45 protein-coding genes, 3 pseudogenes and 1 riboswitch (1 of these 49 cut by a window edge) are annotated in these 48,421 nt (G+C 68.4%); of the genes and pseudogenes, 17 read left to right on the forward strand and 31 right to left on the reverse strand.

The window, feature by feature from the left end; genetic code table 11:
• Positions 1–85: riboswitch (cobalamin riboswitch) on the reverse strand (it extends 133 nt beyond the left edge of the window).
• A gap of 235 nt (positions 86–320) precedes the next feature.
• Positions 321–1,304, forward strand: coding sequence for a ferric reductase-like transmembrane domain-containing protein (locus ACFYXC_RS34995; protein ID WP_389556382.1), 984 nt, complete (start codon positions 321–323; stop codon positions 1,302–1,304).
• A gap of 490 nt (positions 1,305–1,794) precedes the next feature.
• Here the strand turns inward: ACFYXC_RS34995 and ACFYXC_RS35000 are convergent, their stop codons facing one another.
• The 4 genes from ACFYXC_RS35000 to ACFYXC_RS35015 all read right to left on the reverse strand — a co-directional run bounded on the left by ACFYXC_RS35000 (position 1,795) and on the right by ACFYXC_RS35015 (position 6,125).
• Positions 1,795–2,532: a dienelactone hydrolase family protein gene (locus ACFYXC_RS35000; protein WP_389556384.1), complete on the reverse strand. Its 738-nt coding sequence runs from the start codon at positions 2,530–2,532 to the stop codon at positions 1,795–1,797.
• A gap of 185 nt (positions 2,533–2,717) precedes the next feature.
• The gene (locus ACFYXC_RS35005) at positions 2,718–3,422 is read right to left on the reverse strand and encodes an ABC transporter ATP-binding protein (RefSeq protein ID WP_389556386.1); all 705 of its coding nucleotides are present in this window, start codon (positions 3,420–3,422) and stop codon (positions 2,718–2,720) included.
• A 7-nt stretch (positions 3,423–3,429) separates the two neighbouring features.
• Positions 3,430–4,812, reverse strand: a complete 1,383-nt coding sequence (locus tag ACFYXC_RS35010) for an ABC transporter permease (protein ID WP_389556388.1) — start codon at positions 4,810–4,812, stop codon at positions 3,430–3,432.
• A 35-nt stretch (positions 4,813–4,847) separates the two neighbouring features.
• Positions 4,848–6,125: an ABC transporter permease gene (locus ACFYXC_RS35015; protein WP_389556390.1), complete on the reverse strand. Its 1,278-nt coding sequence runs from the start codon at positions 6,123–6,125 to the stop codon at positions 4,848–4,850.
• A gap of 214 nt (positions 6,126–6,339) precedes the next feature.
• On the opposite strand from ACFYXC_RS35015, the gene ACFYXC_RS35020 reads away from it, so the two are divergent.
• Both ACFYXC_RS35020 and ACFYXC_RS35025 read left to right on the forward strand, forming a co-directional pair.
• Positions 6,340–7,002: a response regulator transcription factor gene (locus ACFYXC_RS35020; protein WP_389556391.1), complete on the forward strand. Its 663-nt coding sequence runs from the start codon at positions 6,340–6,342 to the stop codon at positions 7,000–7,002.
• On the forward strand, positions 6,993–8,204 hold the full coding sequence (locus ACFYXC_RS35025) for a sensor histidine kinase (RefSeq protein WP_389556392.1): 1,212 nt from the start codon (positions 6,993–6,995) through the stop codon (positions 8,202–8,204). Before ACFYXC_RS35020 ends, ACFYXC_RS35025 begins: the two co-directional genes overlap by 10 nt.
• Positions 8,205–8,554: 350 nt before the next feature.
• Here ACFYXC_RS35025 and ACFYXC_RS35030 read toward each other — a convergent pair whose 3' ends face one another.
• Complete coding sequence (locus ACFYXC_RS35030) at positions 8,555–9,448, reverse strand: helix-turn-helix transcriptional regulator (RefSeq protein WP_389556394.1); 894 nt, start codon at positions 9,446–9,448, stop codon at positions 8,555–8,557.
• Positions 9,449–9,655: 207 nt separating this feature from the next.
• Between ACFYXC_RS35030 and ACFYXC_RS35035 the strand changes: the two genes are divergently transcribed.
• On the forward strand, positions 9,656–9,886 hold the full coding sequence (locus ACFYXC_RS35035) for a tautomerase family protein (RefSeq protein WP_389556396.1): 231 nt from the start codon (positions 9,656–9,658) through the stop codon (positions 9,884–9,886).
• 286 nt (positions 9,887–10,172) lie between these two features.
• On the opposite strand, the pseudogene ACFYXC_RS35040 reads toward ACFYXC_RS35035, so the two are convergent.
• From ACFYXC_RS35040 to ACFYXC_RS35065, 6 genes and pseudogenes are all read right to left on the reverse strand, one after another.
• Positions 10,173–10,358, reverse strand: a pseudogene (locus tag ACFYXC_RS35040) (DNA-binding response regulator); the annotation flags it as partial.
• Positions 10,359–10,422: 64 nt separating this feature from the next.
• A complete protein-coding gene (locus tag ACFYXC_RS35045) occupies positions 10,423–11,100 on the reverse strand; it encodes a TetR/AcrR family transcriptional regulator (protein WP_389556398.1) in 678 nt (225 codons plus the stop codon).
• Between the two features lie 175 nt (positions 11,101–11,275).
• Complete coding sequence (locus ACFYXC_RS35050; RefSeq protein WP_389556400.1) at positions 11,276–11,404, reverse strand: hypothetical protein; 129 nt, start codon at positions 11,402–11,404, stop codon at positions 11,276–11,278.
• Positions 11,405–11,868: 464 nt separating this feature from the next.
• Complete coding sequence (locus tag ACFYXC_RS35055) at positions 11,869–12,984, reverse strand: FAD-dependent monooxygenase (RefSeq protein WP_389556402.1); 1,116 nt, start codon at positions 12,982–12,984, stop codon at positions 11,869–11,871.
• A 34-nt stretch (positions 12,985–13,018) separates the two neighbouring features.
• Complete coding sequence (locus tag ACFYXC_RS35060) at positions 13,019–13,819, reverse strand: alpha/beta fold hydrolase (protein WP_389556404.1); 801 nt, start codon at positions 13,817–13,819, stop codon at positions 13,019–13,021.
• Between the two features lie 697 nt (positions 13,820–14,516).
• Positions 14,517–15,044 carry a MarR family winged helix-turn-helix transcriptional regulator gene (locus ACFYXC_RS35065; protein ID WP_389556406.1) on the reverse strand — a complete coding sequence of 176 codons (528 nt, stop codon included), beginning with the start codon at positions 15,042–15,044 and terminating at the stop codon, positions 14,517–14,519.
• 79 nt (positions 15,045–15,123) lie between these two features.
• Between ACFYXC_RS35065 and ACFYXC_RS35070 the strand changes: the two genes are divergently transcribed.
• Positions 15,124–15,591 (forward strand): HGxxPAAW family protein, encoded by a 468-nt coding sequence (locus ACFYXC_RS35070; protein WP_389556408.1) that lies wholly within the window; start codon positions 15,124–15,126, stop codon positions 15,589–15,591.
• Between the two features lie 56 nt (positions 15,592–15,647).
• On the opposite strand, the pseudogene ACFYXC_RS35075 reads toward ACFYXC_RS35070, so the two are convergent.
• The 3 genes and pseudogenes from ACFYXC_RS35075 to ACFYXC_RS35085 form a co-directional block, all read right to left on the reverse strand.
• Positions 15,648–15,796, reverse strand: a pseudogene (locus ACFYXC_RS35075) (transposase family protein); the annotation flags it as partial.
• Positions 15,797–15,935: 139 nt separating this feature from the next.
• On the reverse strand, positions 15,936–16,064 hold the full coding sequence (locus ACFYXC_RS35080) for a hypothetical protein (RefSeq protein ID WP_389556410.1): 129 nt from the start codon (positions 16,062–16,064) through the stop codon (positions 15,936–15,938).
• A complete protein-coding gene (locus tag ACFYXC_RS35085; RefSeq protein ID WP_389556412.1) occupies positions 16,057–16,671 on the reverse strand; it encodes a hypothetical protein in 615 nt (204 codons plus the stop codon). Before ACFYXC_RS35085 ends, ACFYXC_RS35080 begins: the two co-directional genes overlap by 8 nt.
• A gap of 713 nt (positions 16,672–17,384) precedes the next feature.
• Between ACFYXC_RS35085 and ACFYXC_RS35090 the strand changes: the two genes are divergently transcribed.
• Complete coding sequence (locus ACFYXC_RS35090) at positions 17,385–18,374, forward strand: LysR family transcriptional regulator (protein WP_389556414.1); 990 nt, start codon at positions 17,385–17,387, stop codon at positions 18,372–18,374.
• 408 nt (positions 18,375–18,782) lie between these two features.
• Here the strand turns inward: ACFYXC_RS35090 and ACFYXC_RS35095 are convergent, their stop codons facing one another.
• From ACFYXC_RS35095 to ACFYXC_RS35120, 6 genes are all read right to left on the reverse strand, one after another.
• Positions 18,783–18,941, reverse strand: coding sequence for a contact-dependent growth inhibition system immunity protein (locus ACFYXC_RS35095; protein ID WP_389556416.1), 159 nt, complete (start codon positions 18,939–18,941; stop codon positions 18,783–18,785).
• 204 nt (positions 18,942–19,145) lie between these two features.
• Positions 19,146–19,898, reverse strand: coding sequence for an anti-sigma factor domain-containing protein (locus ACFYXC_RS35100; protein ID WP_389556418.1), 753 nt, complete (start codon positions 19,896–19,898; stop codon positions 19,146–19,148).
• Positions 19,895–20,479 (reverse strand): sigma-70 family RNA polymerase sigma factor, encoded by a 585-nt coding sequence (locus tag ACFYXC_RS35105; RefSeq protein ID WP_389556457.1) that lies wholly within the window; start codon positions 20,477–20,479, stop codon positions 19,895–19,897. Before ACFYXC_RS35105 ends, ACFYXC_RS35100 begins: the two co-directional genes overlap by 4 nt.
• Positions 20,480–20,793: 314 nt before the next feature.
• Positions 20,794–21,438: a fasciclin domain-containing protein gene (locus ACFYXC_RS35110; protein WP_389556420.1), complete on the reverse strand. Its 645-nt coding sequence runs from the start codon at positions 21,436–21,438 to the stop codon at positions 20,794–20,796.
• A 63-nt stretch (positions 21,439–21,501) separates the two neighbouring features.
• Positions 21,502–23,160, reverse strand: coding sequence for a molybdopterin-dependent oxidoreductase (locus ACFYXC_RS35115; RefSeq protein WP_389556422.1), 1,659 nt, complete (start codon positions 23,158–23,160; stop codon positions 21,502–21,504).
• 352 nt (positions 23,161–23,512) lie between these two features.
• Positions 23,513–23,641 (reverse strand): hypothetical protein, encoded by a 129-nt coding sequence (locus ACFYXC_RS35120; RefSeq protein ID WP_389556424.1) that lies wholly within the window; start codon positions 23,639–23,641, stop codon positions 23,513–23,515.
• Positions 23,642–23,707: 66 nt separating this feature from the next.
• Here ACFYXC_RS35120 and ACFYXC_RS35125 point away from each other — a divergent pair, with 66 nt between their 5' ends.
• Positions 23,708–23,920: a hypothetical protein gene (locus ACFYXC_RS35125; protein WP_389556425.1), complete on the forward strand. Its 213-nt coding sequence runs from the start codon at positions 23,708–23,710 to the stop codon at positions 23,918–23,920.
• A gap of 196 nt (positions 23,921–24,116) precedes the next feature.
• On the opposite strand, the gene ACFYXC_RS35130 is transcribed toward ACFYXC_RS35125, so the two are convergent.
• Complete coding sequence (locus tag ACFYXC_RS35130) at positions 24,117–25,649, reverse strand: UDP-N-acetylmuramoyl-L-alanyl-D-glutamate--2,6-diaminopimelate ligase (protein ID WP_389556427.1); 1,533 nt, start codon at positions 25,647–25,649, stop codon at positions 24,117–24,119.
• Positions 25,650–26,285: 636 nt separating this feature from the next.
• Between ACFYXC_RS35130 and ACFYXC_RS35135 the strand changes: the two genes are divergently transcribed.
• A complete protein-coding gene (locus ACFYXC_RS35135) occupies positions 26,286–26,795 on the forward strand; it encodes a DUF5994 family protein (protein ID WP_389556429.1) in 510 nt (169 codons plus the stop codon).
• A 389-nt stretch (positions 26,796–27,184) separates the two neighbouring features.
• On the opposite strand, the gene ACFYXC_RS35140 is transcribed toward ACFYXC_RS35135, so the two are convergent.
• Positions 27,185–27,640, reverse strand: a complete 456-nt coding sequence (locus ACFYXC_RS35140) for a YybH family protein (RefSeq protein ID WP_389556459.1) — start codon at positions 27,638–27,640, stop codon at positions 27,185–27,187.
• Between the two features lie 114 nt (positions 27,641–27,754).
• Between ACFYXC_RS35140 and ACFYXC_RS35145 the strand changes: the two genes are divergently transcribed.
• Together ACFYXC_RS35145 and ACFYXC_RS35150 are read left to right on the forward strand one after the other, a co-directional pair.
• Entirely contained in the window at positions 27,755–28,408 is a 654-nt protein-coding gene (locus ACFYXC_RS35145) for a TetR family transcriptional regulator (protein WP_389556431.1), read from the forward strand.
• Positions 28,409–28,653: 245 nt separating this feature from the next.
• On the forward strand, positions 28,654–28,809 hold the full coding sequence (locus tag ACFYXC_RS35150; RefSeq protein ID WP_389556433.1) for a hypothetical protein: 156 nt from the start codon (positions 28,654–28,656) through the stop codon (positions 28,807–28,809).
• Positions 28,810–29,029: 220 nt separating this feature from the next.
• Here the strand turns inward: ACFYXC_RS35150 and ACFYXC_RS35155 are convergent, their stop codons facing one another.
• The 3 genes from ACFYXC_RS35155 to ACFYXC_RS35165 all read right to left on the reverse strand — a co-directional run bounded on the left by ACFYXC_RS35155 (position 29,030) and on the right by ACFYXC_RS35165 (position 31,574).
• The gene (locus ACFYXC_RS35155; protein WP_389556435.1) at positions 29,030–29,587 is read right to left on the reverse strand and encodes a TIGR03086 family metal-binding protein; all 558 of its coding nucleotides are present in this window, start codon (positions 29,585–29,587) and stop codon (positions 29,030–29,032) included.
• Positions 29,588–30,126: 539 nt separating this feature from the next.
• Positions 30,127–30,276, reverse strand: coding sequence for a hypothetical protein (locus ACFYXC_RS35160; RefSeq protein ID WP_389556437.1), 150 nt, complete (start codon positions 30,274–30,276; stop codon positions 30,127–30,129).
• Positions 30,277–30,425: 149 nt separating this feature from the next.
• Positions 30,426–31,574 carry an epoxide hydrolase family protein gene (locus ACFYXC_RS35165; RefSeq protein ID WP_389556439.1) on the reverse strand — a complete coding sequence of 383 codons (1,149 nt, stop codon included), beginning with the start codon at positions 31,572–31,574 and terminating at the stop codon, positions 30,426–30,428.
• Positions 31,575–31,673: 99 nt separating this feature from the next.
• On the opposite strand from ACFYXC_RS35165, the gene ACFYXC_RS35170 reads away from it, so the two are divergent.
• The 4 genes and pseudogenes from ACFYXC_RS35170 to ACFYXC_RS35185 all read left to right on the forward strand — a co-directional run.
• Positions 31,674–32,339 carry a TetR/AcrR family transcriptional regulator gene (locus ACFYXC_RS35170; protein ID WP_389556440.1) on the forward strand — a complete coding sequence of 222 codons (666 nt, stop codon included), beginning with the start codon at positions 31,674–31,676 and terminating at the stop codon, positions 32,337–32,339.
• Complete coding sequence (locus ACFYXC_RS35175; RefSeq protein ID WP_389556442.1) at positions 32,323–32,718, forward strand: PPOX class F420-dependent oxidoreductase; 396 nt, start codon at positions 32,323–32,325, stop codon at positions 32,716–32,718. Before ACFYXC_RS35170 ends, ACFYXC_RS35175 begins: the two co-directional genes overlap by 17 nt.
• A gap of 280 nt (positions 32,719–32,998) precedes the next feature.
• Positions 32,999–34,177, forward strand: a complete 1,179-nt coding sequence (locus tag ACFYXC_RS35180; RefSeq protein ID WP_389556444.1) for a Cmx/CmrA family chloramphenicol efflux MFS transporter — start codon at positions 32,999–33,001, stop codon at positions 34,175–34,177.
• 1,099 nt (positions 34,178–35,276) lie between these two features.
• Positions 35,277–35,549, forward strand: a pseudogene (locus ACFYXC_RS35185) (pyridoxal-phosphate dependent enzyme); the annotation flags it as partial.
• A 79-nt stretch (positions 35,550–35,628) separates the two neighbouring features.
• On the opposite strand, the gene ACFYXC_RS35190 reads toward ACFYXC_RS35185, so the two are convergent.
• Together ACFYXC_RS35190 and ACFYXC_RS35195 are read right to left on the reverse strand one after the other, a co-directional pair.
• On the reverse strand, positions 35,629–37,320 hold the full coding sequence (locus tag ACFYXC_RS35190) for an endo-1,4-beta-xylanase (protein ID WP_389556460.1): 1,692 nt from the start codon (positions 37,318–37,320) through the stop codon (positions 35,629–35,631).
• Positions 37,321–38,374: 1,054 nt separating this feature from the next.
• Positions 38,375–38,515, reverse strand: a complete 141-nt coding sequence (locus tag ACFYXC_RS35195) for a hypothetical protein (protein ID WP_389556445.1) — start codon at positions 38,513–38,515, stop codon at positions 38,375–38,377.
• A 1,495-nt stretch (positions 38,516–40,010) separates the two neighbouring features.
• Between ACFYXC_RS35195 and ACFYXC_RS35200 the strand changes: the two genes are divergently transcribed.
• Positions 40,011–41,501 (forward strand): FG-GAP and VCBS repeat-containing protein, encoded by a 1,491-nt coding sequence (locus ACFYXC_RS35200; protein ID WP_389556446.1) that lies wholly within the window; start codon positions 40,011–40,013, stop codon positions 41,499–41,501.
• Between the two features lie 180 nt (positions 41,502–41,681).
• On the opposite strand, the gene ACFYXC_RS35205 is transcribed toward ACFYXC_RS35200, so the two are convergent.
• Together ACFYXC_RS35205 and ACFYXC_RS35210 are read right to left on the reverse strand one after the other, a co-directional pair.
• On the reverse strand, positions 41,682–42,431 hold the full coding sequence (locus ACFYXC_RS35205) for an ABC transporter permease (RefSeq protein WP_389556447.1): 750 nt from the start codon (positions 42,429–42,431) through the stop codon (positions 41,682–41,684).
• Positions 42,432–42,569: 138 nt separating this feature from the next.
• Positions 42,570–43,598, reverse strand: coding sequence for an ABC transporter substrate-binding protein (locus tag ACFYXC_RS35210; protein WP_389556449.1), 1,029 nt, complete (start codon positions 43,596–43,598; stop codon positions 42,570–42,572).
• 270 nt (positions 43,599–43,868) lie between these two features.
• Between ACFYXC_RS35210 and ACFYXC_RS35215 the strand changes: the two genes are divergently transcribed.
• Together ACFYXC_RS35215 and ACFYXC_RS35220 are read left to right on the forward strand one after the other, a co-directional pair.
• Positions 43,869–44,654, forward strand: coding sequence for an ABC transporter ATP-binding protein (locus ACFYXC_RS35215; protein ID WP_389556450.1), 786 nt, complete (start codon positions 43,869–43,871; stop codon positions 44,652–44,654).
• Positions 44,651–45,595 carry an LLM class F420-dependent oxidoreductase gene (locus ACFYXC_RS35220; protein WP_389556452.1) on the forward strand — a complete coding sequence of 315 codons (945 nt, stop codon included), beginning with the start codon at positions 44,651–44,653 and terminating at the stop codon, positions 45,593–45,595. Before ACFYXC_RS35215 ends, ACFYXC_RS35220 begins: the two co-directional genes overlap by 4 nt.
• 47 nt (positions 45,596–45,642) lie before the next feature.
• Here ACFYXC_RS35220 and ACFYXC_RS35225 read toward each other — a convergent pair whose 3' ends face one another.
• Positions 45,643–45,987, reverse strand: coding sequence for an alpha-L-rhamnosidase C-terminal domain-containing protein (locus ACFYXC_RS35225; RefSeq protein WP_389556462.1), 345 nt, complete (start codon positions 45,985–45,987; stop codon positions 45,643–45,645).
• Between the two features lie 72 nt (positions 45,988–46,059).
• Complete coding sequence (locus ACFYXC_RS35230; RefSeq protein WP_389556454.1) at positions 46,060–48,321, reverse strand: CocE/NonD family hydrolase; 2,262 nt, start codon at positions 48,319–48,321, stop codon at positions 46,060–46,062.
• Between the last annotated feature and the right edge of the window lie 100 nt (positions 48,322–48,421).

The following is a 48,421-nucleotide window of genomic DNA, read 5'->3' on the forward strand; positions in this document are numbered from 1 at the left end:
TCGTTCCCACTCACCGCTGCGGGACAGTCCCGGATTCCCACCGGGTTCCCTCTTGCGTCGCGCCACCGGACCCGGAGGGACAGGAGGCTCGAACCGACTGCGGGCATCAGCGTAGGGTGGCTCCCGCCGATGCGGCAGGGGCGAGACGGCAGTTGTCCGAATGCGATCGGTCGGGTGGTAACGGGGGCTCGAGACGATTCGGCCGGTCGGACGATGACTCTGGCCGGATGTGCTCTCCGTAATCCCGGTCACACCCCGCACACTGGTGCGTCGACGTCACCTGCACCTCTCCTCGGAAGACCGCGCCCGGAAGGCCCAGGATGCTGCCAGAGACGACGCCGGAGGACGGCGGCACGACGGTCCCGCCGCCCGCCCGTGACAAGCGCCCGCCCGAGCGCGTCGTCCTGCGTGCCGACCTGCGTTCCGCGCTCCCCGACGCCACTGCCGCCGTCCTGGTCACGGCGGCCGTCTTCGCGTTCCTGTACGCCCGCGTGGAGTCGGGTGACTCGGCGACGGTCGCTGTCATGCCGTTCATGGATGACGCCGGCACGTACTGGATGTATCTGCTCAGCCAGGCGTTCGGCTGGTCGGGCCTGCTGTGGGCCTGGGGCACGGTCATGCTCGGTCTGCTGCTGTCGGGGCCGCGTCCCGCCCGGTTGCCGGTGTCCCGGCAGGTGCTGGAACGCTGGCACCGCACCACGAGCCTGACCACGATGGCCCTGATGTTCGCGCACGCGCTGATGTTCGCGGCGGAACTCGTGCGCTACGAGGCGGAGTTGGCGTGGCTCGAACGGCTGTGGGCGGGATTCGCCGACACGTTCGTGCCCGGCTGGTACGACTCGGGCACCGGCCGGATCGCCATTCCGCTGGGTCAGGGTGCTCTGTATCTGGCCGTCCCCCTGGGCCTGCTGTTCTACGTCCGCCACCGTATCGGCGCCAGCACCTGGCGCCGACTGCACCGCTTCGTCATCGTCGTGTACGTGCTGAGCGTGTGGCACACCCTGCTGTACGGCACCAACGTCTGGTACGGCGAGTGGCCGCGCACCGTCCTGTGGCTGCTGCAGCTCCCGGTCGCGGCGCTGCTGCTGGCCCGGCTGTTGCGGCCTGCCCGTCGGGCCGAGCGACTGGCTGCACCGACGCGGTGCGAGGGCGTGTCGCTGCCGGGCTGGGTGACGCGGGCCGCCGGCCGGGTGGCCGCCGGGGCCGTTGTGGTGGGCCTCGTCATCGTGGTGGCGTCCGGCCACGACGGCGGCCGCGAACGCCCGGCCGAACCACCCGCGACGAGTCCACACGAGCCCGAGTGACGCACGGCCGCGCGCCTCGGAGCGCGGCCGGTGTGGTTGGGCCTGGTGAACGACCCGGACGCGACGGAGGACATTGCAGACGGAAGTCCATCGCCCGGGGCACCTGAACGGAGGTGAGCAGCCAGGAGCGGCCTCCGGGGGCACCCGTGGTGACCGCACCCAGCCGTTCTCCGGCAAGCCCGCTGCCGTGCGAGCCGAACGGGTCGGCGAGTTAGTCATCCACATCCCGGCTGGCGAGGGCCAGCGCCGCGGTGAAACCGGCGCGCGGCCTTCTGCGCCCGAAGCCGGCCCCGCAGCGCCTTGTCGCTCTCGCCGAGATCGTTCGCCGCCTTCTGTACCCGCGCGGCCGCGGCCGAGGGGGCGGCAGCGGCGCCCGTACAGGGCAGGCCCGCGGCGCCCGGCGCACACCGTTCAGCTCCTCACCCCTGATCTGGCCTGCGACGTCCCGGCTCGGCTTCAACCGCGCCTGGCACTGGGGCGGTTGCCTGGGTCATGCCTCCAGGTCCTCCGTCACGGGCAGGCACTCGGTGAGCAGGTCGACGACGTCGCGCCAGGCTCGCTGGGCGTGCCGTGGGTGGTGGCCGACGCCGGGGACCGTGGGGTGGTCGACCGGGGGGTAAGGGAAGGCGTGCAAGGCTCCGCCGTAGACTGTGAGGCGCCAGTCGACGCCCGCGGCCTGCATCTCAGCGGTGAACGCGTCCCGTTGCGCGGGCGGCATGATCGGGTCTTCCGACCCGACCCCGGCCCACACCGGGCAGCGAATGCGCGCCGCTTCGCCCGGTCGGCCCGTGATCAGCCCGTTGACTGTCCCGATCGCCCGCAGGTCGACGCCGTCGCGCCCGAGTTCCAGCGCGACGGCGCCCCCGGTGCCGTAGCCGACGGCGGCGATACGGTCGGGATCGGTCCGCGGCTCGGCGCGCAGCACGTCGAGCGCCGCATGACCGATGCCCCGCATCCGGTCCGGATCGGCGAGCAGCGGCATGCAGCGGGCCAGCATCTCCTCGGGGTCACCCAGATAGCGCCCGCCGTGCAGGTCGAAGGCCAGTGCCACGTATCCCAGCTCGGCGAGCGCATCGGCCCGGCGGCGCTCGACGTCGCTGAGCCCCACGCCCTCGGGCCCGATCAGGACCGCGGGCCTGCGGTCGACACCGGCCGGGAGCGCGAGGTGCCCGATCATGGTCAGACCGTCGGCCGGGTACTCGACCGTACGCGTCGCAATCTCCGTCATGAGACGGGACTGTAGTGATCGTCGAGACCGGTCCGGCCGATGTTCTGCCACTGGCAGAACAGCACGGGTGTCCCACTGAAATGCGGAAGGGGCCCGGTGCCCAAAGTTTCAAGATCACCCCGTTGCCCTTTGGCGTTTGGCGCGCCCAGCGCGTCGGCTTCGGGTGGCGGTCCGCCGGGTCGGCTTCATGGGGTGGCCTGTTGGGACAACTTCCCCTTGCGCAGGGTGAGTACGCGGTCGGACTGTGTGGTCAGTTGTGCGGAGTGGGTGACGACGATCACGCATTTGCCCTGTTCGTGGGCGAGTTCGCGGAAGATGTCGCTGATGCCCTGGGCGGTGTCCTCGTCGAGGTTGCCGGTCGGTTCGTCGGCGAAGAGGATGTCGACGTCACAGGCGACCGCGCGGGCGATGGCGACGCGTTGCTGCTGGCCGCCCGAGAGCTGCAGAACGTTCCGTGTGGCCATCGCCTTGTCCAGTCCGACCTGTTCGAGGAGTTGCAGGGCCCGTGCCCGGCGGCTTCCCGTCGCGGGTTTGACGCCGGTGATCTCCATGGCGGTGGTGACGTTCTGGAGCGCGGTCATGTAGGTGAGGAGGTTGTACTCCTGGAAGATCGTGGCGGCGTGTTTGTTGCGGTAGCGGCCCAGGCCCAGTTTCGTCAGGTCCTGGCCGTCGAAGGCGACCGTGCCCTTGGTGGGCGTGTCCAGACCGCTGGCGAGGCTGAGCAAAGTGGTCTTGCCGCTGCCCGAGGGGCCCAGGATGGTGGTGAACGTGCCGCGCTCGAAGGCGCAGTCGATGTTCTTGAGAACGGTGGTCCTGCGGCGCTGACTGACGTAGGTGTGGCTGATGCCGTCGAGTCGCAGGACGGGGCCGGTCGCGCTGGCGTGGCTCATGGTCGGGTCACTTGCCCTTCGTGAGGATGGAGCGGGGGCTGAGCCGCAGGACGGAGGCGGCGGGTATCGCGGTGGCCAGCAGGGCTATGCCGAGGCCGGCGCCGCCGACCGCTGCGAGGTCGGCCCGGTCGAGGCGGATGGTGATCCGGTCGATCGGGTCGGCGTTGTCCACGGGCCTGTCGTCCGGGTCGATGCCCTCGTCGAGGCCGGTGCGGCCGGGGGCCGGGGGCTGCCAGGAGCCGATCCGCTGGCGGGCCTCGGTGGCTTCCTTGCCGAGCAGTGCCTGACCGGCGCTCTGCGTCAGGTTCTGGGCGAACAGTGCACTCAGGCCGACGGCGAGAGCGGCGACCGCGACGATCTCGACGGCCTGTTGGGCGATCAGCCTGGTCTTGTTCTCGCCCATGGCGAGCAGCACCCCGTACTCCCTGCGGCGCTGTTTCACGGCGAGATCGACCAGGAGGGCGAGGACCGCGGCGCCCGCCACGACGATCAGCCACATCGCGAGGGTGGCGGTGGAGCGGATGCTCTTGAGAGGGCCCGTCATCTGCTGGATCGCCTTGTCGTTGGCGTCCAGTGCGAATCCGTCGAGCGCGGAGCCTGCGACCCGTCGGGCTTCGTCTTTGAAGCGGTCCAGGTCGTCGGCGTCCCGGAGGAGGAAGGTCGCTCTGCCGACCTGGAGCGGGCCGCCGGAACGGGAGTTGAGCCGGGTGAGGCCGCCGACTGTCGCGTACAGCATGTTGGCCGGGTTGACGCCGTACTCCGGTTCGGGCTCGGATCCGGGGCGGGGATCGCGGTAGACGCCCGTGACGGTGAACTCCGCGGTGGCCTTGCCCTCGTTGGCGCCGAGGGTGACCGTGGAGCCGACTCCGAGGCCGTTCTTACGGGCCAACCGCTCCTCGATGAGGAGCCGCTTCTTGTCCTGGTCGGCGGCTGTCAGGTGCCGGCCGGACAGCATGGTGAACCTGCCGCTGCGGAAGTCGGACAGGAGGCCGGTGTCGAGCACGCCGACGCCTGCGGTGCCGTCGGGTCCCATGGTGTTCGCCACTCCGTCGGTGACGAGTTCGGTGCCCTTCTTGAGGATCGCCCGGTCCCACATGGAGTAGGTGTACTTCTGGACCTGCGGCAGGGCGCCCAGTTCGTCGACGGTCGAGGCGGCGATCTGCGGTGCCTGCACGCCGCCGCCGCCGCTGCCCAGCTGGCCCATGTCGATGTCCAGGTTGACCTCGGCGCCCACGGAGCGCCTGGCCTTCTGCTCGGCCTGGGCCGTCGCGTCGTCGATCAGTACGCCGGCCAGCACCATCACGATGATGACGAGGAAGGCGGCGAGGGTGATCAGTGTCCGGCCCTTGCGGGCCCACAGGCTGAGTCCCGCGCGTTTGACGAAGTTCATGGAGGTCGGCTTTCTGGGTCGGTGCGGGTGGGTGGCTACGCGCCCTGGATGAGGATGGAGCGGGGGTGCAGGCGGAGGATCACGAGCCCGGGGGCGGCGGTGGAGACCAGTGAGATGCCCAGGCCGATGCCGGCGACCTTGCCGAGGACCACAGGTCCGACGTCCATCGCGGGTGGCTTGACCGTCGCGCGCGGTGCGCCGGCCGCCGTCACGGACTCGCGCTGTCGGTCCCCGAGCAGCGCGTCACCCAGTTCCTGGCCGGCGAGCTGACCCATGAGGGCCGCGAACGCGACGGCGGGCAGGGCCACGGCCGCCACCTCCAACAGGTGCTGTCCGACGAGCTTCTGTCTTGTCTCGCCCATCGAAAGCAGCACACCGAGTTCGACGCGACGCTCTCTGACCTGCAACATCACGATCAGGCCCAGGATCAGCGCACCGGCCAGGGTGATGACCCACACGATCAGCTCGGCGAACGTACCCACCTGCTGAATCGGACGGACCTGGTCCTTGTACGCCCGGTCGTTGACGCGGAAGTCGAAGGTTTTCGCGCCCAGCAGCCGCTCCGCCTCGGCGCGCAGACGCTCGGCCTGCTCCGGAGACCCGATCCTGAAGACCGCTTCATCGAGGGCTGCCGCTGTGCCCGGACGCAGTTCCTGGGCGACGCGCATCGGTACGTACAGCGTGTTGCCGGGCAGTTCCTGCGGCGGTGCCCAACTCGGCGGATCCGGTGTCGGGTCGCGGAAGACGCCGACGATCGTCAGTGGCAGGGTGCGTCGGCTGTCGGCGGACCAAACACGGATGGTGTCGCCGACCGTGAGCCTGTTCCGCTCCGCAAGGCGTCGCTCGACGACGGCCACCCGTCGGCCGCTGTCCTCGGGAGTGATCCCGCGCCCGGTCGTGATCCTCGTCGAACCGTAGGAGAAGGGCAGCAGCATCCCGGAGTCCCGCACGCCGTTCACCGCCAGAAGACGCCACGCCCCGTCCTCGCCGCGCGTGGCCGGGGGCTTCGGCTGATCGGACTCCAGCGGTTCGGCGCCGCGTGCCTCGGTCTCGACGGGCAGCAGTGGGTTGTACCTGTTCACCGGTGCCGACGTACCGAGTCGGTCCGCGACGGCCGGGGTCAGTCCCTTCCCCCTGACCGTCACGTCCACGCCGATCGTGCGTTGTGCGTCCGCCTCCTGGCGCGCGGCGGCGGCCTGCAACAGGAAACCGCCCAGCAGCAGGGTGCAGACGACGACGAAGATCCCCCACAACGCCGCGGTCCTGGCTTTTCTGGCACGCAGACTCATCCCGGCGCGCTTCACGAAGTTCATGACGATGAAGAAGAGCAGACCGCGCTTTGCAGCCGGATAAGGCTGTTACAGCTGGATAAGGTCCGGCCTCCGTACCGGTACAAGGTTGGCCCCCGTGCGGCGCCTGCGCGGCTCCGGAGCCTTGTGCCACCGCGATCCGTCCATGTCACCGGCATCCCTCATGCCGCTCGACACCCTTATGCCACTGCAATCCGGCTCTTGCTTTCATGTGGCGATGAGAGTTCTGGTAGCCGAGGACCATCGCGTACTCGCCCGTACGATCGCCACCGGTCTGCGACGGCAGGCGATGGCCGTCGACATCGCCGGTACGGGGGACGAGGCGGAGCGACGATGTCTGCTCACCGACTACGACGTGCTGATCCTCGACCGTGACCTGCCGGTCATGAGCGGCGACGAGGTGTGCCGGCGGCTGCGCGACCTGGAGGACCCACCGCGGATCCTGATGCTCACGGCGGCCGGGGAGATCGGCGACAAGGTCTACGGACTGACCACGCTGGGCGCGGACGACTACCTCTCCAAGCCCTTCGACTTCGCCGAACTGGTCGCCCGGGTCAGGGCTTTGAGCCGCCGTTCGCCCCAACCGGCCCGGACCGTGCTGCGGCAGGGAGACATCGCCCTGGACCAGACGCGGCGTGAGGTGTCCGTCCAAGGCCGCTCCCTGGAGCTGACACCCAAGGAGTTCGCGGTCCTTCACCTGCTGTTGCAGGCCCGCGGGTCAGCGGTGTCCCACCGCGAGATCGTCCGCACCCTCTGGGACGAGAACCTCGACCCGCGCACCAGCGCGGTCCGGGCCACCGTCAGCCGGCTGCGCGGCAAACTCGGCGACGCCGGCCTCATCACCGCCGACAAGGGACAGGGATACCGGCTGTGCGACTGACCCCGCGGACGCTCCTCGGCAGGCTCCCCTTCCGGGCCCGCCTGGCCGCGGCCATATCCACGCTCTTCCTGTTGACGGGCGTGGCACTGCTCGCCTTCGTGGTGGTCCTCGCGCGGCACGGAACGGCCCGGCAGGTCGAGGGGATCGCCGTCGCGTACGGGAACACGTCGATGACCCCCACCCCCCAGCCGTCCTACGAACCCGTGCACCCCACCGGACTCGGGCCCACCCGGAGCCGGGACGACGGGGACTTCGCCATGATCCGGAAGATCGACTGGACCGTCCAGGCCGTCCAGGACACCGCCCTGCGCCAGACTGTTCTCTGGTCGGGCGTCGGGCTGCTGGTCATGGCGCTGCTGGCCGGGCTGCTCGGCTGGTGGCTGGCCGGGCGCGCACTGCGCCCCGTCGCCTCGATGACCGAAGCGGCCCGCCGTATCAGCGAGGAGAACCTGCACCAGCGGTTGGCCCTGACCGGCCCTGATGACGAGCTGCACCGCCTCGCCGACACCTTCGACACCATGCTCGAACGGCTGGAGAGGTCCTTCGAGAGCCAGCGGCGTTTCATCGCCAACGCCTCGCACGAACTCAGAACGCCCCTTGCCGTCCAGCGCGCCAGCCTGCAGGTGGGCCTCGCCGACCCGCTGCCCGATGGCCTCGCCGAAGTCCGCGAGGACCTGCTCACCGCGAACCGTGAAGCCGAGCAACTGGTCAACTCCCTGCTTCTGCTCGCCCGCAGCGACCGCGGCCTGGAGGAGACCGTCAGGGTGGACCTGCCGTCCACCGCCCGGACCGTGATCGCCGAACTCGCCGCACAGGCCGCGCAGGAAGACGTGGAGGTGGACCTCACGGCGCAGGCGGTGCTGCCCGTCCTCGGCGACCCGCTCCTGCTACGGCATCTGCTGACCAACCTCGTGCGCAACGCGGTCCAGTACAACCGTCCCGGCGGTCATGTCCTCGTACGTCTCGAAGGCCGCACCGTGACCGTGACGAACACCGGCCCGCACGTGCCAGCCGAACGGATTCCTTACCTCTTCGAGCCCTTCCGCCGCCTCGACCAGGACCGCACCGGCACCACCGGCCATGGCCTCGGCCTCTCCATCGCGGGTTCCATCGCCGGGGCCCACGCGGCCGAACTCACCACCCGACCAGGAAACGACGGCGGACTCCACATCACCCTGCGTTTTCCACGCCCCCGGCCGTGAACGCGCGCGTCGCGCATGCCATCGCTCGGGTCGCGAGCGATACGTTCGCGTATGAGAAGTGGATCTCTGTGCATTGTGAGTCTCGAATCGGACTCATACGGTCGAGGTCATGACGACGACGATAGCCCTCGGAAATTTTGGGATCACTCGCATCACCGAGTGGCAGGGCCGGAGGACTGACCACCAAGCTCCCCCTCGCGTGTGAGGGCAGGGCCTGCACCGTGCCCAGTTGTGTCAGCCCGTGACGCGCGAGGCTTCCAGGGTCCCGGCCACAAAGTACCGGCGTTTGATCTGAGACCCACACGCCCGGTGGATGCGAGCCGGCCGCCCCACACCCCTCAGCGTTGCGATCAAGATTTCGCTGCGGACGGCCTCTGCGGTGCCGTGGCTGCGGTGACGCCGAGGTCCTGGGTTCCTATGACGGACAGCAGTTGCAGCTGCTCGGCTCCCGGGCTTCCGGGCGGCGCGGTGAACCACAGCAGGCGTTGGCGCCCGTCCTCGCTGAGCAGGTTGTAGCAGTCGAGTTCGATGATGCCGAGTGTCGGGTGGATGATCTTCTTGTGGTCCATGCGGCGTACCGCGACGTCGTGGGTGTCCCAGAGGACTGCGAACTCCTCGCTGCGGCGGCGTAGTAGGGCGACCATCTTCGTGACGTCCGCGTCCCGGCCGCGCCGGGCGGCTGCTGCCTGGAGGTCGGCGACGAAGACCCGGGAGTGGTGCGGGTGGTCCTCCAGCGGGTACCTCTCGCGCGCCTGCGGGTCGGTGAACCAGCGGTACACGAAGCTCGCCGCCGGGCCGCGGTGTGCCGGAGACGTGCCGAGCAGGTTCTGGGCCAGGTCGTTTTCCACCAGGGTTTCGTGCAGGTCGCTGATGACGCGCGCGGGGGTGTCGGACAGCCGGTCCAGGAGCGCGAGAAGCGCCGGCTGCACGTGTGCCGACGGTCCGTGTGCTGACGGGGGGATCGGCCGTTCGGCCAGGTGAAACAGGTGGTCGCGTTCATCGCCGTTCAGGCGCAGGGCTCGGGCGAGGGCGGCCAGAGTCTGGGTGGAGGGCTGCACGCCGTGCTTCGCGCTGCCTCTTTCCAACTCGGTGTAGTAGTCCGCTGACAGTCCTGCCAGCTGGGCGACTTCCTCGCGACGCAGCCCGGGGACGCGCCTGCGCGGGCCGTGCGGCAGACCGACCTCGGCGGGGCGGATGCGGTCGCGACGTGTCCTGAGGAAGGCACCGAGTTCTGGAAGGTTCACCTCTTCATGGTCGCGCGCACGCCGGACCGTAGCCAGGGGGCGGCAACCCCTGGGTCACTGCAGCCCTGGCTAGAGGCGGGGGACCGGTCGATCGTTGAGCACGCAGCAGAGCAAGGGCGAGTCCGCGGCCTGATCGCGTCCATGTGGACAGCCTGCTCAACGCAGTCAGCCCTCTGTACGTCTCCCTCAGACAAGGAACGACCAGCCATGCCTTTCGCGAACTTCAAGGTTCCCGAGAAGACCCTCACCCCGAAGCAGAAGGAGGAGATCGTCACCCGCACCACCGAGCTGTACGTCGAGATCTATGGCGAGCGCGCCCGCACCAACACCATGGTGCTGGTCGAAGAGGTCGCCGACGGCGGCTGGGGCATCTCCGGCAGCGTGCTGACCCTCGCCATGCTCGATGAGGCGACACCGACCGACACCAGCGATGCCTGACCGCACCCACTGATCACCGTTCGACCAAGACATCGCCTCGAAGCCGAGGGGCGCCGCCGAGCGCGCCAGGAGCCGTAACGCTCGGGCGGAACTCAGCCCCATGTGACGACACGGCCCAGCGCGCGACTTGCTCGGGTGGGCGGCCTCGGGGGAATGCTCTCGGGTCCGCCCTCCCCAGGCCAGGTGTCGATGGCGAAGCGCGCGGCGTAGATACCGGGCCGCCCGAGGGTGGTTGGCTGATCGGCGTCAGAGATTGAAGACGAGCTCGGCCAGGTCGCGCTTGGTGGTCGTGTCGGCCCTCCCGAAACAGTTCGAGTCCGGTCAGGCCATCGGCGGCAGCGGTGACGGGGTAGTCGTATCGCTCCAGCGCCATCGTGGCGGATCTGCGGATCACCGCGTCGCCCTCCACGAACAGGATCGTCACGCTCGCGGATATGGGCACGGGCGCGCCGTCGGCTGCTGAAGCGGGCATCTCCTCCGTCCGCAGTTAGGTCCGGGAGGCCCTCACCCTGCCAGAACCGTGCCTCCGCCTGGGCTCAACTGTGTATCGGCCGCGTCTCGTGGTCTGTGTCGGGCCGCTCCTCGGACTTCGCAGCGTCCGGGGTGCCGTCGTGAGCGGCGGTGGCGCGTACACCCGCGAGCACGATCGCAGTGATCCGCTGCGCGTCTGCTCGCGTGAACTCGCGCGCGCCCCGGCTGACCAGTCCATGCACCGGACCGCTGAGCATCTCGACGAGAAGATGACAATCGACTACTGGAAGCTCCCCGTTCTCGATCGCCGCGTCCACCCGCTGGCGCAGCCTCCCTAGGCGCTGAGCGAACGCCTCATCGACGATGGCCCGCAGGCCGGGGTTGTCGTGGGCCGAGCCCACGACGTTGAGCAGTGCCCGGCCCTGCGGGCTGGACAGGGCGCCGGCGAGGGCTTCGAGGAAGTCGACGAGGTCGGCGTCGATGTCGCCGGAGTCGTGCAGGGGTGCCGCCTGGGCGCTGAAGGAGGCCAGTGCATCGGCGAGCAGGGTCGTTCGGTCGGGCCAGTTGCGGTAGACGCTGGCCTTGCTGACCCCGGCGAGCTCGGCGACCTGGCCGTAGTGCAGCCCGCCGAACCCGTCGCGGGCGATCAGCTCGGCGGCGGCCTCGAGAATCCGACGCCGTACACGTGCGGTGCGCCCGCCCGGACGGCGGCCCGGCTCTGGCGTGGTTTCGTCCGCGGTCACGAACGGAACCCTACAGCGGCTGCGCCGGGTGGTGCGCGCCTCGATTGCCTCCCAGGTGGCGGGGACCCGAGAGGTCAACCCTGTCCCGCGCGGACTTCCTGGCCGCTGCCTTCGGGCGCTGGCTCTGCTTGTAGGCGACGAAAGCCGCGGCGATGTCGGACATCGCCGTGCCTGGTCAAAGCTCGACCAACGTCCACGCCCCGAGCAGGGCCAGCGAGGTGTTGTGCCCGGCCATCGGGGTCGCGGACTCAGCGGCCGTCGTGCAGGACGCGTTCGACGGCATCCGGGAGTTGTGCTCTGTCATGCGCTGCGATCTGGTGGTGTTGGCTCCCGTCCCGGTAGCTGCCTACGGCGACAGCAACGGCTTCGTCGTCCGGGGACGGTGCGAATTATGACGGGGAGGGAGGCTCGGTCCTGGGCACCCTGACGGGAAAATCGACGATGCTCCGTTCGTCCCGATACGCATTGCGGCCGAAGGTCACACCCTTCACGACCTCGGATCGGAACCATCCGGACTTTGTCTGAACCGAAAGTCGGCGAACCGTGGGGCCCGATGCCGCAGCACCGACTCGCGCACCGCATCCTGCTGCCCTTTGGCCCGCACGTAGCCTGCCGCCAGCGCTGCCTGTTCCGCTTGCCACCGGCGAGTGCTTCGCTGTCGTCTTCCAACCAGCGGCAAGGGTCTGGAATCGCCGATCCGGCGAGTTCGTCGGCAGCGTCACACACATCAGCGGCCGGGGGGATGCGGTACCAGGCCCCATCGAGGCGCTACTGACCGGCCGTGACTGGCTGGAGAAGCTTGTTCCGTGCGGCGATCGCTTCTTGAGTAGGTGGAACGAGAAGTGCACCACCACCCTCGACCGTACCCTGGGCGAATGCGGCAAAAGGCCGTTGGCGGTCCTCGTATCGCGAGAACGCAAGGACGTGATCTCCATCCGCACGCTCGAGTTCCTCGGCGAGGAACTGAGCCCCGGTCAGTGCCAGGGATGTGCCGCGGCCCGCGAGAGGGGATGCGCAATGGGCGGCATCGCCCACCAGCGCGACCCGGCCCCGGTGCCAGGTGGGCATATGAATCTGGCTGACCGAATCGAAGTAGATGTTGGGATCGGCGCGCACCGCGTCGAGGATCGTCTGAACCTTCCACGATCGACACCCGGCGAAGCGGTCGAAGAGGATCTTCTTCTGCGCTTCGATGTCGCGGTAGTCGTAGTCGATGGGATCTGACGCGAACATCAAGAGACCAATAGCTTTGTCCTTGAACCGGGCGATGCCGGCCAGGTGCCCGGGATAGCTGTACATGGGATTGATCCGCTCGGCTTCCGCTTCGGCTTCACCGGGCATGTCGATGATGGCGACGTAGAGGCCGAGATGCCGGATCCAGTCCTGCTCCGGGCCGAACACGAGCCGTCGCACCGCCGAGTGCATACCGTCGGCGCCGAGGACGAGATCGAAGCTCTCCGACGTGCCGGAAGCGAATACGACGTCCACTCGGTCGTCGTGCTCGGCGATCGAGTTCACCGACTCGCTCAGCCGCAGGTCCACGATGTCGGGCAGGGCGTCAGCCAGGATCCGGGACAGGTCCTCGCGGGCGATCTCGATGTCGTCGGACGAATCGCCGATATCGGAGGGCAACCGGCCGATGGCCGTACCGTTCTCGTCGACGAAATGGACCTGCTCAGTCATACGGATACGCGCGTCGCGGACCGCGGGCAGGATGCCCATCTTTCCGGCTACCTGGATCGCATCGCCGCGGACATCTATGGGCGAACCGTTGCCCCGGAGCCGATCGGCCCGCTCGACGATCGTGACGCGATGACCTCGCATTCCGAGGACACGTCCGAGTGAGAGACCGGCGACACCCGCGCCGGAGACAAGAATGTGCATACGTACTCCACAACAGTGATGAGGGGCGGGACACTTACCGCGCTGGCTGTGACGGGTGGGCGAGCACGAAATCGCGGAGTAACCCGGCAGTTTCTTGTGCGAACTCCATCGTGATTCCGTGACGCGCCCCCGGAATCACCTCCATCCTCGCCTCAGGGATCGCGTCGGCAATCTTCTGTCCGATTTCGGGATGAGCTGCAGGATCGTCCTCACCGTAAATGAGCAGGGTGGGGGCCGTGATCTCGGGCAGGCGGTCGGTGAGGTCGAAGCCTGGTATCGCGGCCAGTCGTCGCGCATCCGCCTCCGGTGAGCGGTGGACCACTATCTTCTTGAGTTCGGCCACCGTCTTCTCGTCCGCCTGCCCGCGTTCGGACAGGGCGAAGGCGAGCATCTGGGCATCGCGCTGCGACGGCGACAGCGCGACGATCTCGGAGGCCACAGGCGCCTGCAGGGCCGAGGCGTCAGAGAATGTGGCACCGATCGTCAAAGACTGCACGACGTCGGGCACCGACACTGCGACCTGCAGGGCGATGAAGCCGCCGAACGAAGATCCGAAGAGGTGCGCTCGTTCGTACCCCAGTCCCCTGATGAGCGCGGCGCAGTCCTCGGCAAGGTCGGGGATGCCGTAGGGGTGGGGTGGGTTGACCGACGCTCCGGAATCGCGCTGGTCGTAGGCGATCGCACGGATGCCGTCACCGAGCAGGGGCCGGAACGTGTCGTACTGGATATGGGTGCTCTCGCCGCCGTGCACCAGAATCACCGGTTCGCCGGCACCGGACTCCGCGTAGGCGATCTCGATCTCGCCGACCTTGACCGTGTTCGGTGCAGTGGTCACCGGGATCCCCCGGAGTTCGTGATGGGCCAGACGGGCACCCAGTCGTTGTCGGACACCATGGTGTGGCCCGGGGCGCGCTGGTAGGTGGACTCCAAGACGCTCACCTCCTTAAAGATACTGAACGTTGCTTTAAGCTAGCCCTGATCCACCGTGGTGTCTACCGAGGTGTGGGCGCGAAGATCAAAAAGGTGTGCCGGAGGGTAGGGAGGCCGCAGGGGTAAACGACGCCGGCACGCGACCGAGGGCGCGACCCGGCGGCCGGAACGCTCGGATGAGGTTGCACGTCAACGAGGCGACCATGGAGCTCATTCGGCCCACGGTCGAGGAGGCCGCGATCGTGTCGGACGCGCTCGTCCGTTCGCGGCATCGGGCCGTCGGCGCAACCTCGCGTCAAATGCACCCGCTCCGCCCGCGCGGGTGACGAACACGGCGGGGACCGCCGACGTGCGCAGAGAGGCGAGCGCGAACGCGGAGGAGAGCGCCCGCGCGGCCGTGGCCGGCGCACTGACCTCCGTCGGCGTCCGCTCGCCACTTCCCGCATGTCACCGCGCCGGCCCGGCACGTGCCCGTTGCGCAGCAACCTATGCGGGGCGTGCTTCCGGGCTGCTGCGTGCAGGGACCGTGGCTCGGCATCCGTGGGCATGCCCGGTCGTAGCGTCGGCCCCAACGTTTCTTGGTTCGCGCGGCGGGGGGTGGCTCAGGGGGCCGCGCCTTCGCGGAGTTCGTCGAGGTAGGTGGTCATCAGCCGGTTCGTCCTGGTGAACCAGTCATTGAGGACGGCGATCTCGGCGGGGGAGTAGTCGGCGAACTGCTCGCCCAGGCGGGCGTAATAGGGGCCGTAAAGGGCGGTGACGCGGGCGACCGCTGCGGGTAGGGCCGCGATGCGCACGCGGCGGCGGTCGGCCGGGTCCGGAAGGCGGGTCACGTAACCCGCCCGTTCGAGGCGGTTGACGATGCCGGTCACCGCTCCCGTGGTGACGTGCAGGCGGTGGGCCAGGTCGCCGGCCGTGGGGTGGTTCTCACCGGCCTCCAGGACGTAGCCGAAGCAGGTCAGGTCGGAGACGTTCAGGCCCAGACGCTGCGCCATCTCCTGCTGGGCGATCATGCTGGTGGCGATGAGGTGGTCCATCGCCGACAGGGCCTCCGGCGGCGTGGCCGCAGGGCGTGGAGCGTCCTCCGTCCCGTCCTCCGACCCCTGGCCCTTCGTCTTGCCGCCGTCCGACATCTGGAAATCCCTTAGCGTGTAAGATAAATTGCCTTAGTAGCTAAGCGATTCTATAGGTCGGTCGGCCGGAGGTAGGCACGTGAGCGGGCATCACTATGAAGAGGGGCACACCCTGGCGGGTTGGACGGGGTGCGCGGTGGCTGTTCTGGGGCTGTCGACGGCCGGAGCGGGGATGTGCCTAGGGTCCGGCCCCGCGCTGTGGTCGGGGCTCGGAATCACGGGGCTCAGCGTGCTGGTGACCTGGGGGCTGCATCTCGCGGGCTGGGGCAAGCCGTCGGGGATACGGCCGCCGGCCGAGCGGAGCTGGCGGGTACGGGACCGCGCCGCTCGTGCGGGCCACCCCGACTGCCTGGGGTGCCGGCTGGCCGGACGAGGCCGAGCGCATGGGCGTGGGCGCGTAGCGGCGCCGGACATGACGCAAAGAGTTCTGCCCTCCTCTCCTTCCGCCGCTCGTCCTGAGGCAGAGCCCGTTCCCGTGTCCGTCTCCACGTCCGCGTCCATGTCCGTCCCCGTATCCACCGGCGAGACTGTACGGCTGCCCAACTGAGTGCCACCGCCTGGCCGGGTCCCGCGTAGTTGCATCGGGGCCCGGCTGCGAGCACCCACGTAGTCGGGGTCGGCTTCGCGTAGGACACGCAGAAGGCCAGGCGCGCGGCTGGCGAGCAGATTGATGGCGGCGGCCGTATAGGCGGGGGCGGTGCCGACAGAGATACCGAAGCCGGCCGCGATCTGCGCGAGGGGGTGTCATGCCGGGACGGTTCAGCCGGTCGGCCGGAGGAGTGTTACTGGCGGGGGTGTGAGTGCAGCCTCCCGTCCACACGATGAAAAGGGTCCGCCGGCACATGCGCCGGCGGAGCCGTCATGCAGGATCGAGCTGGCGGTGAGTGTCCCTTACGTCTGGCCGGGTGGCCTGCCGCAGCAGGCGACGGTGGGGTTCTGGTCGGCGCTGGCGCCGGCGAGTGGTGCTACTGCGAGCACGGTTGCCAGTGCCACGAACAGACCCAACACGGCTTTACGCATGTGTCCTCCTGGCCGCCACGAAACGTAGGTCAGCCAGCACCTTGGGGACGTAGAGCGAACGGAGGTGACTGGAGACCTTCTCCGCGCGGAACCATTCCCGGGGATCCCCATACAGCTTCTTCTCGGACTCGGCCGCGCAGCCGCCCATGCGCCTGCGCACCGTGCCGCCGCCGGGGATCTCGACGCTGAGCCTCGGCCCGTCGATCCCGCCGTCGAGCGCCTCGTCGTAGGCCGTGCGGCGCTGCTCGGAGAGACGTTTGCGGTAGGCGAGGTTGGGGTTGGCGGCGCGGGCGGCGGCCTCCTCGGCCTGGAGGCGGCTGCCGTAGCCGTACATACGAGCCCAGCCAACGTCGTCCAGCACATAGCCGAGGGTGCGGCTCTGCGCCAGGGTGAGCCGCTCGGCCTCCCAGAACTCGAAGCCCTGTCGCCGCATGCAACTGCCGAGCAGGCGTTGCTGCGCGTCCGAGATCCGCAGTTGCTCGGCATCGGTCAACTGCCGCGCGGGGCCGCCTTCCTGGCGTTCCGTGCTCGCCGGGGAGTGCTGGGCACTGTCACAGCCGGTGATGACGGCGGACACGAGTAGCAAGCTGATCACGGCCTTGCGCATGAAGTCCTCTCGCATGGGGCGTGAAGGAGGGGAGTGAGCGAGGGAGAGCGGATGGGCGGGTTCCGGTGCAACCGGGCTCACGTCACCAGAGAGATTCATCGGTGAACGAACATGCCAGGACTTTCAGTGCTCTCCGAAAGGCGCATGTCACGACCAAGTGAGCGGCGCCCCGCACCATGGGGGCGGCTACCGCCTGGCCGCCGTTCCGAACGAAGGGAGATCAGGCCGCCAGTAGACTGACAAGCCCTCACATACCGAGCTATCAGTGATCGCCCACCACTGCCAGCTCGCACGCGTGTTGAGGGGCCGGCAAGCGAGGTGGGTAGGTCAGATGCCTGGCCTCCCGCACAGCGGCTGGGTGCCCTTGATGAAGCCGCTGTTGCTCCCCACGTCCTTCCGGAAGACCGCGCACCACAGGTCACTGTGCGCACAGTCCTGCTATCTGGGCCGGTCATACGTGCGGTCCGTCCATTCCCCGTCCGGGCTGTTCTCGGCGGTGCCGTGCGGGCCGCACAGCTCCCGGTGGCCCATGCTCGTGACGGGGGAGCCGGACCCTCAGTTCCGCCGCGTCTTCCGATTCTTATTTTTCTGCATAGGCGTTCGGTTTTTCGTTTGAGGGGACCGAGTGACGGCCCGTTGACTATCACACAGTGGACGTGGGGATGTTATCGGAACGAAGGTATACAATCCCTGCAGGTGATAATATAATGGTTATGATGCCTTTTCAGGCCGTCGAAGGGGGCGTTTTTGTGGGAATGTCCACGCCGAAAGAGCCGAGCATTCATCAACTGCGGCTCTTTCTCGCGCTGAGTGAGGAACTCCATTTTAGGCGTGCCGCCGAACGCCTATTCATCACACAGCCGGCGCTGAGCCAGCAAATTAGAGAGCTGGAGAAACGCCTGGGGGTGCGTGTAGTCGAGCGCGCAAACCGGACGATCACTATGACCGAGGCAGGGCGGGCCCTGCTGCCCGAGGTTCGGGCCGCAGTCGCGGCTGTCGACCGGCTCAAGCGCGTTGCCGACGCGCAGCTGCGGCAGGCGTCCGGACAGCTCGTCGTGGGCACCATGGGAGCCGAGGCTTCCATGGCGCACACCCGTGCCGTCCTCGGCCTGCTGCAAGACCGGCATCCCGGCATTGCCGTTCAACTGGTCAACCTCGGCTTCGGCGATCACATGGCCGCGCTGGCACAGCAAGAAGCCGACGTGGTCTTCCTGCGCCCACCGGTGACCGACGGCATCGAACTGCACCACCTGGCCACCGAACCGCGCGTGGCCTGCCTTCCCGCCGACCATCCCTTGGCCACCGAGCCCCGGCTCACCCTGGCGCACTTGGCCGGTGTTCCGGTGGTCAACATGCCCGAGCAGGTGCCGCGGCTGTGGTGGAACTACTGGGCAGTCGACCCCCGCCCCGACGGCAGCCGCGTTCGCTACGGGCCGGTGGTCACCGACATGGAGTCACTGCTGCACACGGTGGCCTCCGGCGAAGCGATGTGCTTTCTCCCCTCGGCCGCCCGCGACTACTTCTCGCGCCCGGGCATCACCTACCTCGACGTCGTCGACCTCGCCCCCTCCACGTCCGCCCTCGCCTGGCTCAGACGACGGCGCACCGAACCCACCATCGAAGCCATCCGGCACGCCGCACAAGAAGCCACACGCCAGACGTTCGACCAGCCATATGACACATCCGCGATGGCGCGGCCATAGCCTCCACTCCTTGGAGGACCACGAGACGACGTCAGCGCGGCCCCGGCCAGGAAGACCGGGGCCGCGCTGACATCCCCGGCCGAATTCGAGGCTGGAGACTCCATGACGACCGACGTGTTCAGCGAAACCTTGGTGCTCGCTGACAGGCCCCCGCCCCGTTGCCACGCCGCTGTTCAGTTCAAAAGGAGTAGACCGTCGTGGTGGAGGAACTGCTTGCAGCAGTTCCCACAGCGGCCATGGGCCTGCTGCCCACGTACCGAGCAGGGCCCGGTCCACGATATGCAGGCGCTGCTTGGGCAAAGGCCCGTCCTGCGGAGGAGATGCGGCCGTTGGGCATCATGACTCCTGCGTCCCCGTCGTGCTCGGGACGTCCCATCCCGGGTGGCACATCGGCCAGCTCCGAGACGATCAGGCGGACATCCCGCTCAAGTTCGGGACACTCGGTCCAGACCTTCGCACGCCGGTGAGCACGGCGGCCAGCAGATCGCCCTCGTACACGTCGCCTTCCGCCAGTGGGTTGATCCGTCGGACCTCGACCGCCAAGGGCAGGAGGTGGGCAAGGCCCACGTCCTGCCCAGCAGTAGCCGCATGCCCTCGACGGTCAGGCCGCCGATCGGTTTACGCCGAAGCTCACGCACGGTCGCCATCAACCGCGTTTCACCGCCCGACGGGGGGCCGGCCAGCGGTCGCGCTCAAGCTCCTCCAGGGAGCGATCACGGTTCATGGGTCGAGGCACGACCGACCGTCCCATGTCGGAACTCCTACGCGGTCTCAGGCAGGAAACGGCACGAGGACCAGCGGTGAGGAGGTCGGCTTGGTGGAGCCGCCGGCAGGCTCGAGGGTGAGACCCATACCGGACGCGCCGCCGACGTTCCCGCGCATCAGGACGGCGGTAGCCGCACGATCGACGTTCACCAGTCCTGCTGCTCGCATGGTGCCGTCGTCGTTGAACCACAGCTCGTACACCTTGCCGGCCGGGGGCGGGGCCAGTCCCGCGGTGACGAAGGCTGCCTGATCGAGGCTCCTGGACACGATGACCGTTCCGGTGGCCCCGTCCGCGAAATGCATGGTGCGGGTCTTGGCGTCGGGTGCGGCCAGGACGGTGGCGAGGGAGTCGGCACGCTGTTCGGTGCGTTCGGCCCGTGCGCTGGCGTCCTGGGCGCGTTCGTGCTGCCAGACGGTGGTGCCGCCCAGGGCGGCCGCAGCGGCCAGACAGGCAGCCAGGGCCCATCGGGAGACGCGGTGGGTACGCAGGCGCGTCCTGGGCGAGGGAGTGGACAGGAGGAGTCGGGGGGCTTCCTGCCGGACTGCGCTGATGCGCCGCATGACGTGCTCTTTGAGTTCGGGGCGTGGTGTGAGCGATACGGCCATGCCCAGGCGGGCGGCGGTCTCGCTCAGTTCACGTACCTCTTGCGTGCACGCCTCGCAGCTGGCGAGGTGGCGTTCGAAGGCGGTTGCTTCTTCCGTGCTCAGTGCCTGGAGTGCGTACGCTCCGGTGAGGGTGTGCAGGTCGGTGGTCTTCATGCGCTCACTCCCAGGCAGTCCCGGAGTCTGATCAGGCCGTCGCGGAGTCTGGTCTTGACGGTGCCAAGGGGAAGGGCCAGGAGTTCGGCCACCTCGCGGTAGGTCAGTCCTCGGTAGTAGGCCAGGGTGACCGACTGGCGCTGGATGTCGGTGAGCGTGCGCAGACAGCGCTTGACCTGCTCACGTTCGAAGCGTGCCTCCACCTGTTCGGTGACCTCGTCGTACTCTGGTGTGTGGTCCAGCAGCGCGGCCTTGTGCTCCCGTGCGATCGAGGACTCCACGGAGCGCACCCGGTCCACGGCCCGCCGATGGGCAAGGGTGAGGATCCAGTTGATGGCCGTACCGCGTTCGGGCCGGTAACGAGCCGCGGTCCGCCATACTTCCACGAGCACGTCCTGGGCTACTTCCTCGGACTGCGCCTGGTCGCGCAGCACACGATGGGCAACTCCCAGGACCGGTGAGACCGTAGCGTCGTAGATGACAGCGAATGCCTCCTGGTCTCCGCCCGCGACCTCACCCAGCAGCCTTTCCAGGTCCGGCCGGGCCGACGGATGCCGTCCGATGTGCACCGGTTCTTTCACCACGCCACGCTCCACATTCAAAAGAACTCGCATCGCACCAATAGTCCGAAACTACCGGTCATCTGGTTTGCCGCTCGTCATGGTGCGCTGACATGACCGGACATTGTCAGATCGTCGCGCGAGGGGTTCGCCAGCGCGATCCGCCCGTGGCGCACGTGACGGATGTCCTGAGGCCCCCCGCCATGCCGGAGGAGCCATCGGTGCTCGCATCGACGGCAACGGGGCACTTCGGGCCGCCCGGGCCGGGTATGGCCAGGCGGCCCTTCATGTCCGGCTACGCCCGCGGAGAGGCGTAGCCGGACCGCGGTGTGCGCTCAGCTCTTGGGCATCAGCACGGTGTCGATGATGTACACGTTGGCGTTGGCGGTCTTGACGTTGCCGCAGACGACCTTGCCGGAGTCGTTGACGGTGTAGGACTCACCGGAGCCGGAGGTCGTCAGCTCGGACTTCTCCAGCGTCGGGAAGGAGCCGTTCTCCAGGTCCTTGGGGGCGAGCTTCTGACCCACCACGTGATAGGTGAGGATCTTCGTCAGCTGCGCCTTGTTATTGAGGACCTTGTCCAGGTCGGCCTTGGGGATCTTCGCGAAGGCGTCGTTGGTCGGTGCGAACACGGTGATGTTCTCGGCGTTGTTGAGGGTGTCGACCAGGCCGGCCTTCTTGACGGCCGTCACCAGCGTGGACAGTGCCGGGTTGTTGGAGGCGGCGGTGGCTACCGGGTCCTTGGCCATGCCGTCGAAGGAGCCGGCGCCGTCCTTGGGCACGGTGGCGCAGGCCGGGCCGAACGGCTCGTCCATGGCGGCCATGTCACTGGAGCTGTCGGTGGCCTCGTCGCTCGCGGAGGAGGCGGCCTTGCTGGAGGAGGACGTGTCGCTGCTGTCGTCCGAACAAGCGCTGAGGGCGATCGGAAGGACGACGGCGGCGGTCACGGCTACGGCGGCACGGCGCATACGGGTGTTCATGCGATGTCTCCTGTGGGGATGCGAAGGGCGATCAAAGGGGGCAGTGTCTTCGGCAGGGCGCGGTCAGTCGATGGTGACCACCACCGAGTGCCAGCCGCTGGCTCCGTCGGGGACGGTGCGGGTGCGCCGCTCGGTCTGGATCCGGCCGGCGCGGTCGGTGGCCCGGACGGCCAGCGTGTGTCCGCCTTTGGTGGCCTTCCAGGGAAACGACCACTGGCGCCAGGTGTCGCGGGTGTCCTCGGCTGCCAGGTCCGCCTGCTGCCAGGGGCCGTCGTCGATGCGGACCTCAACCCTGTCGACGCCGTGGTGCTGGGCCCAGGCGACGCCGGCGACCATGACGGTCCCCGTGGTGGGCCGCGCGAACGGCTTGGGGGTGTCGATCCGGGACTGGGTCTTGATGGGCGCCCTGCGGGCCCACTTCCGCTTCACCCAGTAGGCGTCGTAGGCGTCGAACGTGGTCAGTTCGATGTTCTCGATCCATTTGCAGGCCGAGACATAGCCGTACAGGCCCGGCACCAGCATGCGGACCGGGAAGCCGTGCTCGAAGGGCAGCGGCTCGCCGTTCATACCGACCGCAAGCAGCGCGTCACGGCCGTCCATGACGTCTTCCACCGGGCTCCCGATGGTCATGCCGTCGACCGAGCGGGCCACCAGCTGATCGGCCCGCCCGCCCTCGGAGGGAGGTCTTACTCCGCACTCGGCGAGGAGGTCCGCCAGGCGCACGCCGATCCAGCGGGCGTTTCCCACATACGGGCCGCCGACCTCATTCGACACACACGTCAGCGTGATGTGCCGCTCGACGAGTTCACGGCGCAGCAGGTCATCGAAGGTGACGGTCATCGGGCGGGTCACGCCCTTGCCGTGGATCCTCAGCCGCCAGGTGGAGGCGTCCACCTTCGGTACGACCAGCGCGGTGTCCACCCGGTAGAAGTCCTTGTTCGCTGTCACGAACGGGCTGACGCCGGGGATCCGCAGTTGAGCGCGCTTCGGCACCGGGGCGGCGACGGAGGCCGCAGCCGGCAGACGCAGGCTGCTGCGCGATGCCACGGCGTTCTCGCCGCGGGCGTTGTTGAGGGTCCGTCCGACGGCGCCCGCCGTGGTGGACGCTGCCGCGGCGGCGGTGGCCGCAATGATGAAACCGCGCCGGTCCCAGCGTGCCTCCCTCGTCCCAGCGGCCGAACCGACTGGCTCGGCGGCCGTGGGGATGTCCTCGCGCGACTGGGTGGCCGTCGCGGGCGTATGCGTGGGCTTGCCGCTGCCAAGCCTTCCCATCAGGACATACAGCACGCCGGCCCCGAAGACCGCGCCGACCACGGAGGGAAGGGCGTCCGTCCAGCTCATCGAGTCGGGACGGCTTGTGGCAGCCCACGCGCCCACCACCCCGAACACGAGCACACCCCCCGCGCCCACTCTGCGCCGGTAAGCGGCCAGCACTCCGAGAAGCAGGGCGAGAACTGTCAGAGTCGCCAGGATTCCGAGCTGCAGAACCAGTTTGTCATTGGTGCCGAAATGGCGGATCGCGTAGTCCTTGACCGCTGCAGGCGTGCGGTCGATGGCGGCGGACCCGACCGCAATCACGGGCCCTGACTGCGGCCGCACTGTCGCGGACACCAGCTCCGCGACCGCCAGCGCCGTATAACCCGCCACGAGGCCACTGACGACCCCGAGCAGACAACGACGCCAAGCGGGCCTGGCCCTTGGCACTTTCTGGTCTTCACTCACACAGGGAATCCGAAACAGACCGGCTCCTGGATTGGCCGCCCACTCCATTGAATGAACATGGATTTTCGACCAAACTTTTCGCTGCGCAGCTTCGTATCACTCACAGCGTTCTGTGCCAAAAGTGCCTGTCGCGGGACACCCCGCTCCCGCTCGAGCCTGGCGTTTGACATCTCGGTCGACCGCGACCCCGTACTTGCTGAGCCTTTTACGGTTGTGCGCCGGGCGTGCGAGTGGCGCTCGTCCGATCCTGTGTTCCGTCACGGATGCACTTGACCAGTTCGAAGGCCGCGTAGCGATGGGTGTGCTGTACCAGCGCGTCCCAAGGATGATCCCCGGTAGCGGACACCGGGTTTCACGTGCCGAGTGACAGCGGACCTGACGTGATCGGCTGTTGTTCAAAATCGGCTGGCGTGAGGTGGCCGAACGCGGAATGCGGGCGGCGCCGGTTGTCGTACGACAGCCGGCGGAACAGCTCGAGCACTTCGCGGTCCAGCGCCTCCAGTAGAGCAAGCGAATTTACACGCGACTCCCCGCTGGAGTGGCAATCGTGGAGGAACTGCCCGCTCCGAGCGGTGCGCATCCGAGGACTGAGCGCTGGTCCCGCGTCGAACTGCGGGTGGGCCGGCTCGTCTGGCTGTCCGCCGTGCTCGCCTCACTGGACCGGCCCTTCGCCGAACGTTCAGGTGAGCTGCGCGGCTTCGTCGAGGCTCTCGCCGAACATCTCACGAACTGCGCCAGGCGAAGCGCAGCTCGCGAATGACGGGTCGGTCAGCCGTCCGACTGGTCAGCTCAACCCTCGGACTTGCGATGTGGGCTGCCTGACGACGACGTTGAAGCTGCACCCGCCGGACGCAGGAGATCTTCTCGCTACACCTTGGCCAGGTCATCGTCCGGCAGTCGGCCCGCGTAGCGCGCAGCCCTGTCCTCCCCGTTGATCGAAGATCTCCGCCGTCGGTCTACGAACAGGCGGCAGTGGCGGTCCGGAGTGCAGGCATGCGGGCGGCTTCCTGTTCCAGGGCGAGTTCCCGCACAGTGGCCATGTCGCTGAAGGGAAGCAGTTCCTCGCCGACGATCTGGTGCGGTTCGCTGCCCTTGCCGGCGATGAGGACGACGTCCTGTGGGCTTGCGGCCGACAGAGCGAAGGCGATCGCTTCGCGGCGGTCGGTGAGCCGCTCGAAGGGTGTGCCCGTCACGACGAGGCCGGGGGTTATCTGGTCGAGGATGGCCTGCGGGTTCTCGTTACGGGGGTTGTCCGAGGTCAGGACGCACAGGTCGGAGTGGCTCCCGGCGATCCTTCCCATGTCGGCCCGCTTGGTGGTGTCCCGGTCGCCGCCACAGCCGAAGACAGTGATCACCCGGCCTGATGTGTAGCCGCGGATGGTGGTGAGGACCTTGTCGAGGGAGTCGGGGGAGTGTGCGTAGTCCACGATCACGGAGGTGCCCTCCGGTGTCTCGTAGCGCTCGAACCGGCCCGGTACGGGCGGCATCCGGTCGAGTGCGGTGACCAGGGCTGCCAGGTCGTGGCCCAGGACGTGACAGGCGGCCACGGCAGCCAGGGCGTTGGACACCGAATACCGGCCGGGGAACGGGATCCACGCCGGATACGCGTGTCCGCCGTGGTGGAGAGTGAACTGTGTACCGGAAGCACTCACGGTGAGGTCGGCCGCCCGGTAGTCCGCTGGTACGTCGAGGGCGTAGGTGGTTACCGCGCCGGGCATCAGCGCGCCTATCCCGGCCCCGACGGCGTCGTCGGCGTTGACCACCGCGTGCCGGCACAGGCCCTGGAAGAGGCGGAGCTTGGCGTCGCGGTAGTTGTCCATTGTTCCGTGGTCGTCCAGGTGATCCTGCGTCAGGTTGGTGAAGACCCCGACATCGATGAACGTGCGGTCCACCCGGTGGGTCAGCAGGGCCATCGAAGTGGCTTCCAGTACGACGCCGTCGACCGCGCGGTCACGCATGTGGCCCAGCAGGTATTGCAGGTCGGGCGACTCCGGAGTGGTGAGCACGGAATGCGGCATCGGGATCAGCTCGTCACCGATGCGGCTGCCGGCCGTCCCGATGACCCCCACTTTCGCCCCGGCGGATATCCGCAGGACGGATTCGACCATGTACGAGACCGAGGTCTTCCCGTTGGTGCCGGTGATCGCCACCATGTCCATCCGCCGCCCCGGTTCACCGAAATACCGAGAGGCCACGACCGCGGCCGCCTTCCGGACGTTCGGCACCCGCACGGCACATCCGCCCGCGGGTTGCAGCGACGCCAGAAGCTCCGGATCCGTCCCCTCGATGAGTACGGCCGCGGCTCCACGGGCGAACGCGGCCGACACGGAGCCAGGCCCGCCCTCCGAGTGGCCGGGTACGGCGATGAAGACGGAACCGGGCGTGACCCGGGCGACGTCGAAGGTCACCCCCGCGGCGACCGATGTCCTGTCCGGGTCGCCCTGGAGCACGTGGTATTCCTCTCCGGCCAGCAACTCGCTCAGCTTCATGATGATCCCTTCGAAGTGGCGCGGCCCGATCGTGCGGGCGCGGCCAGGCGGCAGCACCGGCGTAGGCGGGAAGCTGCTGTGGTGAGGTGGAGCGAAGTGGAAGACCACCCGGCAGGGTCGGCAGGAGGGCTCCCGGCCCGGGAGCAGGTTCTCAGGACGGTATGAAGGACCAGCGAGCCGGTGCGAGGCCCGCTAACCGTGACCGTGGAGGGCGATACGCCGGGTCCTGAGTGTCCCGACGGTGACCGGCACAACCCGAGCGACGACTCGTGGACACAGTCCTGAGGCGGCCCGCTGCGGGCACTGCCTCGTGGAACCCGTGCAACCCATGAGTGCGAGTGTACGGCCGCGTCGGCGCCCCGCAGCCCACAGCGGCGGTGCATCCGAGACATCCTGCCCCGGACGACGACGCAGGGTGAGGGCCCGCGCCTCCTCCTGGACACCGGCCTGGCCGCGAAAGGCCCGCAGGGAAAGGCGAGATGCGGCGCTGTGCGCGGTCACACACCGGACAGGCGCGCGAAACACGGTACTCTGAAGGAGCCGCGAACACTTCGTATGTCGACCTTCATGTCGCTTCGTTCCCGGTTCACGCCGACACCGGACCTCAGCCGTCCGGGACAGGGGCCGGTCCTTCTGATGACCACGGTTCTGCAGACCTCCTCCTCTCCTCCGGTACGCCTGCTCATGGCACCGCTCGGCGCGGGGCCGCGCCGTATCGACGGCGTGTGGTGGCCACGTACCGGTGATCTCCTCACCGAACTTCCGCTGCTGCTCGGTGCACTTCCCTACAGCTGGGCGCGAGTCGCCTCGGTCACCGTGAGCGGTTCGATGTGGTCGTCGATGCCGGGACGGATGCTCGTGGCCAACCAGGTGGTCGAGCTGCACCGGGCCCGCGTGGTCCGGGACCCGCACACCATCTGCCTGCTCGCACCTGGCATGGGGCGGTGGGACCTGGCCGTGGTGCCCCCACAGACGACGGAGGCGGAGGCGCAGCGGCTGATGGCGGATGCGGTGGCGATGGAGGCGACCGCGGTCGCGGCAGTGATGGAGGTCGCGGAAGCCGTGGCAGCGGCGCCGGACGGCGAGGTCATGAAGGCATCCGGACCGCGGGACGACCGCCAGGTACACGGGACGACGAACGGCTGACCGGTGCCTGGAGGTGCGGTCGTCGAGCGGATCACCTGATTGGCCGCGTCCACCGTGAAGATGAGGGGACATCAGATCTGCGTGCGCCGGAACGCGGCCCCACAAGGAGCTCACTCGTTGCGGACGGTGGACGGGTGCCGCAGCCAACCCGAGTGACTACGGCACCCGCCCCTCCGTCGCTGCGCAGCATCGGGAGCGGAAAGATTTCTTGCCGGTTGGGCGTGCGGTTGTCGAGCCGAGCCTGCGAGGCGCGAACGCCTGGTCCCGGCTGGTCCGGCCGAGGCTTCCGTCCCTGCTGAGTGCGCGCGGTTCCGGGCTTCCTCAGGGGAGGTACGACGGGCATTGGCGTGTGGGGCCGTCTTGGTGGTTCGGACCGCCGGGCAGACCTGTCAGCCTCGCTCCCACAGCGGCAGCCGGAACATGGCGTAGGTGAACTTGCCGCTGATACGTCCTGCGGTGTCGAAGTGGAACACGTCCACACCGTGCCACTGCATGCGGCCGCCGTAGCGCGCACGGGCGAACAGACGCAGTGGCAGAGGCACATGACGGCCGGACTCTCCGCTCATGTCGAGCCGGCAGGCCCAGCGGATCGTGGCACGCCGGTTCGGCTCGTCGACGATCTTGTCGTACACGGCGAAGTGCATGGTGCCGTAGCGCCCGGCGAAGTGCGGTTCGAACTCTTTGCGGATCGCCGCGGTGCCACGTCGCTCCGGAAGGTGTCCGGGCAGGTAGACGGCGTCGTCGGCGAAGAAGGACATGACCTTGTCGAGATCAGGGCTCGGCTCGTTGAAGGCGGCAACGAAGTCGTCAATGGTCTGACTGAGGTTGGTCGAGGTGGTGGAGATGGTCTTTCACTCCCGGGAGCGCGATGGGGTTGTCGGATGCCGGGACATTAACAGAACACCAGTCCCTTAACAAGAGATGGGTGTTCTGTTAGATCTGGACTAGGATGAACGCTCATGTCAGCGCCATTCCAGCGGGCTCGACGCCCTGATCAGAAGGACCAGCGCCGCGAGGCCATCCTCACCGCCGCTCGGGAGCTCGCCGAGCGCTCCGGCGTGGCCAGGGTCAGCCTGCAGGACATCGCCACCGCGGTCGGACTCGCCAAGTCCAACGTGCTGCGCTACTTCGGGACGCGTGAGGAGATCTACCTGCATCTGCTGATGAGCGCGGGTTCTGAGTGGGCGAGCGCGGTCAGTGCCCGATTGCAGGAGGTGAGTGGGACTGAGGCAACAGCGGGCGTTCTCGCGGATGCCTTCGTGGACCGGCCGCTCTACTGCGATCTGACCACGCACGCGGAGACCATGCTCGAACACAATGTGTCCGTGGAGGCGCTGAAGGTCTTCAAGGGGTGGGCCATCGACACCTACTGGGCGATCGGTCGGCGCATCTCCGCTTCCTGCCCGGAGCTGACCCCTGCCGATGGAGCCGCACTCGTGATGACCGCCAGCGCTTTCGTCGCGAAGCTGTTTCCCATCACCCGTCCGCCTGAGGCGCTGCGCGAACTGTACGCGCGCGAGCCGGAGATCGCGGGAGCGTTCCCGCCGTTTCGCGCGACACTGAAACGCATGGTGGCGGCCACGGCGGCCGGCCTTCCTCTGGTGCGCTCGTAGACGACTGAAAGGGTGCCAATAGACGCGGGATAAGATTCCGGTTGCCTCTGCGAGGGACGCGAACCGGGGCCGAGTCGACCGCGACGGCAGCTGACTGCCCAAAAGTATCCCGCCCCTCCCTTCGAGCACCCCCAGCAATCCAACCCGATGCATGTAGTCCAGAGTCCAGGTCCTTGCGGTACTTCCATTCACCCTGTGCCTGCGAAGGCCCTGACACGCGCCACCAGCAGTGGAGGCTGGTCCCAATGGGCCCGGCGACCGACACCCCGCGGGTGTACGAGATCGCGAACCACAGCAGCGGTCTGCTCCTGCGTGTCGACACCAACGCCCGCACGGTGATCAAGGAGCACGCATCGGAGGGCGACCATCAACGCCGACAGTGGCAACTGCTGCCCGTCTGACACAGACAGGCAGCAGCGAGGGCGTCCCGGACAACCGCGGCACCACCTACCAGCACATGCCGAGTTCATCCAGCGCCGCCTGGCGTTCTGGGCTGAGTCGCGCGGCCGGCGCCGGCTGTTGTCCACGAACGCTCGGCTGCACCTGGTGGATGGCCTGCCGCTGCTGCGCCGTGGCCCCGGCCGGCGTGCGGGCATGCCGTGGACCGGGTTCGTCTCACCGCTACGGAGTGCGTCCGGTGATGGCCAGCACCCGGTCGAGCAGTGGCGCGGCCGCGTCGACCTCGACGGCTGTGCCCCACAACTGCGGGACCGGCGCGTTCGGGACGAACTCGGCGACGTGGTCCAGGCAGGCCCGCAATGTCTCCTCGGGCAGCGCGAAGGGCTGGCGGGTGGCCTTGGCGAGGTCCCAGCCGTGCACCACCATCTCCGTGAACGCGATCTTGCCCCACAGCTCGTTCGGCAGCTCCAGGCCCCCCGTCGAGGTGCAGCCCTGCCAGGCGGCCGGGTCCTGCCAGGCGTCGCTGAGTTCCGAGACGTGATGGGCGGCGTCCTTGCGTCGGACGTCGTCGCGCTGCGTCCCGCCGGATCGGGACGTATCGGCCGGCTCGTTGCCTTCCTTGCGTGCGAGCGAGGCGAATCCCTGCGCCACCATGCCGACGTGGTCCATCAGGTCCCTGACGGTGTATTCGGCGCAGGGGGTGGGGCCGTCCAGCTGGTCGTCGCGGATGCCTGCCAGCACGTCGGTCATCCGGCGGCAGGCGGGGCGCAGGTCGATCACGGGTTTCTCCTCGGGGGTCGGCTCGCTGCGGGTGTGCGTTCTCGGCAGTGCAGACGACCGGCGGTCCCGGAACTCATCGGCGACGCACCGCCCGGACCGAGACGGGACGGCATGGGACAAGGCGACGGGGATCCGCTCGTTTGGCTACCGCCAGCTGGCGAGCAGCACTCCGTAACCCCGGCTTCCGGCCGATCGGCGGGATACCGGGAGCCTCTGACCTGCGCAACTGTACGAGCCCAGGGACCGGGACAGCGGTTACGTCGGCCCGGACATCCTTGCGCACCGAGCCTGTCACGACCTGCTCCTGCGGCAACTGACCGGCGGCCCGAGCGACTCACCACACCAGGCCGGAGGTCACCGAAGCCGGAGGAACCTGGAGCCGATGCGGCTCGGCCACCACACACGGTGACACCGGGACCGACCTCAACGAGGAATACACGACACCAGAACATGCGGGCCTATCGGTCCCGAGGCCGGAGCTCCAAGAGCGCTTGCACGGGATCGAGGGTGCGGGACATCGTCTGGATGCGCGCGATCGGTCAGTGTGGCGTGAAGGTGTCGACTGTCAGGGCGCCGGTGTCGTCCATGCGGACCTGGTCGGCGAGTTGGGCCAGGATCTGTTCGGGTTGCAGGCCGGTTCGGACGGCAGTGGCCCGCAGTCGGCGCCTGGGGTCGGCAGACAGCCACACCCGCCGTTAGCTCATTGCGCGTGTCCTGCCGTACCTGATGCCACGCGGCCTGGCGGGCACGGGCATCCGTCCTGCGGTCCTCGCGTTGCCGTGCCCAGAGGCTGCCCTGCACCTCCTGCTCGGGACGGTAGAGTGCCCAGCCCTCCGTCTCAGCGCAGTGAGCGGAAGGTCGTGCGGATTTCCTCGGTCAGGACGGAGGGCTGTTCGAGAGCCGCGAAGTGCCCGCCGCGGTCGAGCCGGCGGTAGTGCAGGACGTTGGTGTATCGCCGTTCGATCCATCGCCGGGAAGCCTGGAGGGCCTCGCCGGGGAAGACACTGAAGCCGGCCGGTACGGGGTTCGGTCCGGAGGGGGTGGACGGCTCTCGCTGCGTTTCCCAGTACAGACGCGCCGAGGAGGCTCCGGCGTTGGGCAGCCAGTACATCATGATGTCGTCCAGGATCTCGTCGCGGTCGATGACTGATTCGGGATGACCGTCGCTGTCCGTGACGTCCTGGAAAAGGGTGTAGATCCACGCGGCCAGCCCGGAAGGAGAGTCGGCCAGGGAGTAGCCGATGGTCTGCGGCCTGGTGGACTGTTCCTTGAAGTAGCCGCTCAGCAGCGTCTGGTAGTTCCGCGCCCTGGCCAGCATGCGCTTCTCGTCCGGTGTCGCCTCGCTGATCTCCTGGGCGGTGGGGAACACCATCGGCAGGTTGACGTGCATGCCGAGGAGGCGTTCGGGCGCCTTGCGGCTGAGAGCTTCCACAACGGCCGAGCCCCAGTCGCCTCCCTGCGCGACCCACTCGCCGTAGCCGAGGCGGGCCATGAGCTCGATCCAGGCGTCGGCGATCCGGGGGACTCCCCAACCGGTCGCCGTGGGCTTCTCGGAGAACCCGAAGCCGGGCATCGAGGGAACGACGACATGGAAGGCGTCCTCGGCCCGGCCGCCGTGTGCGACGGGATCGGTCAACGCCCCGATCAGGTGCCGGAATTCGAGGATCGAGCCGGGCCATCCATGGCAGAGCAGGAGCGGCAGTGCCGTCGGTTCGGGCGAACGCACGTGCAGGAAGTGCACGCCGACACCGTCGAGAACGGTCCTGAACGATCCGAGGTCGTTTATCTCCCTCTCGCAGCGCCGCCAGTCGTAGTCGGTGGCCCAGTGCTCGCACAGCGCGCGGATCTGCTCCAGCCGCGGACCCTGGTCCGAGCCGGTTTCCCGGTCCGGCCAGCGCGTGTCGGCGAGTCGGCGGGCGAGGTGGTCGAGCTCCTGGTCGGCGACTGCCACGGGGAACGGCTCGATGGTCAGGGGGTGAGATGACATGGGGTATCTCCCTGGACGGGGGGCGGGACCCCACCGTAACGCAGAAGTGGAATGTGAATTCAACTTGATAATAAGTTTTCCACTTACTACGCTGTGTGTATGGCCCAAGCCCCCCTGCGCCGCGATGCGGAGCGCAACCGTCAGCTCCTGCTGGAGGCGGCACATGCCCTGATGGCCCGTGATGGACTCGAGGTGACGTACCAGGAGATCGCCACCGCGGCCGGGACCGGCATGGGTACCGTCTATCGCCGGTTCCCCGACCGGCAGGAACTCGTCGACCTCTTGTTCGCCGAACACATCGACGCCGTGGTCGAGCTCGCTCGGGAGGCGTGTCGGCTCGACGATCCCTGGGCCGGCCTCACCTGGTTCATGGAGAGACAGCTCGAGCTCGAGGCGGGCAACCGTGGCCTGGGCCAACTGCTGCGCGGCGGCCATCAGTCCTCCGAACTCGTGATCCGGGGGCGCGCTCAGATCACGCCGCTCGCCGCAGATCTGCTCGATCGGGCGATCCGCGCCGGGCGGCTGCCGGCCGAGGTCACCCCGGTCGATCTGGTCACGGTCCACCTCATGGTCGGTGCGGTGATGGACGCCTCCCGGGAGATCGACCCGGATCTGTGGCGACGTGCCCTCACCGTGGCACTCGCCGGACTCCAGCACGCCGCACTGCCCGACCGCCGACCGGACGATGAACTCATCGACCGCCTTTTCGGTGTCCCCCCGACATCGCGAGACAAGAAGGCCGCCACCAATGATCCTGCCGAATGACCTGGTCGACATCCTGCGCACACCGGCCCTCTGTTTCGTGACCACCCTTATGCCGGACGGATCCCCTCAGATCACCCAGACATGGGTCGACACCGACGGCGAGAACATCCTCATCAACACGGTGACCACTCACCAGAAGATGAGGAACATCGCCCGCGACCCACGCGTCGCCGTCGGCATCGCGGACCCCGCCGAGCCTGCCCGCTACTGGGCGGCCCGTGGCTCCGTCACGTCATCCACGACGCAGACAGCCGAGGAACACATCGACAAGCTGGCGCGCAAGTACCTGGGGCGCCCTTACCCGCAGTTCGGGGGCCGGCCGCAGGAACGCGTCCTGCTGACGATCCGAGTCGACAACCTGCACACTCCGCGCCACTGACCCACCAGACCCCCTGGTTGTCGCGGAACATGACATCGGTGACAGGCCACTGCCGGTGAAACCGGGGTGCTTCGACGGGTACCGGTCGGGTAGCGTGCGGGTCATGTCGAGTCCTGAGTCAGACAGGGTGGGGGCTTTCGGTCACGCCGTCAGCCCCCTGAACCACTGAGTTCGTAGCCCTGTCGTCGCACCGCATTCCGTGGTGGGACACGTGTGCCCTGGGGCTGACCGCGGTGACGAGATGACTTTCTCGTGCCTCTCCTCACCCCGGAGCCACTCGATGCCTCTTCCGCTGTATCTGCTCGCCCTGGCGGTCTTCGCCATGGGCACCTCGGAATTTATGCTCGCCGGCCTCTTGCCGGACATCGCCTCGGACCTCGACGTCACCGTCGGGACAGCAGGCACACTCACCTCGGCCTTCGCGGTCGGCATGATCGTCGGCGCTCCCCTGGTGGCCGCACTTGCCCGCAACTGGCCCAGGCGCTCCTGCCTTCTGGGGTTCATCCTCGTTTTCGCGGCAGCTCATGCCGTGGGCGCCCTCACCACGAGCTTCCCGGTGCTGTTCACGACCCGGGTCGTCGCCGCGCTCGCGAACGCAGGGTTCCTTGCCGTCGCTCTGACGGCTGCCGCCACTCTGGTTCCGTCCGACAAGAAGGGACGCGCGCTGGCCGTGCTGCTGTCGGGCACGACGGTGGCCACGATCGCCGGTGTCCCCGGCGGGTCGGTACTCGGCGCGTGGCTCGACTGGCGGGCCACCTTCTGGGCCGTCGCCGCTCTCTGCCTGCCCGCCGCCATCGGTATCCTCACCGGGCTCCCCGCGCGCCGTGCGCCCAACGACGCAACTGGCGGGCCAGACTTGCGAGCGGAGCTCGCCCAGCTCACCAGGGGGCGGCTGGTCCTGGTGATGCTGCTCGGCGCGCTGGTGAACGGGGCGACATTGGGAAGTTTCACCTTCCTCGCCCGGGTGGTGACCGGCACCGCCGGGCTGGGTGAGTGGTGGATCTCTGTCGTACTGGTGCTCTTCGGTGCCGGTTCCTTCGTCGGCGTCACCGTCGCCGGACGGCTGTCTGACCAGCGTCCCGGCCTGGTCCTGGCAGTCGGTGGTCCGCTGCTGCTTCTCGGCTGGCCGGCCCTGGCCATGCTCGCCGACGAGCCGGTTGCCCTGTTCCTTCTCGTGTTCGTGCAGGGCGCGCTGTCGTTCGCGCTGGGCAGCATGCTGATCACGCGGGTTCTCTACGAGGCCGTACGAGCCCCCGCCATGGCCGGCTCGTACGCGACCGCGGCTCTCAACGTCGGCGCCGCCGTGGGCCCCCTCATCGCCGCGACCACTCTCAGCACCGCGGCCGGGGACCGCGGGCCGCTGTGGGCAAGCGGGTTCCTGGTCGCTGTCGCGCTCCTCATGGCCTTCCCCCTCCGCTCTGTGTTCACAGCCGACCGAAGCATTGAGGTGCTCCAGTGACCCATGCGAACGTCCCCCCTTTGAACGTCGAGAGAAGGTCCGGTGTGCGGGCGCGCCTCAGGGGACCGGGTGCGGGGGCTCGCGCGTCGGCGGGCCTCCGCGCGTCTTCGTCTACTCACCGCGATCTGGCTCCTTTTGTCAGTCTGGGTGAAGGGGCATACCCGTGGGACGGGGTTTCCACTGGAATTGACGAAGACATGAGTGTCTGCCACGAAGGAGGCTTCTCCTGGTAGCCGTCCACCACGGCGACGGCCATCGGGAGGGAGAACAGATGAGGCTGCAGACAACACGGCTGCGCCGGGCCATAGCGGCGGTTGTCGCTCTGGTCTGCGGGCTTGTGCTCCAAGTCTGTATGACAGGGGTCGCTAGCGCCGCGGGCACCGCCCCGGCACCGGCTACGGCGGCTGAAGCGTCGGCTTCGCCTTCGTCGGACGTGTCCGCCGCGTACTTGTCCTGTACGGTTCCGTCCGGCTACACCTACACCTCGGTGACGAACACCACGACCTGCTCCACCAGCGGCTTTGCTCCGCTCTATAACGTAGTGCAGCCCAGGACAGGTCTGTGGGCCTGCACCGTCCCACGGGGTTTCACTTACACCGCAACCTCGAGCACCATTGTCTGCTCCACCAGCGGACTCAGTACCAGTTACCTCCTCCGGGCAGTCTGAGTGGCTGTTGTCGTTGCGAGCTTGAGGGATGTTCGCCGAACGGGAGTCTCGATCGGGTGATCGCCGCCTGCCGCGGTGGAGCCCCGAACCCCGGCTTCCGGGGTGTCAGGGAAGACCACGGCACGAGTCGGGTCCTGCCCCACCCGGCATTGCACAGGTGCCCCGCCTTCGCTATCTGTGAGCGCGGGGCATCCTTCGACGGCACCGGACCCCTACCAGCGAGCGCATGCCGAGTTCATCCTTCGGGTGTGGAACTCCCGGATGGCGGCGAGGTCGGTGGTCTACTGCTGGCCCCGGGGGTGCCGGCACCGGCACTGCGACCGACCTTCCGCCGGTGGGTCTGCTGGTGCTTGCAGCGCGGCGGCACCCAGCACAGCTGCGGTGGCGGCAATTGCTCGCGGAGTGCCATCCGGCGGCCTTAGGCTGAGGGTCGTGCAGGAGACGCGTCTTGAGACTGCTGGGATCCGAGCGGCCCGCCGGGTGATCGACCCGGCATTCCTCGGCACTCCGCTGTACCGCTGCGAGGCGCTGGAACCTCACCTGGGATGTGCGGTGAGTATCAAGCTCGAAACGGCGAACCCGGTCCGCAGTTTCAAGGGCCGCAGCTCCGAGGTGGTCGCGAGCCGGCTCGCCGAGGACGGCCCGCAAGCCTTGGTGTGTGCGAGTGCAGGCAACCTCGGCCAGGCATCCCCGCGGGCGCGGGGATGGTCCCCTCTCACCGATGTACGCCCGGTTCGTCAACCGCTGCTCCCCGCGCCTGCTGGCATGGCGACGGCGTCCGCCCTCACCTGCTCACCAAGGCATCGAGGAGGCGTTCGTACGCCAGCTTCGGCCGCAGAGCCGCGTCCCACGGCAGGGAATCGGCCGTGCGCGGAGGATAGATCTTGGTGTCGGCGGTGGAACCGTACCGGTCGGTGAATCCCCATGTGGAGAACGAGGTGCAGTTCGGCTCCTCCAGGCAGACCCGCAGCTTGCCTGCCATCTCATCAGCCTGGGTCTGCCGCCCGTCCTCCTCGTCCTCACCTATGGGGACGTCCATCTCCGACACCCGCGCCTGAATCCCGAGTTCCGCCAGATCCCGCACATGGCTGCGGAAGGTCTCCGGGTCGGTGCGGTCGCCGGGTGCGTACTCATGGTTCTGGAAACCCACGCCGTCGATCGGTACGCCGCGTTCCTTGAGCCGCTTGACCAGATCGTAAAGGGCGTCCCACCGCTCGCCTTCCTCTTCGACCCCGTACTCGTTGAGGAACAGCCGTGCCTTCGGATCGGCCCGGTGGGCGGCCCTGAACGCCTCGTCGATGTACTCCTCGCCCATGGCCTCGAACCACGGGCTCTGCTCAGAGCGCAGACCGAGATCTCCGTTGGTGTAGCTCTTCTCGTCGTCGGACATGGGCTCGTTGACCACATCCCATTCCGCGACCTTTCCCTTGAAGTGCCCGGCGACCATGGCGATGTGCCGGAGCATGACCCGGCGCACCTCCTCGGGGTCGTCGTTCTCCCGCATCCAGTTGGGCAGAGCCTCGTGCCAGACGAGAGTGTGCGCGTGCACCTTCATGTCGTTTGCGCGGGCGAAGCGTACGAGTAGGTCCGCGTCGCGGAAGTCGTAGACGTCCCGGCGTGGGTGGAGGAACTGTGGCTTGAACGCGTTCTCCGGAGTGAGCATGGAGAACTGGCTCCCCGCGAGTGCCCGGTAGCGTGAGTCGGTGAGCAGCGGGTTCTCGGCCAGAGCGGCGCCGACGTCGAACGGCCGCCCCACGTCTGCGGCCCGCGCACGCAGCGAGTCGTCGGACTGCTCCTGGCGTAGCCGCGGCGCCTTGATCACGCGGAGCGAGTCACCGCTCTCTGCCCGCGCTCTCAGCCGCGTCAGACGCCATCCCTCGCGGCGCCCGTCTTCGCCCGCGTCCGCCTCCAGACCGAACCAGACAGTGCCCTCGGCGAACACCCCCGGGTCCTGCACGGTTCCCAGCCGCCGCCCGTCGGCTTTCACACGGAAGGTGTCACCGATGCTCGACACGGCGAGCGTCACCGTCCCGGAGCAGCCGCAGTGGAAATCCTTGGAGGTGGCCGGCTCATCGCCCTCGCCGTCCCATATCTGTACCGTCACGTGGCCGTCGGCGGTCACGCCGACGCGGAGTGAGGGCCGCTCCTGCCGCCACTCGTCGTAGATGATCGGTACCCGTCCGTACAGCCGCAGCCATGAGTCGCCGTCATCGTCACCCACACCGGACATGCGCGCGGTGACGGTGAAGTCGCCATCGGACCTGAGATGCGGGCCGGCCAGGTTCAGCGGGGGGTTGGGCTGGCCGCCGGAGGAGTCCTGCTCCACGATGTGCCGATCCGATGCGCTCACTCGCAGGATGTCGTTCCGTGCGGTGGTACCCGGCATCTGCGTCCAGTCGTGGTTCCGCAGCAGGTCTTCGTCGTTTCCGCCGTCCGCGTCTTCGCCCTGCCCCGTACACCCGGCCGCCACCGCCATGACGAGCACCACGGCGGTCAGTCGCCGCCACGTCCCCCCACCAAGGCCCACGGCCCCTCCCGCTCTCTTGTTCGAGACGAGATCAACGTCTCTAAGCCGGGCTACAGTTCATCACACAGGACACCGTCCCGATGCCCACGATTGGGCAGTGGGGTGAAGACGGTGTGGGACGCCCTGCCCGTTCGCAGCATCGTGTACCAGCGCATGCCGAGTTCATCGAGCCCTGCCAGGTACTCCGAGGCTCAATTCGGCGGTCCGGCCGAACGGGCGTCCAAGAACGCCACGAGTTCCACGGCTTCCTGCCGCTCTCCCCGGCACCGTTCACGTCGCTCTGAGGCCGCGTATGGCGTACAGGGGGCAGCCGTCGGGCGGCTGTGGTCCCAACCGCCCGACCGACCGCCCGGTACGTCGTATTGCCGTCGTCGTCGCCGTCACCGGTACCGCGGTCATGGAGCCCGCGCGATCGGGCCCCGCCCCGGCGGTGACCGCCCCAGTTGCGCCGGCTGCCTCTGCCGGCCTCGCGGCTGCGGCTGCGGCCGCAGTCAGGGCCGGGGTGGCATCGGTCAGTTCCTGGTCGATGGAGGTCCAGAGCAACGCGGTGCTGCATGCGCCGGAAGCCGACGTGCCAGTGCTGCTGTTCGAGGTGGACAACTGCACGGAGTCCGCGGACGTGCTGGCGGCGAAGTTCGACCGCATCGCCGAGGACCGGAAGCTCATCGATGTCGAAGCGCAGCCTGGCCCGGTGGCTCCATGCCCGCAGGAACGCCCGGGACTACGAGACCCGGCTCGAGCGCTCCGAAGCCATGCTCACCCTCGCCGCCATCACCTCATGACACGCCGCCTCACTCGCCAGACCATCTACCCCACATCGGTAGCCCCCTGACCGGCAGCAGCAGTTCAGGCGATCTGAAACCCGGGCGGAGCCAGTCCAGCTCGTTCGGGCGGCTGTCGCTCCCCGAGGGCATGCCCGGCATCAGCACGACGGCTTCCGTCTGAGAGCCGGTCCGATCGAGAGGAAAGGCCCGCCAGCAAGCTGACGGGCCCACGATCGATATCAGGTTCCCCATGCCCGTGACGGGGGGATGGGGTGGCCACCGCAGCAGGCGAGGGTCTGGGGCTGGTTCGCGCTGGCGAGCGGTGCCACGGCGAGCACCGCTGCCAGCGCCACGAACAAGCCGAGCACGGCTTTCTTCATGGCATCTCCTTGGTAGAGCAGATATCGGGTCCCGTCAGACGCGCTGCTGGCAGAGGGTTACGGCTAGCCGGGCGGCAGTGGCCCGCAGCAGGCCGCGGTCTGTGTCTGGTCGGCGTCAGCGAGCGGCGCCACAGCGAGGACAGCCGCCAGTGCCACGAACAAGCCGAGTACGGCTTTCCGCATGGGATCTCCTTGGCTAGGGGCATCTGGTCCAGCCTTTCCGCCGGCGGGCGGTGCTACCGCGAGCACAGCTGCCGGCGCCACGAACAGGCCCAGGAAGGCGACGCTCGCCGTGGTGTTGACGTAGGTGTGGGGGCCAGATGCGACAGGCGAATATGTGACGCCGTTGACTATCACATGGTCACCGCAGGGACGTCATCGAACCAGGGGCACAGGATTCGTGGTGATCGATAACATGCTCGCTATCGCAGCAAGTCGGGCAGTGGAGGAGGGCTTCTCCGTGGGGGCGTCCGTACCGAAGGAACCGAGCATCCATCAGCTTCGGCTCTATCTCACGCTAAGCGAGGAACTCCATTCCCGGACGTGCCACCGCGCACTCGCCCAGGTGCTGCCCTGCACGTCCTGCTCGGGACGGTAGAGCTCTCAACTCTCTTTCTCCATCAGGGCGGCCACACGCCGCCACTCGCCATGCCGGGCCGTCCACTGCTCGGCAAGGTTTTGGGGGTCACTCGCGTACGGGCCACGGCTGCCGGGGGAGTGCAGCTGTTGACCGACCTCCGCCCCTGCCGCCCGGCAGCCGCGACCTTGTCCGCCGCCTGCTCCACGCTCAAGCCCTCGCCCTGGCGCCGCGCCATAGAACGGGCCACATCCTCCGCACTCCACATCACACACTCCCCTGCGCCGCCCACCCGAGTCCGAGACCGGCCAACTGGGCACGACGGCCCGGCCGCCCACGCCGTTCATCTCGACAGCAGGCCGGAAGGTGCCTCAGGCTTCGTTGCCCTGTCGCGCCGCTGGGTGGTGGAACGATCCTGGGCATGGTTGATGCATGCCCGACGTCTGGTCGAGGACCATGAACGGCTGACCGAGAGCTCCGAAGCGATGCTCAACCCCGCGGCCATCAGGCTGATGCTCCGGCCGCTCACTCGCGGGCCTGCCCAGCCCACCGCCGCTCGTCCTCGGCCGGGGGTGAGCCACTGAGAGCGGCCTGAACGTGTTGGTCGACGTCGGGCACGGGGTCGGGTCGGTGTTATTCGATCACGGGGCTGCATACGGATTGCTGCTCGGCCACGACATGGTCCCCGTTCTCTCAGAACCCGTTCATCGACCACCCCGAGTGGGTCGAAGCGATCTGTTAGACCGACGGTGACACGCGCTGAACTCCCCGTGCGAACAACGGAGTTCAGCGCCACACCTGTCTCCTCGGTTACGAATCCATGACATTGGGACGTACAACTGGGATCGCCCGGCTCGAGTCGTACCCACTGAACGCGGCCTTCCGCGTACAGAACCGACCGACTCGAAAGGCTCACGTATGTCCCGAGCACACCGCCGAACCCGTACCGCGCTCACCGCACCCCTGGCAGCCGCGGTGCTGCTCGCCGGAGGATTTGGCGCCATGGCTCTCACCGGCGGCCCGGCGCTGGCGGCCACCGGGTCCGCGGACGCGCAGGACGACTTCAACGGCGACGGATACGCCGACCTGGCCGTGTCGGCTCCGGACGCCACGATCTCCGGCAAGGCCAAGGCGGGCTACGTGGCCGTCACGTACGGCTCCGCCAATGGGGTCTCCGCCGCCAACAAGAAGCTCATCAGCCGCTCCACCAGCGGCGTTCCCGGCTCCGCCACCGCAGACCAGCGCTTCGGGACCAACTTCACCAAGGGCGACCTGGACGGCGACGGCTTCAGCGACCTGGTGATCTCGGGTGGCAGTCCCGGCTCCGTCATCCTGTGGGGCTCCGCCTCCGGACTCACCGGCGGCACGGCCATAGCCGGGTACGGGCAGTCCCCCACGACCGGCGACTTCGACGGTGACGGCAAGACGGACCTCGCCCTGTTCTCCTACCTGTCCGGCTCGGGCGACGACCCGTCGAGCGGCGACGCCACCGTGTGGAAGGGCCCGATCTCCCGCGCCGGCACGCCCACCGCCACCCTGCCGCTGCTGGACAAGGCCGACTGGTGGGGCTACGACACCCCCGACGCCTCCTGCGCCACCAACGGCATCGGCTGCCGGGAGGACGGCGACTCGATCACCGGTCCCATCCGCTCCACCCGGACCGGCGACGTCAACGGCGACGGCAAGGACGACATCGTCGCCTGGAAGTACGCGGGCGACGGCCAGTGGCGCAACCACCTGCTCCTCGGCGGCGGCAGCACGGGCTTCACCACCGGCTGGACCCCCTCGGACGGCACGGCGACCGGCACGGGCACGGGCATCGGGGACGTGAACAACGACGGCTTCGACGATGTCGTGGTGGGCAACTACTGGAACGGCGGCAAGGTCCAGATCGCGTTCGGGTCGGCCTCCGGCCTGTCCGAGGAGCGCGTACAGACCTTCGACCAGGACCTGCCCGGCTTCCCCGGCGTGGAGGAGGAGGGCGACGAGACCGGCTCCACGATCTCGGTGGCGGACGTCAACGGTGACGGCTTCGGCGACATCGCGCTCGGCATCCCGGGCGAGGACATCGGCGACATCACCGACGCCGGGTCCATCGCCCTGGTCCCCGGCAGCGCCACCGGTGTCACGGGCGCCGGTACGCAGACCTTCCACCAGGACACCGCCGGGGTCCCCGGAGTCGCCGAGAACGACGACCAGTTCGGCGCGAGCAGCGCGCTGCTGGACGTCGACGGTGACGGCCACGCCGACCTCGCGGCCGGTTCCCTGGCCGAGAACAACTGGAACGGCGCGGTCTGGGTGCTGCGCGGCACGGCGACCGGTCTCACGACCACGTCGTCCCTCGCGTTCGGCGCCGGCGACCTCTCGGCACCCGCCACGGGCGCCCGCTTCGGCGCGCTCCTGCGCTGAGCGAGCTGATCGGGCAACGGGGGTTCGGTGGGGCGGCCTGGCGCCGCCCCACCGCCATGTCCGGCCGGCCGGCCGACGACACGACACGACCCCATTTCCGAAGCGTCGGACCACAGCCAGATCGACAGCAACCAATGGCCAGCGCTTACGTGCAGACAGCTTCCAGCCTAGGTTCTTACGTCATCCGCGCCAGGTCGTGTCCCTGACCCAGGGCAGTGCGAACCGTTCCAACAACACCAGGGCAAAGTAGAGAAGGATGCTCATCAACCCGATCAGGATGATCGCGGCCCAGGCGGTAGCGGTGTCGCCCACCCCGCCGGCTTGCACGATCAGATAGCCCAGCCCCGACTCACCGGCCTGGAACTCGCCGATGACCGCACCGATCGCGGCGAGCGGCATGGCCACCTTCAACCCGACGAAGATCTGCGGCAGCGCGGCGGGAAACCGCACCTTCCGGAACGCCTGCCAGCGCGAGGCATCCAGCGAGCGCGCCAACTCGGCCAGGTCCGCCGGGGTCGATGTGAGGCCCGTCGCGGTGGACAGCACGATCGGGAAGAAGCAGAGCAGGAAGACCATGGTCAGGACCGGCTTCTGCCCCCATCCGAGCGCCCCCACCAACAGTGGCCCGAGCGCGATCTTCGGAACCGCGTTGACGGCGACCAGCAGCGGCGTGAACATGCGCTCCAGTACCCGCGAGGCTGCCAGCGACAGTCCGATCAGAACTCCGCAGGCGCTGGAGAGAACGAAGCCGACCACCGTCTCCACCGTGGTGTCGCCGGTGTGTTGCAGGAACCGGACGGGGGTTGCGGTGAACGCGGAGAGCACGGCTCCCGGCGGAGGCAGTACTGCCGGGTGGATCATCTCCAGCACCGACGTGAGAAGCCACCACACGCCGAGCGCGACCAGCAACCCGGCCACCGGCAGCAGCACGACGCCGACGCGCGTCCCGCGACGGGGACCGACTCGTGGCATGGGCGCCGGCTCAGGGCCCGCCGTGGGGGACTGCTGCGGCCTCGAGAGCTCGGTCATCCCATCCTTCTCCAGTGCGGCTCCTCACCAGCGGCGCGGTCAGGCTTTCGGCACCAGGCCGAAGTCGATGATCTGCTCAGGGGTCATCCCCTTCGGCAGCGTGCCCGCGTCCTCCAGAATCCTGATGCTCCTCGACACCCGCTCGGGGTCCAGCGTGCCGAGCGCCGTGCCGGAACCGTCCTTCGGTGTGACGTACGCGGCCATCAACTCCAACTCGGCTGCCGCAGCGGCCGGATTCGTGGTGTCCACGTTCCGCTTCAGGATCTCAGCGGCTTCCTTCGAGTGGGCGAGGCTGTACTTCAAGCCTTTGAGCAGTGCGGCGGTGAACCGCCGTACCATCTCCGGATCCTTCTCGGCGATCTTCGTCGACGTGATCAGCACGTTTCCGTACAGGTCGGGGATCACGTCGCTGTAGGGCAGCAGCACGGCCTTCTTCTTCGTCACCGCCTCGATGGTCGGCTTGCCCACCACGAACTGGCCGATACCGTCCACCGAGCCGCCGGCGAGCGTGCCCATCAGGGTCTGCGCCTCGCCGTTGACCCAGGTCACCTTGTCGGCGTCCACGCCGGCCAGCCGGGCGTACGTCGGGAAGAGGTTGCGTACGACCGAGCCGGGCGTGTCCGCGAGCCGTTTACCCTCGAGGTCCTTCGGTGTGGCGATGCGGTTGCCCTCGGTGGTGGCGATCGCGGCCATGGTGCGCTGCTGGATGGCGGCCACCGCGACGAAGTCCTTCGCCTGACCGTTGCCCAGGTGCAGCAGACCTCCCGTCAGGTCGATGGGGCCGAACTGCGCCTGGCCGCTCACGACGGCCGGAATCACACCGCCGGTGCCCTGCCCCGGTCTGATCCGCACGTCGAAGCCGGCCTCTTCGAAGAACCCCTTGTCCTTCGCGACCCAGGCGTACGCGTCCCGGCCGAAGCTGCCGAAGGAGGTCAGGTAGGTCACCTTCTTCAGTGCCTTGCCGTCCTCACCGGCGTCCGCGTCGGAATCCGAGCCGCCACACCCCGCCACCAGCGCCAGCGCTGTGGTCAGGGCTGCCGCGGCGACCGTACGGGCGAACCTGATCATGCGCACAGTGTTGTCCTTTCCGACCGCCGAACGCGCCGGCGGAAGGGCGTCGAGACAGACGAGACGGAACGGCAGCACGGAGCCGCCGGGGCATGACGCTTGGTGCGGGCAACAGCGTACGAGGAAGGGGTAGTTGTGAGCCAGATGTACGTCATTGGGGCATGCATCGACCGGACGACAGGTACCGCCGATCGGCCTGCTGCGGGTAGCCTGACCGGACGACAGGATCCGGACGGCACGACGATTGCCCGTGGATGGGGAGACCGCCGGATGATCAGACTCACCGGTGTGTCCCGGAGCTTCACCAGTCGGTCCGGTTCGACGGTGGCGCTCCAGGACATCGGCCTGCACATCGCCGACCGCGAGTTCGTGGCCGTGGTGGGCCGATCCGGGTGCGGCAAGTCCACGCTGCTCCGGCTGATCGCCGGTCTCCTGCCGGTCACCGACGGCGAGATCACCATCGGCGGCGAGCGCGTCACCGGCGCCCGACGGGACGTCGCCATGCTGTTCCAGCGGCCGGCCCTGCTGCCCTGGCGGTCCGTCCTCGACAACGTCATGCTGCCCGTGGAGATCTTCGGCTGGAACAAGGCGCAGCACCGCGAACGCGCGTACCGGCTGCTGGAGACGGCCGGACTGAACGGCTTCGAGAAGCACCGGCCGCACGAACTGTCCGGCGGCATGCAGCAGCGTGTCGCGCTGTGCCGGTCGCTGATGGGCGAGCCGCGGGTGCTGCTCATGGACGAGCCGTTCTCCGCACTCGACGCACTGACCCGCGCGGACCTCGCGGTGGAACTGCAGCGCATCCACCTCGAGAACTCGTCCACCGTCGTCTTCGTCACGCACTCGATAGACGAGGCCGTGCTGCTCGCCGACCGGGTGGTGGTGCTCACCCCGCGCCCAGGCCGGATCCGCAAGATCGTCGACATCGCCATACCCCGGCCGAGGACGCTGGGCCGGACCGCGCACCTGGGCGAAGTGGCCCGGTGCAGCGCCGATCTGCACGAACTGCTGATGGAACGGGACCTGTCCGGGATGGCCGAAACGGAGCGGCGATGAGCCTGCGGATCTGCGTCTTCACCGAGCCGCACCGCGGCGCCGACTACGAGGATCAGCGGCGCTTCGCACAACTTGTCGAGGCCAGCGGATTCGAGGGCTTCTTCAGGGCCGACCACTATCAGACGATGGGTGCCGATCCCGGCCTGCCCGGTCCCACCGACGCCTGGCTGACGCTCGGCGCGCTCGCCCGGGAGACCTCCAGGATCCGGCTGGGCACCCTGGTCACCTCGGCCACCTTCAGACTGCCGGGACCGCTCGCCGTGATGGTGGCGCAGGTGGACCGGATGAGCGGTGGGCGGGTCGAACTGGGCCTCGGCGCGGGTTGGTACGAGCGGGAACACACCTCCTACGGCATCCCGTTCCCGCCCGCCCCGGAGCGCTTCGATCGGCTGGAGGAGCAACTGCAGGTGATCACCGGCCTGTGGCGGACGCAGGTCGGCGAGAGCTTCAGCCACCACGGCGACCACTACCGGCTCGTCGACGCGCCCGCCCTGCCGAAACCCGTACAGGTGCCGGGGCCGCCGATCATCGTAGGGGGCCGCGGCCCCAAGCGCACCCCGGAGCTGGCGGCCCGGTACGCCGACGAGTTCAACATGCCCTTCAAGTCGGTGGCTGAGACCGCTCGCGCGTACCGACGGGTTGCCGAGGCGTGCGACCGGACCGGGCGGGCCGACGCCGGCCGGCCACCACTGGTGCTCTCGGCCGGTGTCGTGGCGGCCATCGGCCGTACGGAGACGCAAGTGCGACGGCGGGCCGCCCCGCTCCACGCCAAGAGCGCGCTGCCGCCGGAGGATGCGGTGGTCGGTTCCCCGGCCCAACTCGTGCAGCGGCTCGGTGAGTTCGCCGCGATCGGCGCGAGCCGTATCCACCTGCGGCTGATCGACTTCGATGACCTCGACCACCTGGAACTCATCGCCGGTGAGGTGCTCCCGCAGTTGTAGAGCGTGAAGGCTTACGGCACGCTGCCGCGCCGGGGCAGGGGTCGCGGTCAGGAACGCGTGCGTTCGACCTTCGTCGTGCCGGAGCCGACGGGCCCGATCCGCAGCACGGTGCCGGTGAGGTCGGTGAGCGGCGTGACCTGCGCACGTCCCTGCCCGTCGGGTGCGTTCGCGGTCGCCCGATATTCCGCCGGGTCTACGTCCCGGGTCTCGGCCTCCGGTGCCGCGCGGGAGTTGGGCGGCACCGTCACCCGAGTCGTATGGGCATCGGTCGACCGCTGTACGGAGCCCTTGACAGGGCCGCGCACGGACGGGACCGTTCCGGCCGCCTCGGTCAGGGCCCCGGTCCTGGGGTGGATGAGGAACTCGGCGGCTCCCGGGGATGCGGGCGTTATCCGGCCTTACACATGATCCGACGGGCGGGTTCCAGGGGCGATCACGGATGTCAGCAGTGGCCTCCGGTGGTGTCAACCGACGATCGGCAACTGCACGTAGCCCAGGCGGGACGGCCCCGTGTGCACCCTGTTGACGGCCCCGTCGTGGTAGGCGGGGTCGTAGGCGTGGTGCATGCCGTGCGCGACGCCGTCGTACGGCTGCACGTCGACGCGGATGCGCTGGCCCTTCTTGAGCAGCCCGGTGCTGGGGACCAACTCGATCTCCACCTCGACCTCCTCGTCAGGGACGAGCGGGGCGTAGTCGGCTTCGCGATGGGTGTGCTTGACGGTGTAACGCGTGCTGCGTTCTTCGTCGATTTTCCGATGCGATGCCTTCAGCCAGCCCATCATGAGCGGGATGGGACGATCGCCGAAGCCGCTCGTGGCGAATCCGGTGAAGTCGACTTCGTGACCGCCCTCGTCGATGACCCGTATCGACACGTAGATGTCCATGTCGTGGCTGGTGGACGAGACCGTCAAGCCGACTTTGCCGTATCCGGCGAGGATCGCGTCAGCCGTCAGCGGCGCGCTGAGGAACGAAATACCGGTGGCGCGCGGATCGGACTGGGCCGATGCGGCATCCACGCGCAGAGCCGCTCCACAGGCAGGGGGAACCAGCGCTATCTCAGCCGGATATGCCTGCTGCGCCGAGGCGGTCGGCTCGCTCGCCTCCAGCCGCAGGAACCGTCGCTCTCCTGCCGGCTGGGCCGTCTGCGTGGAAGAGGCGTCGAGGTACCAGCGGCGGTACTCGGTGCGGGCGAGGGGCCATTCGTCCTCGTGAAGGACGAGTGCGGCGCCGTTGCCGGAGCGGATCTCCAGGCGCACGGGCGGGACCGTCATGATGCCGTTGTCGATCCCCTTGAGCCAGTGGTCGAAGAATGCCTTGTGTGCGGCGACGGTCTCCTCGGCGTAGGACTTCTGGAACCAGTCGTCCCAGAGGTCGAGCTTCTTGTGCGCGGTCGGCGTGGCCAGGTAGGCGTTGCTGCCACCGAGCTGGTGGATGTGGGAGGAGTGGGTGGTGGCGGCGACCGCCCAGAGGGGGACGGTGACGTCGGTCAGGTCGGGACTCATGAAGACATCGGCCCGTGGTCCGAAGACGGCGTCCGGGTCGCTGTCGCGGAAAGGGCTGTCCCGCAGGGTTCGGATGAAGTCCGCGATGTCAGGCGTTCCCACGACCGCGGGGTCGATCCCCGCCGCTTTCCAGACGGACCAGAACTGCTCATTGAAGATTCCGCCGTTGTAGGCGACCTCCTCGTAGAGGTCCACGTCGGTGCCGATGGCGATCATGGCTTTGAGGTGCTCGGGCTTGAGGCCGGCGGCCTGGTGCTGGCTCATCGCCAGGTAGGACATGCCCCAGGTGCCGACGTTGCCGTTCGACCACGGCTGGACGCCGGCCCACTCGATACAGTCACGGAAAGCCTCGGCTCCGGCGATTCCCCAGGGGGCGAGCTGTCCGGGATTGTTGCCGGCACCGGGCATGTCCGTTCGCACGATCACGTATCCGTCGGGTACCCAGGAGGCGGTGTTGACCGTCTCGTGATTCTCGAAGGGCTGCCCGCCGGGATTGCCGCAGAAGTAGTCGTCCTCCATGAGCTCGTGCTCCTCGAGGTCGGCGACGGAACCGATGGAGTGGTGGTTGAACGCCTTGCCGTAGGGCCCTGAGCTGATGACGACGGGGTAGGTACCGGGTCGGGCGGGCCGGAAAACGTCCGCAAGGACGTATGCGCCATTCTGCAGCGGGATCTTGACGTCACGGAAGCGCAGGATGCCCATCGCGTTGCGGCGCACTTCGTTGCGGGCGTTCGCCGGCGTGCACAGAGTCCGCGAGCCGGCGTCCTCGAAGACCCCGGCTTCGTTCAGGTCCCGCAGGATCTCGGTGATGACCGGGTCGTCGGTGAACGCCCGGACCTTGTCAGCGGCGCCGGTGCCGGCGAAGTCGGCGTCGTGCCGGAAATCGATGGGCCGGCGGCCGATGATGTCGTGGACCTGCGGGGCAATCCGTGTCCCGTGGTCCCGGATGTTCTTCCGGCCCAGGGTGAACACGAACCGGGCGACGTTCGTCAGCCCGGGGTCGCGCAGCTTGGCGACATCACCGTCCACACGGGCGACGATCTGCGCCAGGTTCACCCGGGAGCGGGCGGAGACGTTGCCGATGGGCGTCGCCCCGACGAGGAAGGCGACCCGCTCTCCCTCCTCGTACAGGAATTCACCCTGGGCGCCCGTGAGTCCCTGGTGAGTGGGGGTCTCGTACTTGAGACCGGTGATCGGACCGGCCAGGAAGCCTGTCTGCGTCATGGGTTCTCCGTAAGGTGTTGGTCGGCCCGGGAGGGCCGGATGTGGCTTATGGGTTTCTGCCTTGAGTGGCTTCCGAGGAGTGGCCGTCCGGCTCTCCGGG

Source organism: Streptomyces sp. NPDC002701, assembly GCF_042889045.1.
In the GTDB taxonomy this organism is placed as follows: domain Bacteria; phylum Actinomycetota; class Actinomycetes; order Streptomycetales; family Streptomycetaceae; genus Streptomyces.

Coding starts and splice junctions, on each gene's coding strand:
- ACFYXC_RS35230 (WP_389556454.1), bottom strand. CDS start 48,321: ATGACGCAGACAGGCTTCCTGGCCGGTCCGATCACCGGTCTCAAGTAC.
- ACFYXC_RS35135 (WP_389556429.1), top strand. CDS start 26,286: ATGACCACGGTTCTGCAGACCTCCTCCTCTCCTCCGGTACGCCTGCTC.
- ACFYXC_RS35150 (WP_389556433.1), top strand. CDS start 28,654: ATGGGCCCGGCGACCGACACCCCGCGGGTGTACGAGATCGCGAACCAC.
- ACFYXC_RS35055 (WP_389556402.1), bottom strand. CDS start 12,984: ATGCACATTCTTGTCTCCGGCGCGGGTGTCGCCGGTCTCTCACTCGGA.
- ACFYXC_RS35180 (WP_389556444.1), top strand. CDS start 32,999: ATGCCTCTTCCGCTGTATCTGCTCGCCCTGGCGGTCTTCGCCATGGGC.
- ACFYXC_RS35085 (WP_389556412.1), bottom strand. CDS start 16,671: ATGCGCAAGGCCGTGATCAGCTTGCTACTCGTGTCCGCCGTCATCACC.
- ACFYXC_RS35190 (WP_389556460.1), bottom strand. CDS start 37,320: ATGGCGGTGGCGGCCGGGTGTACGGGGCAGGGCGAAGACGCGGACGGC.
- ACFYXC_RS35065 (WP_389556406.1), bottom strand. CDS start 15,044: ATGTCGGACGGCGGCAAGACGAAGGGCCAGGGGTCGGAGGACGGGACG.
- ACFYXC_RS35220 (WP_389556452.1), top strand. CDS start 44,651: ATGAGCCTGCGGATCTGCGTCTTCACCGAGCCGCACCGCGGCGCCGAC.
- ACFYXC_RS35175 (WP_389556442.1), top strand. CDS start 32,323: ATGATCCTGCCGAATGACCTGGTCGACATCCTGCGCACACCGGCCCTC.
- ACFYXC_RS35130 (WP_389556427.1), bottom strand. CDS start 25,649: ATGAAGCTGAGCGAGTTGCTGGCCGGAGAGGAATACCACGTGCTCCAG.
- ACFYXC_RS35210 (WP_389556449.1), bottom strand. CDS start 43,598: ATGATCAGGTTCGCCCGTACGGTCGCCGCGGCAGCCCTGACCACAGCG.
- ACFYXC_RS35020 (WP_389556391.1), top strand. CDS start 6,340: ATGAGAGTTCTGGTAGCCGAGGACCATCGCGTACTCGCCCGTACGATC.
- ACFYXC_RS35050 (WP_389556400.1), bottom strand. CDS start 11,404: ATGACAGAGCACAACTCCCGGATGCCGTCGAACGCGTCCTGCACGACG.
- ACFYXC_RS35200 (WP_389556446.1), top strand. CDS start 40,011: ATGTCCCGAGCACACCGCCGAACCCGTACCGCGCTCACCGCACCCCTG.
- ACFYXC_RS35195 (WP_389556445.1), bottom strand. CDS start 38,515: ATGAAGAAAGCCGTGCTCGGCTTGTTCGTGGCGCTGGCAGCGGTGCTC.
- ACFYXC_RS35110 (WP_389556420.1), bottom strand. CDS start 21,438: ATGAACACCCGTATGCGCCGTGCCGCCGTAGCCGTGACCGCCGCCGTC.
- ACFYXC_RS35170 (WP_389556440.1), top strand. CDS start 31,674: ATGGCCCAAGCCCCCCTGCGCCGCGATGCGGAGCGCAACCGTCAGCTC.
- ACFYXC_RS34995 (WP_389556382.1), top strand. CDS start 321: ATGCTGCCAGAGACGACGCCGGAGGACGGCGGCACGACGGTCCCGCCG.
- ACFYXC_RS35145 (WP_389556431.1), top strand. CDS start 27,755: ATGTCAGCGCCATTCCAGCGGGCTCGACGCCCTGATCAGAAGGACCAG.
- ACFYXC_RS35215 (WP_389556450.1), top strand. CDS start 43,869: ATGATCAGACTCACCGGTGTGTCCCGGAGCTTCACCAGTCGGTCCGGT.
- ACFYXC_RS35090 (WP_389556414.1), top strand. CDS start 17,385: ATGATGCCTTTTCAGGCCGTCGAAGGGGGCGTTTTTGTGGGAATGTCC.
- ACFYXC_RS35005 (WP_389556386.1), bottom strand. CDS start 3,422: ATGAGCCACGCCAGCGCGACCGGCCCCGTCCTGCGACTCGACGGCATC.
- ACFYXC_RS35080 (WP_389556410.1), bottom strand. CDS start 16,064: ATGCGTAAAGCCGTGTTGGGTCTGTTCGTGGCACTGGCAACCGTGCTC.
- ACFYXC_RS35035 (WP_389556396.1), top strand. CDS start 9,656: ATGCCTTTCGCGAACTTCAAGGTTCCCGAGAAGACCCTCACCCCGAAG.
- ACFYXC_RS35100 (WP_389556418.1), bottom strand. CDS start 19,898: ATGAAGACCACCGACCTGCACACCCTCACCGGAGCGTACGCACTCCAG.
- ACFYXC_RS35000 (WP_389556384.1), bottom strand. CDS start 2,532: ATGACGGAGATTGCGACGCGTACGGTCGAGTACCCGGCCGACGGTCTG.
- ACFYXC_RS35015 (WP_389556390.1), bottom strand. CDS start 6,125: ATGAACTTCGTGAAGCGCGCCGGGATGAGTCTGCGTGCCAGAAAAGCC.
- ACFYXC_RS35165 (WP_389556439.1), bottom strand. CDS start 31,574: ATGTCATCTCACCCCCTGACCATCGAGCCGTTCCCCGTGGCAGTCGCC.
- ACFYXC_RS35010 (WP_389556388.1), bottom strand. CDS start 4,812: ATGAACTTCGTCAAACGCGCGGGACTCAGCCTGTGGGCCCGCAAGGGC.